Below are 55,373 nucleotides of genomic sequence, written 5' to 3'. Positions count from 1 at the left end.
GCCGTACAGCCGCAGCACGTCGAACACCAGGAACGTCACCGGGCGCTGGGCGGCGAGCGCCTCGGCGCGGCGCACGTCGCGCACGTGCATGCGCTCCGCCAGGGCGCTGAACGACGGGATGCCGTCGGCCATGAGGACGATCTCGCCGTCGAGGATCGCGCCCTGCAGGTCGACCAGCCCGGCCAGCTCCGGGTACGCCGGGGTGATCTCGCGCTCGTTGCGGCTCCACAGGCGCAGGCGGCCCGAGGTGGTGTCCGCGAGCGCCCGGACGCCGTCCCACTTCACCTCGAAGGCCCATTCCGACCCGCGCGGGAGCTCCGCCGGACCGGTTGCAGGGGTGGCGAGCATGGGCTCCACGGGTCCATCCTGCCCATAGGAGGCCGCGCGAGGCGCGGCCGAGCATCAACACGCCCAGCAGCCACCGACGGAGGTCACGACCATGCGAGCGATCTGGAAGGGTGCCGTCGCCTTCGGGCTGGTCAACGTGCCGGTGCGGCTGTACTCGGCCACCGGCGAGCACGAGGTCACGCTGCACCAGGTGCACAAGGAGGACGGCGGCCGGATCCGGTACCGCAAGTTCTGCAGCATCGACAACGAGCCGGTCGAGATGTCCGACATCGCCAAGGGCTACGAGACCGACGACGGCGAGCTCGTCGTGCTCACGGACGAGGACTTCGCGTCGCTGCCTCTGTCCACCGAGCGCGAGATCGAGGTGCTCGAGTTCGTGCCGGTGGACCAGGTCGACCCGATCCTCCTGCAGAAGACCTACTACCTGGAGCCCGAGAAGACCGCCGCCAAGCCGTACGCGCTGCTGCGCGGGGCGCTCGAGCAGGCGGACCGGGTGGCCGTGGTCAAGGTCGCGCTGCGCCAGCGCGAGTCGATGGCGATCCTGCGCGTGCGCGACAACGTCATCGTCATGCAGACGCTGCTGTGGCCCGACGAGATCCGGGCGGCCGACTTCCCGGTGCTCGACGACGACGTCTCGGTGCGCCCCCAGGAGCTGGCGATGGCCGCCTCGCTCGTCGACTCGCTGGCCGCCGACTTCGACCCGTCGCAGTACGAGGACCGGTACGCCGGCGCCCTCGAGCAGCTGATCGAGGCGAAGGTGTCCACCGGGAACACGCGTGCCGTGCCCGTGCCTCCGGGCGAGGAGGCCGGCGCGGACGGCGGCGGCGACGTCGTCGACCTGCTCGCGGCGCTCCAGCGCAGCGTGGAGAAGGCGCGCGGTGCCCGCGGAGACAGCCCGGCCGCCGACGAGGAGCCGGCGAAGCCCAAGGCCAAGGCGAAGAAGCCGAAGTCCGACGAGGACGAGCCGACCCCGCGCAAGACGCGTCGCAAGGCGTCGTGAGCGAGGCAGCCGACAGGCAGGCGGAGTCGGTCGCGTCGCTGCGCCGCATCGCGTTCCTGCTCGAGCGCGCCCAGGCCAGCCCGTACCGGTCCGAGGCCTTCCGTAAGGCGGCCGTCAGCGTCGAGCGGCAGGACCCCGACCGCCTCGTGGCGCTCGCCGCGTCGGGTTCGCTGGCCGACCTGCCCGCGGTGGGTGCCCGGACGGCCGACGTCGTCGCGCACGTGCTGCGGGGCAAGCCGGTCGACTACCTGGACACGCTCGAGAGCGAGTACGCATCCGCGGCGGGCACCGACGTCGATCCGCGCGCGGCGGCGCTGCGCGCGGCACTCCGCGGCGACCTCCACTCCCACACCGAGGCGTCGGACGGCACGACGCCCATCCAGGAGATGGTGCTGGCCGCCCTCGAGCTGGGCCACGAGTACCTGGCGATCACCGACCACTCGCCGCGCCTCACGGTGGCCAACGGCCTGTCGGCGCCCCGGCTGCGCGCCCAGCTGGACCAGGTCAGCGCGCTGAACCGCGCGGTCGGGCCGTTCCGGGTCCTCACCGGGATCGAGTGCGACATCCTCGACGACGGCGACCTCGACCAGGACCCGGACCTGCTGGACCAGCTCGACGTAGTCGTGGCGTCGGTGCACTCCAAGCTCCGCATGGAGTCCGGGCCGATGACGCGCCGGATGATCGCCGCGGTGAGCAACCCGCGCACCGACGTCCTCGGCCACTGCACAGGCCGTCAGATCAAGGGCAAGAGCCGACCGCAGAGCGAGTTCGACGCGCGTGCGGTCTTCGACGCGTGCGCCGAGCACGGCGTCGCCGTCGAGATCAACTGCCGGCCCGACCGCCTGGACCCTCCGCACGAGCTCCTGTCCATCGCGATCGACGCGGGCTGCGACTTCTCGATCGACACGGACTCGCACGCACCCGGCCAGCTGGACTGGCTGATGGCCGGTTGCGCGCGGGCCGCGGAGCACGACCTGGACCCCGCCCGCGTGATCACCACGCTGCCCGTCGAGGAGCTCCTGGCGCGCACGCACCGCTGACGCGACACGCCCGGTGCACGGATCCCGGGGTTTCTCGGGTTAGTGTCAGCCGATCGTCCCCGGTTGCCGCGGTCCTGCCGCGCGCCCGGGAACACGGCCCGGAAGTGGGCCCGCACGTCCGAGTGAACACAGAGGAGCACAACCAGTGAGCGTGAACCGCACCGAGCTCGTCCAGGCCGTCGCGGCCAAGACCGGCCTCACCAACACCGACGCGGACAAGGCCCTCAAGGCCTTCCAGGAGGTCCTCATCGAGAACCTCGCCGCCGGCGAGGCCGTCACGATCCCCGGCTTCCTGGCCGTGGCCCGCGCCGAGCGCGGTGCCCGCACCGGCATCAACCCCCAGACGGGTGAGAAGCTCGAGATCCCCGCGGGCTACCGCGTCAAGCTCACGGCCGGCAGCGCCCTCAAGCGCGCCGTCCAGGGCTGACCTCAGCACTGCCGACAGAGCCCTCGGTCCTTCGGGACCGGGGGCTCTGTCGCGTTATAGTGGGAACCACTCTCAGGAAGGCGAGGTCCCGGCATGGTGGTGGTCCCGCGGCAGACGCGCCAGCGCGCCGAGATCCTGGACCTCCTCGAAGACGTCGACGAGTTCCGCAGCGCCCAGCAGCTGCACGAGATGCTCCGCGCCCGTGGGTCGAGCGTCGGCCTGGCCACCGTCTACCGCGCCGTCCAGAGCCTGTCCGAGCACGGTGACGTGGACGTGCTGCGCACCGAGGACGGCGAGTCGGTCTACCGCCGGTGCGAGCAGCGCAGCCATCACCACCACCTCGTGTGCCGGTCCTGCGGCCGGACGGTCGAGATCGAGGCCGGTCAGGCCGAGGCGTGGGCCGCCCAGGTCGGCGCCGCGCACGGGTTCGACGACGTGGACCACACCATCGAGCTCGTCGGCACCTGCGCCGCCTGCCGCGCGGCCGCCTCGTCCTGACCGTCAGACCCGCTCGCGCCGAGCGATGAGGCGTGGGACCAGCCACCACGACGTGAACAGCAGCACCAGCGACGCGATCCCGACGGCCCGGCCCGCGTCGCGGGACAGGACGACGTCGAAGATCAGCGTGGCGCTGCCCGCCATGACGAGGGCGAGCACCACCAGGCCGGCGCGGGCGAACCGGGCCCCGGCGGCGACCAGCTCGGGCTTGAGCCGCCGGCCGAACAGGATGCGGTGCAGGCTCACGGGCGCGACGAACAACGCGGTCGCCAGCACGGCCAGGAGCACGAGCACCAGGTAGAGGTCCTTCTGGTAGTCGTCGAGATCCGCGAAGCGTTGCTGGAACGGGATCGTCAGCAGGAAGCCCGTGAGGATCTGCGTGCCGGTCTGCGTGACGCGCAGCTCCTGGAGCAGCTCGTTCCAGTTGCGGTCGGCACGCTCGTTGTGCGTCTCGGTCCGGCCGTCGTCGGGATCGGCGTCGATCTCGGGCAAGTCAGCCTCCTCGGTGAATCCACGGATCATCTCGCATGGCACGCCGGGCACGCATTCGCAGCGGCCTCGTCCGTCGGGGGAGACTGCTCCCCGTGACCCGACTGCATGATGCCGACCGCCGCGACTTCGCCTCCGACAACTACGCGGGGGTGCACCCCGAGGTGCTCGCCGCGATCGCCGAGGCCAACGGAGGCCACCAGACCGCGTACGGCGAGGACGTCTACACCGCCCGGTTGCAGGAGGTCGTCCAGCACCACTTCGGCAGCGCGGCCTCGGCGTTCCCGGTCTTCAACGGGACGGGTGCCAACGTCCTGTCGCTGCAGTCCGTGCTGCCGCGCTGGGGGGCCGTCGTCTGCGCGGAGACCGCGCACATCCACACCGACGAGAACGGCGCGCCCGAGCGGGTCGGCGGCGTCAAGCTGCTCACCGTCCCGACACCGGACGGCAAGCTCACGCCCGAGCTCGTCGCCACGCAGGCGTGGGGGTTCGGCGACGAGCACCGCGCACAGCCCGGTGTCGTCTCGATCACGCAGGCCACCGAGCTGGGCACGGTCTACACGCCCGACGAGGTCCGCGCGCTGGCCGACCAGGCGCACGAGCTCGGCCTCCGGCTGCACCTGGACGGCGCCCGGATCTCCAACGCCGCGGCGAGCCTGGGCGTGCCGCTGCGCGCGTTCACCACGGACGCCGGCGTCGACCTGCTCTCGCTCGGCGGCACCAAGAACGGGCTCCTGTTCGGCGAGGCCGTCGTGGTGCTGGATCCCGCCGCGGACGGCGGCCTCACCTACCTGCGCAAGATGGACATGCAGCTCGCGTCGAAGATGCGCTTCGTCTCCGCCCAGCTCGTCGCGCTGTTCGAGGGCGACCTATGGCTGCGGTCCGCGGGGCACGCGAACTCGATGGCGGCGCGGCTGCGCACGGGCATCGAGCACCTGCCCGGCGTCCAGGTGACGCGCCCGACGCAGGCCAACGGCATCTTCGTGATCTTCCCCCCGGGCGTCGCCGACGTGCTCCGCCGCCGCTGGAGGTTCTACGACTGGATCGTGGAGACCGGCGAGGTGCGGCTCATGTGCTCGTTCGACACCACCGAGGCGGACGTCGACGAGCTCGTCGCCGCCGTGAAGGACGCCCTCTCCTGACAGCCGAACGGGGGCCCTCCCGTGGGAGGACCCCCGCTCGGTCGTGCTGCCGCTAGCTCACGCGACGACGGTGCAGGGCGCACCGTTCAGCGTGAAGGCGGTGGGCGCGTTGTTCGTGCCCGTGTGCGAGCCGTTGAACCCGATGTCGGTCGAGGCTCCGGGCGCCAGCGTGGAGTTCCACGACAGGCCCTTCGCGGTGACCGCCGCACCGGACTGCGCCCAGTCGGCGCTCCAGCCCTGCGTGACGGCCTGACCGTTGGCGAACGAGAAGCCGAGGGTCCAGCCGTTGATCGCGGAGCTGCCGGTGTTCGTCAGCTTGATCGACCCGGTGAAGCCGGTGTTCCAGCTGTTGGCCGTGTACTTGATCGAGCAGCTGCTGGTCGTCGTGGCCGTCTTGGTGGTGGCCGAGGCCGCCGCCGAGGCTGCCGAGACGTTGCCGGCCGCGTCCTTGGCCTTGACCGTGAACGAGTACGTCGTGGCGGCCGCGAGACCGGTCACGGTGTAGCTCGTCGAGGTCGTGGAGCCCACGAGCGCGCTGCCGTTGTAGACGTCGTAGCCGGTCACGGCCACGTTGTCGGTCGAGGCGGTCCACGTCAGCGGGACGGTGGACGTCGTCGTCGTGCCGGCCGCGAGCGCGGTCGGGGCCGAGGGCGCCGTGGTGTCCGTGGTGGTGGCCGTCTGCGTGGTGGCCGAGACCGCCGCGGAGGCTGCCGAGACGTTGCCCGCCAGGTCCTTGGCCTTGACCGTGAACGAGTACGCGGTCGCGGCGGTCAGGCCGGTCACGGTGTAGCTCGTCGACGTCGTGGTCGCCACGAGCGTGGTGCCGCGGTAGACCTCGTAGCCGGCGACGCCCGTGCCGCCGGTGTTGTCCGTCGACGCGTTCCACGTCAGCGGGACCGTGGTGGTCGTCGTCGTGCCGGCCGCCAGGCCCGTCGGCACCGAGGGCGCCGTCGTGTCGGTGACCGTGCCGGACGCCGTGGTGGCCGAGACGGCTGCGGACGATGCCGACACGTTGCCGGCGGCGTCCTTGGCCTTGACCGTGAACGAGTACGCGGTCGCGGCGGTCAGGCCGGTCACGGTGTAGGCCGTCGAGGTGGAGGTGCCGACCAGCGTGGTGCCGCGGTAGACGTCGTAGCCGGTCACGGCCACGTTGTCGGTCGAGGCGGCCCACGTCAGCGGCACGCTCGTCGTGGTCGGCGTACCCGCGGCCAGGCCCGTCGGCGCCGACGGCGCCGTAGTGTCGGCCGGGGGAGTGGAGCCGCCGGCGATGACCGGGTAGGCGTTGGTGACCAGCGTCTTGAACTGGGCCTCGAACCACTGGCCCGCGAGCGGGGCGCCCGGCGTGGCGCCGGTCAGCTGGTTCTTGAGCTTGGGCGAGACGAAGGTCGGGTCGCACATGCGGTCGAACCGCTTGCCCTGGTCGTTCGCGATGTCCGTCGACGCACCGTCGGACTCACCCGGGGGCTTGATCCAGACGAAGGCATCGAGGTGCGAGCTGGCGTAGCCGGCCGGCGACGACTGCGGGAGCTCGCCGATGCCGGCGCCCTCCGGGTTGCACCAGGCGCCGCGGTGCACGCGACGGTCCACGCGCGACTGGTCCACGTAGGTGTTGAGGTCGGTGCTCGTCGAGACGGCGGTGGGCCGGTTCGGGCCGCCCCAGCCGTTGCGCGAGGTGTCGACGACCATGCCCAGCGTGGACGGGAACCCGGCCGCCGTGAGCAGTCGGTACATGTGGGCCGTGAAGTCGACCTCGTCGAAGTCGTAGTTCCACTCGTAGAAGCCGCTCGAGCGGATCGGGGTGTTGTTGAGGGACGCGGACCCGTCCGTGAGGAACGGCTCGTTGAGCGGGGTCGTGTTGGCGACGTCGCTGATGAAGCCGTCGACCGAGGCGAAGCCGGCGGTCGTGGACTTCGCCACGTCGGCGAACAACGTCGCGGCGGGACCGGCGTTGCTGTCCCAGCCGAGCCACCCCGAGTGGCCGATGTCGATGTACGTGTAGACGTTGGGGATCGCGTGCAGCTTGTCGAGCGCGTACTTCACGCCCGCCCGGTAGTAGGGCGCCGCCTGCTGGCAGAGCGCCTCGGAGCTGTTGGTCACCAGGTTCGGCAGCGAGTCGGGCTCGATGGTGGCCGAGATCCGGATGTTGGCGTACTTGGGGTCGCTGAGCAGCGCCGCGATGGCGTCGATGTACTCGGTCTTGTAGCGCGCGAGCCCGGCGTCGGTGGCGGGGAGCTCACCGTTGGACGCCAGGGCGTAGCAGTCGCGGCCGGGCAGGTCGTAGATGACCAGGTTGAGGACGAGGGGTGCGGAGCCCTTCTGGGCCACGGCGTTGTCGAGGTGGAACTTCAGCCCCTGACCGTCGGCGTTGCCGGTGATCGCGGTGATCCGGTCCATCCAGACCGCCGTGGGCTGCTTGGCGACGGTGTGCATCTTCGCGGCGAGCGTGGCGTCGCCGGCGCGTGTGGCAGCGCTCTCAACCGACGCCGCCCACGTGGGGTTCACGTACTGCGTGGCGCCGGCGTAGGGGTTGTCGACGTGCGCCTCGGCGGCGCTCGCACTGGTGGTGATGCACAGGGGTGCTGCGACCAGCGCCATCGCTGCCGCTGCGGTAGCGGCCGCGCGCAGACGCTGCCTCACCGCTCTCTTGCCGTGTGTGGACACGTAGTCCTCCGGGAGTCGTTCGGCGTGCCCGGCCGGCCAACCCGCCCGGGCGCAAGTCGCCCGGGGAAGTCCACGGCGACTGATTCGCTAGACCACCACGAGGATTTTCCGGACGGCACGGGGCGAAACGTTTAGGCTTTTCGCGTTACCAAACTGTGACTCGCATGAGAGCGTTCTCATCTTGATCGCGGACCGGTGCTGCCCCGCACCGCGAGGCCGCCGATCCGGAGCTCCCGGCGGGCGCGCAGGTCGCCGTCGAGCACCGCCAGGACGGCCTCGCCGGTGGCCGTCCCGAGGTCACGCTGGGCCGACGGGAGGGTCGTGATGGAGGGCGTCGCGAGCCGGCAGAGGGCCGAGTCGGAGCCCGCGACGACGGACAGGTCCCACGGCACCTCGAGCCCCGTCCGGCGCGCCACGTCGAGCGCGGCGACCGCCATCTGGTCGGAGTCGTAGACGATCGCGGTTGGTGCCCGGCCCCCCGTGAGGAGACGTCTGGTGGCCACCGCGGCCTCCTCGGCGGTGCCTCCCGTGGCCTCGTGGACGAGCACGCCACCGGCCGCGTCGAGGGCCGCGGAGAGGGCGCCGACGCGCGCTCGCGTCCGGAGCAGCGCCTTCGGACCGCTCACCAGGGCCACGTGCCGGTGCCCCAGCTCGAGCAGGTAGCGGCCGACGCGACGGAACGCCTCGCCGTCGTCCAGGGTCACCGCGGCGAGGTCCACATCGCTCTGACCTGCACCGACGATGACCGCCGGGGCGCGCAGGCGGCGGAGCGCGTCGATCCGTGGATCCTCGGCGAGGACGTCGGTGACGACCATGGCGTCGAACCGGCGCTCCGCCCACCACTCGCCGTAGAGCGCGACGGCGGCCTCGGGTCCGTCGACGAGCTGGAGCACCAGCGCGAGGTTGCGGGTGGCGAGCACCTCCTGCAGGGAGATGACGAACTCGAGCACGCCGGTCGCTTGAGCCACGGGGCCGGCGGCGCCGCGGTCGAACACGAGACCGATCGCGCGGGGGCCCGTGCGCATCGACCGCGCGGCAGCGCTGGGGCGCCAGCCGAACTCGTCGGCGACCCGCAGGACGCGTTCGCGCGTCGCGGCCGAGACCCCCGGCCGACCGTTGAGGGCGTACGACACGACGGCGATCGAGACGCCGGCCGCGCGGGCCACGTCGGTGATCGTCGGGCGGCGCGCCGGGGCYGGCGCCGGGCTGGGGKAGGACGGCCCGGACGTCGGCGTCGACGCTGACGCGGAAGAGGCGGGCGCTCCGGAGTCATATGCAGGTGTGACCACGATCACCTAGTGTGTCGCCCGATGCGGGTGAAATGCATCATCTCGGCTCCGACGACGTGGGCGAGGGATGTGGAGTCATGGGAACAGTGCGACGCGGGCCGGTCTCTCCGACGGCTCGGCGAACGATCGGCGTCTTGTCGCCGGTGGTCGGTGGGTTCTACTTCGGGGCCCTCATCGCGGGGGTCGCGCGGGCCGCGCGGGCCGCGGGGCACMGGGTGGTCGCAGTCCAGACGTACCCGGCTGGGCTGGACCGCGAGCGGTACCCCGAGGAGTCGATCCTCGACGCGCCGGTCGCACTGGGGGCGGTGGACGGTCTCGTGGTCGTCGGCAAGGCGCTGCGCAGCGACCGGCTCGCCTCGGTCCAGCAGTGGGGCCTGCCGGTGGTGCTCGTGAGCGAGGAGCCCCAGTCCGCCGAGGACGTTGTGGTGCTTCCGGACAACCCCGGCGGCGTGAAGGCCGCCCTCGAGCACCTGCTCGGGCACGGCCACACCGCGATCGGGTTCGTCGGCTGCCTCACGCAGCGCGACATGCGCGAGCGCTTCGCCGCGTACCGCGCGACGCTCGCCGAGCACGGCATCGAGGCCCCCGACGCCTGGATCTTCGAGGCGTCCGACAACCACGAGCAGGGCGGCGCCGACGCGGCCGCACGCATGCTCACGCTCGGCACCCCGACCACGGCGGTCGTCGCCGCGACGGACCGGAACGCGATCGGCTTCCAGCGCGCGCTGCGGGCCGCCGGCCTGATCCTGCCGCGCGACCAGGCCGTCATCGGGTTCGACCACGCAGACTCGGGCGCCCGGGTGACGCCCCGGCTCTCGACGGTGGACGCGCACTACGACCGGGTGGGCGAGACGGCCGTCTCGCTCCTGCTGTCCCGGATGCGCGGCGAGGAGGTGCCCGGCGGGGAGTACCGGGCGCCGTCGTCGCTCGTCCTGCGCGAGTCCTGCGGCTGCACGGAGGCCACCCGGTCGCCCGCGACCGAGGGGACCGGTGGGCGCAGCGGCTACCAGGCGCTCCGGGCGCTCGCCGAGACCGCCTTCGTGGGTCCGTCCGGCGTGGGTGGGGCGCGCCGCCCCGGTGCAGCGCCGCGAGAAGCGTGGTGGCACGCCGTGGTCGAGCCGATCGAGACGGCGGCCGAGCGCGGGTCGCTGCCCGGCGCGCCGACCCTGGTGCGCCTCGCCGACCTGACGGTCGCGATGCAGCCGCACCCCGAGGCCCTCGAGCAGCTGGTGACCTGCCTCCGTGCGGTGGAGAACGACGTCGTGGAAGCGCTCTCGCACCCGGAGCGCGACACTGCGGTGCGGCGCGCGGTCACCGAGGTGCTGCTGGCGGTGACCAAGGGCTGCACGCGGTCGATGCTCGCGCGCAGCGGGCAGCTCGAACGGACGATCGTCGACCAGTACGAGGTCGACATGGACCTGCTGCGCGGCGACGGTGCCAGCCCGCGGGCGCTCGGCTGGTTGCCGCGGGGCGTGCGGGGGCACGCCTGCCTCGGGCTGTGGCTCGGCGCGGACCGGGGGCCCGGGGACCGCGAGATGGAGATCGTCGGCGTCCACGACACGTCGGGCACCCTCTCGCGGCTGGTGGGCGTGCGCACGACCGCGAGCCAGTTCCCGCCCGCCGCGCTCACGCGTGCCGGGACCGTCGGGTCGAACGAGCTGACGTTCGTCGTGCCGGTGACGTTCGGCGGCAGCGACTGGGGGCTGCTCGCGATCGACGGCACGGTGGAGACCCGGGCGACGAGCGCACGCGACCGGTTCAACCACTGGGCCGCCCTGCTGGCTGTCGCGCTCGACCAGGAGCGCCTGCTCGCCAACCTGCGCGAGCAACGCCGGGCGCTGGAGCAGGCCGCCGCCAGGGAGCGGTCCCTGGCGGACACCGTCCGCGCGAGCGAGGAGCGCTACGCTCTCGCGTCGATGGCCGCGCACGACGGCACCTGGGACTGGGACGTGTCGGCCGGCACGGTCTACTACTCACCGCGCTGGAAGCAGACGCTCGGCTACGCCGACGACGTCATCGGCGACTCGCCGGGGGAGTGGCTCGAGCGCGTGCACCCCGCCGACCGCGACGAGCTGTCGGCGTCGATCGCGTCGCAGCTGGCCGGCGCCGGCTCGCCGCTCGAGCTCGAGCACCGCGTGCGGACGTCGTCGGGCGACTACCGCTGGATGCTCTGCCGCGCCGTGACAGTGCTCGACGACGCGGGCTGCCCCGCCCGGCTCGTCGGCGCCCTGGTCGACGTCACTGAGCGCAAAGAGGCCGAGCTCGCGCTCCAGCGCGACGCGCTGCGCGACCCGGAGACGGGCCTGGTCAACCGGCTGCTGTTCCTCGACCGTCTCGGGGCGGCCGTGCTGCGCGCCCGCCGGGCGCCCGGGTACGACTGCGCGCTCGCGCTGGTGCGCGTCCTCGACGGACCGACCGTCCCGACCCAGGGGCGCCCCGACGGCGTCGGCGACGCGCGTCTCGACCTGCACCGCGAGCTGGTCCGCCGGCTGCGACGCTCGTTGCGCGAGGGGGACACACCCGCGCGCATCGCGGAGGACGACTTCGTCGTGCTGCTCGACGACGTGGGTCCGGGCGGCATGCCGGCGAGGCTGTCGCTGCTGCTGGACCAGCTGCGTCAGGAGCTGGGCTCGCGCGTCGCCATCGGGGTGCTCGGCAGCATCCGCGGCTTCCGTGACGTCGGCGAGGTGCTCCGCGAGGCGGACATCACCGTGCTGCGCGGGGCGTCGCGCTCAGGACGGCCCGAGGCGCGCCCCGGGTCCGTCCTCAGATAGCACGACGCCCCTGCCTCCCCGAGGGGAGGCAGGGGCATCGGGTGTGCGATCAGCTGCGGCCGCGGGCCGGGCCGTGCGTCGGGCGCGAGGCGCCGTGGCCCGGGCGCGGGCCCGAGTCGAGACGGATCCGCAGGGGACGACCGGCGACGCGGGTGCGCGCCAGGCGGTCGATGACGTCGGCCGAGAGGCCGGCCGGGATGTCCACCAGCGCGAAGCTGCCGAAGATGTCGATCTTGCCGACGTCCTTGCCGGTCAGGCCGCCCTCACCGGTGAGCGCACCCACGAGGGCGCCCGGCTGCAGGCCGTCACGGTGCCCGACGGCGACGCGCCAGCGCGGCGAGCCCCCGGCGATGTGCGTGTCGGCGCGGCGACGCTCGCCCCGCTCGGGACGGTCGTAGCCGCGCTCGCCGTCACGATCGCGAGCGTTKCCGCCCGTGAGGTGGGCGCGGGAGAGCGCGTCGTCGAGGTCGTCGCCCTGGACGGCCACGGGGCCCTCGTCGCCGACCGCGAGCGCCGTGACGACGGCGAGCAGGTCGACGGGGTCGACGTCCGGGTTCTGGGCCAGGTGGACCGCGATGGCCTCGCGGTACAGGTCCAGGCGACCGAGCTCTGCGCGGGCACCCGTGCGGGCGAGGAGCGCCTGCACGCGGTGCGCGGAGACCTCGGCCGGCGACGGGATGTCGACCTGCAGCAGAGACTGCCGCGTGGTCCGCTCGATCTGGCGCAGGCGAGACTGCTCGGCGGGCGTGACGAACGACAGCGCCTCGCCCTCGCGACCGGCACGGCCGGTGCGGCCGATGCGGTGCACATAGGTCTCGGGCTCACGCGGGACGTCGAAGTTGACGACGAGGCCGATGCGGTCGACGTCGAGACCGCGCGCGGCCACGTCGGTGGCGACGAGCACGTCGAGGGCGCCGGTGCGCAGGCGGTCGACGATCTTCTCGCGCTCGGTCTGGGCGACGTCACCGGAGATGTAGGCGGCGGAGATGCCGCGCTCGATCAGTGCGCTCCCGACCTCCTCGGCCGCACCGCGGGTGCGCACGAAGACGATGGCAGCGTCAGCCTCGGACACGGCGAGCACGCGGGCGAGCGCGCCGGTCTTGTGGCGGTGCGGGACGACGGCGTACGTCTGGCGGACGCTCGTCACGGTGGACGCCTGGCGCGAGACCGTGATCTCGACCGGGTGGTTGAGGTGCTGCTCGGCGACCCGGCGGATCTGCGGCGGCATGGTCGCGGAGAACAGGGCGACCTGACGCTCGCGGGGCGCGGCGGAGAGGACCTTGTCGACGTCCTCGGCGAAGCCCATGCGGAGCATCTCGTCGGCCTCGTCGAGCACGAGGAAGCGGACCTGGTCCATCTTCAGCGTGCGGCGGTCGAGGTGGTCGAGCACGCGGCCGGGGGTGCCGACGACCACCTGGGCGCCGCGGGACAGGGCGCGCTGCTGCGGCAGGAACGGCGAGCCGCCGTACACCGCGAGCACGTTCAGGCCGGGCAGGTGCGTCGCGAACGACTGGATGGCGTCGGCCACCTGCATCGCGAGCTCACGCGTCGGGGTCAGGACGACCGCCTGGACCGCGGGGATGTCGGTGTCGATCGCGGCGAGCAGCGGCAGGCCGAACGCGGCGGTCTTGCCGGTGCCGGTCTGGGCGACGCCGACGATGTCGCGGCCGCTCAGCAGGGCGGGGATGGCCTGCGCCTGGATGGCTGAGGGAGTGGTGAAGCCGAGATCCGCGATCGCGGACTGGAGGGCCGGGGGAAGACCCAGCTCGTCGAAGGTGCCGTTCTCGGGCATGGAAGAGGGCGCAACAGAACTCATGAAATGAGGGAACCGATCATCGCGGGGCGGAGCCCTGAACCGTGCACCAGGTCGGCGAACAGCGGGTCGCAGCCCCGGACCACCCAGTGGCAACCGCTCACGCGATGCCTAGACCACACGACGCGAGGCGGGCCCCGACCGACACAGCGGTGGTGGCGACGCCTCGAAGGGGGACGCGACGAACTCCAGATTCATGGACGAGTCTACCGGGCGGAGCTCGTCGGCGGCGGGCTGACCACGCGTGACGTCGCGCACAACCCCCGATACCGCCGTCAGAGGCCGCGGCGCGGCCCCTCGATCGCGGGGCAAGCGTCCATCACGACGTCGAGGCCGGCTGCCCGCGCACGCTCGGCGGCGTCCTCGTCGACGACTCCGAGCTGGAGCCAGACGGCGCGGGCGCCCACGGCGATCGCCTGGTCGACGACCTCGCCCGCGAGGTGGCTGTTCACGAAGACGTCGACGACATCGATCGGAGCATCGACGTCGGCGAGCGTGCGGGCACCCGGGACGCCGTGCACCGTCTCCGCCTTCGGGTGGACCGGGACGATCGTGTGGCCGAGGGACTGGACGTACCGGGCCACGCCGTACGCGGCGCGCGCGCTGTTGCTCGACAGCCCGACCACGGCCCAGCGGCCCGGTGTGGTCAGGAGCCGGTTGATCACGTCCGGGTCGTTGCTGTGCGTCATTCTCGAACTCTGGCACCCGGACGGGGGATGCGCGCGCCATCGTCCGGGGCGGTCCCGCGGGCCGCATAGGATCGACGCCGCACGGACGGGACGGTGACGGGGGAGGCAGTGACGAGCAACGACATCGTCTCCACGCGCGTGCTGACCGTCCCGAACCTCATCAGCTTCGTGCGGCTGCTGCTGGTCCCCGTCTTCGCGGTGCTCCTGGTGCAGGGGCACGACGGCTGGGCCGTCGTGGTGCTCGCCGTCTCCGGCGCCAGCGACTGGCTCGACGGCGTCCTCGCCCGCCGGCTCGGGCAGGTGTCGCGCCTCGGCCAGCTCCTCGACCCCGCGGCGGACCGGCTGTTCATCATCGTGACGCTCGTCGCCCTCGCGTGGCGCGACGTGGTGCCCTGGTGGCTGCTGGGCGTCCTGGTGCTGCGCGACGTGGTCCTCGCGGTCATGCTCGTCGTGCTGGCCCGGGTCGGGTACGCGCCGCTCCCGGTGCACCTGGCGGGCAAGGCCGGCACCTTCGCGCTCCTCTACGCGTTCCCGCTGCTGCTGCTCGCGCAGTGGGACTCCTGGGTCGGCACGGTCGCCGGCGTCGTCGGCTGGGCGTTCGCCCTGTGGGGCGTCGCGCTCTACTGGTTCTCCGCGGGCCTCTATCTCGCCCAGGCCCGACACCTGCTTCGCGACACCGCCGAGCCGGCATGAGCACCCGACACGGCACCGGTGGCCAGCGTCCGGTCGTGGGCCCGCCGGACGCGTCGATGACTCTGATCACCGAGTTCTACCGTCGCCCGCTCGACCCGGGCTACGCGCAGGCCGCTGCCCGGCGCGCGGCCGGGACGGGTCCGCGCCCGACCGTCCGGTCGACCGCCGGGCTTGTCGCGCTCGCCATCGCGCTCGGGCTGGGGGCCACGGCCGCCACGCTCGCGCTGCGCCAGCCGGCGGGCTCCGTTCAGGCCGCGCGCTCGCTGCTGGAGAAGCAGATCGAGCAGCGCAGCGCCGAGGCGGATGCCACGCAAGAAGAGATCACCGCGATGACCACCCAGATCGCCACGCTGCAGGCGCAGGTGCTCGGCGACGAGGGTCAGGCCGTCCGCGACGAGATCACCGCGGACGCGGTGGAGTCCGGGGTCCAGGCCGTGACGGGTCCGGGCCTGCGTCTCGTGCTCACCGACGCGCCGTCCGACGACCCCGACGCCGAGGACCCCGAGCTGCGCGTGCAGGACGTCGACCTGCAGGTCGTGGTCAACGGGCTCTGGGCCGCCGGGGCGGAGGCGGTCGCGGTCAACGGGCAGCGCCTCACCGCGATGACCGCGATCCGCAGCGCGGGTGACGCCGTGCTGGTGGACCTCGTGGCGCTGAGCAGTCCGTACACCGTCGAGGCGATCGGCGACGCGGTGGACATGCAGACGTCGCTGGCGCGCGAGAGCGCCGGCCAGCACCTGGCCACCCTGCGGAGCAACTTCGGCATCGGCGTCCAGCTCACGTCGCAGAGCTCGTTGGACCTGCCGGGCACCGGGCTGGTCGCGCTGCACTCCGCGAACGTCCCGGAGGACGGGCAGCAGCCGCAGGGTGCGCAGGACGAGACCGGTGTGACAGAGTCCGCAGTTCCGACAGGGAGGGACGGCACGTGATCGCGCTCATCGGTCTGCTCATCGGCGTCGTCGGTGGCCTCCTGCTGCAGCCCACGGTCCCCGTCGAGCTCCAGCCGTACCTGCCCATCGCGGTCGTCGCGGCCCTGGACGCCCTGTTCGGCGGCCTGCGCGCGATGCTCGACGGCATCTTCGACGACCGCGTCTTCCTCATCTCGTTCCTCTCCAACGTCGTGGTCGCGGCCCTGATCGTGTTCCTCGGCGACCAGCTCGGGGTGGGCACGCAGCTGTCGACGGCCGTCGTCGTCGTCCTGGGCATCCGGATCTTCTCCAACGCCGCCTCGATCCGCCGGCACCTCTTCAAGGCGTGAGCGTGACCCCGACGCACGACGAGCGAGACGACGCGGACGTGCGGCAGCCCGCGCCCGACGACGACGCGCAGAGCCTGCCGCCGGTCGTGCCGGACGACGACGCACCGGCGCCCGACGACGACACTTCCGAGCCCGCATCCAACCTGCGGGACGACGAGCCGGGCCCGAAGGTGTTCGTCCCCGACCTGGACCCGGCTGTCGAGGACGAGCCGGACCGGTCGGCGGCACAGAGGGCACCCTCTGCGACCTCGCCGCTGACCGAGGCCGGAACCGTCGAGCCGGAGAGCTCCGAGCGTGCAGGCGAGCCACAGCCCGCTCCCGCGGAGCCGCCGAGCGGCTGGGTCGTCCTCGGCCGCGCCCTGCGACCCCGCATGAACCGGGCGCAGGTGCTGGCCGGCATCCTCTGCGCGGTGCTGGGCTTCGCGCTCGTTGCGCAGGTGCGGCAGTCCAGCGGTGCGGACCTCGCGGGGATGCGTCAGGGCGACCTGGTGCGCATCCTCGACGAGACCACCAACCGGGGCGACGCCCTCGCGCGCGAGTCCGCCGACCTGGCGCGCGAGCGGGACGACCTCCTGTCGGGCTCCGACCGTCGCCAGGCCGCGCTCGACGCCCTGCGCCGCAGCGCGGAGACGCAGGGAATCCTCACGGGCCGGTTGCCGGCGGAGGGGCCCGGGGTGACCGTCACGCTGACGGAGCCCGACGGGCTGATCAAGCCGATCACCATGCTCAACATGCTGGAGGAGCTGCGCAACGCCGGGGCGGAGGCCGTGCAGCTCAACGACCAGCGCGTCACCGCCAGCAGCTCGTTCACCGGCACCGGAGGGGCCGTCGTCCTCGACGGCGTCCCGCTGACCGCCCCGTACAGGTGGATTGCGATCGGCGACCCCGACATCATCGCGCCCGCGCTGCAGATTCCCGGTGGGGCCATGGCGCAGGTGCGCAACAACGGCGGCCGGGGCACGGTCGACAGCGCGGACAAGGTCGTGGTCGACGCGATCCGGGACGTCCCGGACCCCCAGTACGCCACCCCGGTGCCGCCTGAGGGCGATTGATCCTGATCTGTTCCCACTTGGGGTCGCCGACCTGACTTTCCGGCCCCGACCTGGGGCAGGGACGTGCTGCGCCGACCCGCCCGGTCCGCATAGGGTGTGCCTGACCCCGAGGAACGCCGGCGGTCGACGCGAGGAACGGGCCCGGGAGGTGGCATGAGCGGCGAGGATCCGCAGGTCGGACGTCCCGCCAACGGACCCGACACGACGATGAGCTTCGGAGCGGTCGAGCCGGTCGAGATCGAGGCGACGGCTCCTGTCGGGCTCACCCCGGACGAGGTCTCCGCGGTGCACGCGCTGCCGCCCACGTCGGCGCTGCTGGTGATGCAGCGCGGCCCCAGCGCCGGGGCGCGGTTCCTGCTCGACGCCGAGCGGACCGTCGCGGGCCGCTCGACGGGCGCGGACATCTTCCTGGACGACGTCACGGTCTCCCGCAAGCACGCGGAGTTCGTCCGCGACGGACAGACCTTCGTCGTCCGGGACATCGGCTCGCTGAACGGGACCTACGTCAACCGCACGCGGATCGACCAGTCGGTGCTCCGGGCGGGCGACGAGGTGCAGATCGGCAAGTACCGGATGACGTTCCACCCCAGCCCGCACCGCGACACGGCCGGCGCGTGACCGGCCTGCACCTGACGCAGATGCCCGACCCCCGGGGGAGCGCGACGTGACGAGTGCCCGTGCGCAGCGCGTCCAGCCCGAGCCTGCCGCGGCCGCCGCCCCGTCGGGCGAGCACGAGCCGTGGCCCCGCGGGATCTCCCGGCGCGCCTCGATGCGCATCTCCGACGTGCTCGCCTCGCTCCAGATCGAGTTCCCGGCGGTCACCACCTCCAAGCTCCGGTTCCTCGAGGAGCAGGGCCTGGTCGAACCGGTGCGCACGGCCGCCGGCTACCGCCAGTACTCCCCGGCGGACATCGAGCGGCTGCGCTTCGTCCTGCGCCAGCAGCGAGACCGGTACATGCCGCTGAAGGTCATCGGCGACCGCCTCGCCGCGCTCGACGCCGGCGAGGAGGACGAACCCGCGCCGCGTGCCCGGCTCGCCACGCGCGACGGTGTGCGGGAGGCCACCGGTGCCCGATGGACCGTCGACGCGCTGGCTCGCGAGGCCGGTGTCGAGCCCGCGTTCGTCGAGGACCTCGTCGCCGCCGGCGTGCTGCGCCCGCACGGCGCGGCGTCGTCGTTCGACCCGTGGGCTCGGGACATCGTTCTCGCCGCCGCGGCGCTCGCCGAGCACGGCATCGACGCGCGGCACCTGCGGCAGTTCCGCACGGCGGCCGAACGGCAGGCGGACCTGGTCGAGCAGGTCGTGGCCCCGTGGCGCGGCCAGCGCAGCGCCTCGTCGCGCGCGCGGGCGGGCACGCTCGCGGCGGAGGTGGGCGAGCTCTGCAACCAGATGCACACGGCCCTCGTGCGCGCGGCGGTCGCCGACCTCGCACCGTAACGAGGTCGATGCACCCGTAGGGGCGCCGGATCGGCTTCGGCGTCGTAGCGTGGGCGCCATGGGGGAGGACGCCGAGCTCGTGCCGGTCGAGGTCGTCGGGGTGCGTCAGCACCTGGCCGACGACGAGATCGTCGTGCTCCTGCTCGACCCGGACTCCGAGCTGCTGGTCCCGATCCTCATCGGCCCGGCGGAGGCGAGCGCGATCGCGTCCGCGCAGGCAGGGATCGTGCCGCCGCGGCCCATGACGCACGACCTGCTGCGCGACGTGCTGGTCGCGACCGGCTCGGGGCTGACCCGGGTCGAGATCACCCGGCTCGAGGAGGGGGTGTTCCACGCGGAGCTCGTGCTGCGGACGGGCCCGCGGGTCGACTCGAGGGCGTCCGATGCCATCGCCCTGGCGCTGCGGTTCGGCTGCCCGGTCCTGTGCTCGGCGGAGGTCGTCGCGATCGCCGGCGTCGAGGTGCGCACGACGACGTCGGAGCAGGACCTCGAGCGCTTCCGCCGGTTCCTCGACCTGGTCACTCCCGAGGACTTCAGCACGGGCGCCGAGCCCGAGGACGAGCAGGGCACCTGAGGGTTGCCCGGGACAAACCTTCGCCCTCAGGTCGAAGGTGAGACTCGCCCGTCGCGACACGCCCGGTGGGCGTCATGGCGTCCGCCGCGCCACGGGCCTACTCTGACAAGCAGCCGGGGGAGCTGTCCGCCGACCGGCTCGCGACGAGTGGAGGATTCGTGACCAGCACCGAGAGTGCCGAGAGCGTCAGCGGGGCGGTCCCGCAGCGCGCTCAGGGCATGCTGTTCGACGACGACCTCCCCGACCTCGACACCGCGACCGGCTACCGCGGCCCGACCGCCTGCCGCGCCGCCGGGATCACGTACCGCCAGCTCGACTACTGGGCCCGTACCGGCCTGGTCGAGCCGTCGATCCGCCCGGCCACCGGGTCGGGCACGCAGCGCCTGTACAGCTTCCGGGACATCCTCGTGCTCAAGGTGGTCAAGCGACTGCTCGACACGGGCGTCTCGCTGCAGCAGATCCGCACCGCCGTCAGCCACCTGCGCGAGCGCGGGGTCGACGACCTGGCCCAGATCACCCTCATGTCCGACGGTGCCAGCGTGTACGAGTGCACGTCGGCCGACGAGGTCATCGACCTCGTCCAGGGCGGACAGGGCGTCTTCGGCATCGCCGTCGGACGCGTCTGGCGCGAGGTCGAGGGCACGCTTGCCGAGCTCCCGTCCGAGCGCGCGGACGAGGAGGACGACGTCACGCACGAGCCGTCCCCGCAGGACGAGCTCGCGATGCGGCGTCAGGCGCGCACCGCCGGCTGAGCCCACAGCATCTCGACGAGAGCGGCTGCCCGATCGGGTGGCGTCGCGTCAGTGGCGTGGCGCGCGCAGGGCGCGATCGAGCAGCGCGTCGAACGTCCGCGCGAGCTCGGCCGCCGCGGCGCCGGGCCACGCGTGCACGGGCTGGGCGGCGCCCTGCGCCTGCTGCAGCGCCGCGCGCTCGGGCACCGGCGGGGTGAGCACCAGAGGGCCGTAGAGCGTCTGCAGCTCCTCCTGACGGAACGCCTGCTCGATCGAGCGGGCGCGGACACGGTTGACGACGATGCCGAGCGGCTGGAGCGCCGGGGCGGGACCGCGGCGGAGCTCGTCGATGGTGCGCATGGCGCGACCGACGGCCATGACGGCGAACAGCCCGGGCTCGGTGACGACGAGCGCCCGGTCGCACGCGGTGAGGCCGGTACGCGTCAGCCCGCCGAGCGACGGCGGGCAGTCGATGAGCACGAGGTCGTAGCCGTGCACCCAGGACAGGGCGTAGTGCAGCCGGTCGACGTCGTCGTCGTCGAGGCGGTCGTGCGCGGCGGACCTCTCGGACCCCGCGAGGACGTCGAGGCCCTCGTCGGCCCACGAGGACAGCACAGTCGCGGCCGCCATCGTCGCCGCGCTCGGGGCGTCGAGGACGGCCGCGACGTCCCCGGTCAGCGGGCGCGCGCCGAGCGCCATGGTGCTGTCGCCCTGGGGGTCGAGGTCGATGACCAGGGTGCGCAGGCCGCGCTCGAGGGCAGCCGACGCCAGCCCGAGAGTGATCGACGTCTTGCCCACGCCACCCTTGAGACTGCACACCCCGAGCACCAGCACGAGCGACACCGTATCCGGGCGAGGTCTCCACGACGAAAACCGGGACGTCCATCCACTCGCACGGCGGTTCCGTGGGCACGGGTGCGCAGGTCAGGACAGACTGGACCGATGAGCGTCCGACTGACCCGCTGGGGGCACGCCTGCATCCGTCTCGACCGGGGGGAGGACCGCCTGGTCATCGACCCGGGCGTCTTCTCCGAGCTCCCGGGAGCACTCGCCGGTGTCTCGGCGGTGCTGGTCACCCACGAGCACGGCGACCACGTGGCCACCGAGCCCGTCGTCGAGGCGGTCCAAGCGGGCCTCGAGGTGTGGGCTCCGCAGTCGGTCGTGGACGTGCTGGTCGGCGCGGGCGCCCCAGCAGATCGCGTGCACGCGGTCCGTGCGGGCGACACCATCACCGCGGGCGGGTTCGAGGTCGCGGTGATGGGGGAGTGGCACGAGCTCGTGCACCAGGACATCCCCCGCGTGCACAACGTCGGCTACCTCGTCGCCGGCGTCCTGCACCCGGGCGACGCCTACGTCGACCCGTCGGGTGCGCAGGTCGACGTCCTCTGCACGCCGGTCGGCGCGCCCTGGCTCAAGCTGGGCGACGTCGTCGACTACGTGCGCAGCGTGCACCCCGGCAGGCTCGTGGTGATCCACGACGCGCTCCTCAGCGCGGCCGGTCGCGGGATGGCGAACAACCTCCTGGGCCGCCTCGGCGGCGCGGGTGACCCGATCGCCCTCGACCCCGGTGAGGGAGTCGACCTCTGAGCTCTGCGGCCCCCGCACCGCGCGGGCCGCTCGTAGTGTGGACGCGTCGGAAGGAGATCACCGTGACGGAGCCCGTGGGGCACGAGGTGCCCGCGCTGGAGTACGACGAGACCGTGGCGCCGCGGCCGGAGGAGGAGATCGCCGACGCCGCGCGCTCGGTGCCCGACCCCGAGGGCCATGGCGGGACGCCGGAGGGTCGGACGGCGCGCGAGGAGCCCTGACCGCGACTTCGCCGGACGTGAGGCATCCTGTGCAGGTGATTGTCCAACAGGTGGGGGAGAGCGACTGGCGACTCGTCCAGGAGGTGCGGCTCCGCGCCCTGCGGGAGGACCCGGACGTGTTCGGCGCCTCGCTGGCCCGGGAGGAACGCTTCGTCGAGTCGCACTGGCGCATGCGCCTGCGGACGTCGACCACCTGGATCGCCGTGGACGACGGGGGAGTCGGCCGCGGGATCGTCACCATGATGCAGGAGCCCGGCTCGCCCGTGGACGACCGGCACGTGGTCTCGCTGTGGGTGGCGGCGGAGTCGCGTCGGCACGGCGTCGGGTGGGCGCTTCTGGACGCCGTCCGTGCGGCCGCCACAGCGCAGGACGCGCGGACCGTCTCGTTGTGGCTCCTCGACGGCAACAACGCGGCGGGCGACCTGTACGTGCGCGCGGGCTTCACGCGGACGGGGGAGCGGCAGGTGCTCCCGCGGGACCCGTCGCAGACCGAGGAGCGGTACGTGCTCACGCTCCGCGCGGCTGAGGCCTCCTAGCCCAGGCGCGCGAGCAGGTCCACCGCGTCGTACGCGCCCGGGTTCGAGCCCGCGGCGGCGGCCTGGCGGGCGAGCTGCTGAAGCATCGCGTTCACCGGTGTCGGCACGCCGTGCAGGCGCCCCAGCAGCACGATCTCCCCGTTGAGGTAGTCGGCCTCGATCGAGCCGGCGCCGCGGGCGAGCGACTGCCACGACGACCCGCCGCCACCCTCGCCGGGCAGGCGTCCCATGCGGAACTCCGCACGGGCGGCGTCGTGCTCGGCGTCGGACACCACGTGCACACCTGCCGCCGCCAGGGCCGCCCGGCCCTCCGCGTCCGCGCGGGCACCCAGCTCACGGGCGGCGTCGTCCCGGTCGGTCCCGCACAGCGCCTCGATGGCGTTGCCCAGGTTCGTCACGAGCTTGTAGGCCTTCCACGCCATGACGTCGGCGACCACCGGCGCCCGGAAGCCCGCCGCGACGAGGTCCGTCGCGATCTGCGTCGGGGCGGGACCACCGATCGGCACGGGTCCGAGCCAGAGGACCCCGGGGACCGGCGTGCTGCCGGCCGTGACACGTCCAGGCTCGAGATGGGTGGCCGGAAGCCAGACGCACATGCCGACGACGTGCGCGAACCTGCGCAGGGCGGCTCGTTCGTTGTCCACGCCGTTCTGGGCGCAGACCAGGGTGAGATCCGTCGCCGCGGTGCCGCCGCCCCTGACCGGACGATCCGCCCAGGCGTGCAGCGCGGCGGCGGTGTCCTGGCTCTTCACCGCGAGGACGAGCACGTCGTCCGGGCGGAGGTCGACGTCGTCGGGGCCGGCCGCCGTCGGAGGATGCACGTGCAGGACGCGGTCGGCGGTCGCGACCTCGAGGCCGCCGGCGGTCAGCGCGTCCAGCTGACGATGTCGAGCGACAAGCACGACCTCCCGGCCGGCGGCCGCCAGCAGACCGCCGATGACTCCGCCGACGGCTCCGGTCCCGATGATGAGATAGCGCACGGCCGCACGCTACGCGGCCCGAGTCGCGTCGGCCCGTCGCGGCCATGGGAGAGGGTGAACGCGGTCGCCTCTCGATGGAATGTCATAATGTGCATTATCGGCGTGCGGTAAGGACGCGCGGTTCTCGAGAACGTCACCGGTCGCCGACTTGGTGCGCACACCGACGAGAACGCTACGGACGTTGGCCGATCCATCACGGCGGCGCCTTCCGCTGGCCGCGGCTCGGTGGCAGTGTCTGGTTCTTGGTCGCGCGGGGACCCTCATGCCGACGATCGACAGCGATCCACCCGCCGTCGGTCCGCCTTGTGCCGTCACCGACCGGCACCTACACCGCGTGTCGCGGAAGCCCTGACATAATCAGGCGATGTCACCGATCCGCCCTCCCGATGTTCTGGAGACCGATCGCCTCGTCCTTCGGCACCGCCGCGTCGACGAAGCCGACGTCTATCGCCGGCTGTGGACCGAGCGGGACGAGCGCGTGCCGGCCCACCGTCGGATCGATTCTGAGGGCCGGCCCACGGTCGAGGACATCGCGGCCCAGATCCGCGCGGAGGGTGACGAGCCTGGGCCGACGCTGCTGGCGGTGGAGCGGAAGGGCCCTGGGGACGTCGTCGGGTACTGCGGGCTGACGGTCCGCGGGAGCGGTCCGGCCGACGAGCCCGAGCTGGCCTACGAGCTGCTGCGCGAGGTCCATGGCTTCGGCTACGCGACCGAGGCGGGTCTGGCCGTCGTCGCGTGGGCGAGCGCGTCGGGCATCCCGCGGTTGTGGGCCGAGGTCTGGGACTGGAACGTGGCGTCGCGGCGCGTCCTGGAGAAGCTCGGGTTCCGCGAGACGGGGCTGGGTGGAGCGCACCTCCGTGCACGGCCGGAGCCTGCTGACCGTACGGAAGGCGTGAACCCGCGCCCGGCGAGGACGTCCGTCGTCGCCTAGCCGCGCTGGAGACGGTCGTCGAACTCGTGGCTCAGGAGCGACCACACGGACTTGTCGTAGAACGTGCCGTCCACCAGCCACGCCTCACGCAGCTCACCCTCGTGCACCATGCCGAGCCGTCGGGCGACCGCGAGGCTGCGCACGTTGTCACTGCGGCAGCGCCACTCCACGCGGTGGAGCCCCCGCACCTCGAACGCGTAGCGGACGAGCTGGGTGACGGCAGCGGTGATGTGCCCGTGCCCCTCTCCGGCGGGCTCCGACCAGCAGCCCACCTCGCACACGCCGGAGATCGCGGAGAACTCCACGAACATCACCCCGCCCACCAGCAGGCCGTCCACCCAGATGCCGTAGATGCGTGGCCCGTCGTGCGCGAGCTGTTCGGCGTACCGGGTCAGCGTGGCGCGCGCGCCGACGACGTCGTCGCTGAGGAACGACGGCCCGACCCACGGACGGATGTGCTCACGGGCGCGGGCCATGTGGGCAGCGAACTCGGCCGCGCGCCACGGCTCCAGCGCATCGAGGTGTGCGCCTGTCTCCAGCTCGATCGGGTTCATCGTCCTCGCTGCCTGTGTCGTGCGGCCGGAGCGCCTGCCCGGACCTGCGGCTGGTCGACCGTACGCTCCCGGCATGGCCGTCGGTGGGAGTCGCAGAGCCCGCGCGGCGCGCCGCCGGAAGCGTCGCATGGACGGCGTCGAGCACGACCTGACTCCGGACCAGTGGGGCGCGCTGCAGGAGGCCTGGGCCGGCTGCGCGTACTGCGGCGCGACCGACGGACCGATGCAGCGCGACTGCGTCCTGCCGATCTCCCGCGGCGGCCGGTACACCCTGGAGAACGTGGTCCCGGCATGCCGGTCGTGCAACACGAGCAAGTGCAACGACGAGGTCACCGGCTGGATCCGGCGGAAGCGTCTCGACGAGCGCGCGTTCCTCGCGCGCTACGTGGAGCTCCGCACCGAGCTCGGCCGCCGTTTCCCGGCGACGCCCGAGCCCGAGGCGGTCAGCTCACCGCCTTCGTGACCAGCGCGGCGATCCGCTTCTCGTCGGCGGTCGTGAGTGAGGTCAGGGCGAACGCGGTCGGCCACATGGTGCCGTCGTCGATCTTGGCCGCATCGTTGAAGCCCAGCGTCGAGTATCGCGTCTTGAACTTCGAGGCGGCCTGGAAGAACAGGACGACCTTGCCGTCCTTGGCGTAGGCCGGCTGCCCGTACCAGGTCTTCGGCTCGAGCTCCGGCGCGGCGGCCGTGACGACGGCGTGGATCCGCTCCGCCATCTCCCGGTCGGGGGCGTCCATCTCGGCGATCTTCTCGAGCAGGTCCGCCTCGCCATTTCCCGACTTCTTGCCGCGCGTCTCCTTGGCGCGCTCCTTCATCGCCGCGCGCTCCTCGGCCGAGAACCCCTCGGAGGTCGCGGTGGTCTTCGTCTCCGCCATGGCAGTGCCTCTCTGTGCGAATGAGTCGGAATGAATGGTCAGGAGTGGGTGCCACTCCCCCGCGTCAGGCGCCGACGTACGTCGCGAGGTGCTCGCCCGTGAGCGTGGCGCGCCTGGCGACGAGGTCCGCGGGGGTTCCCTCGAAGACGATCGAGCCGCCGTCGTGGCCGGCGCCCGGGCCGAGGTCGACGATCCAGTCGGCGTGCGCCATGACCGCCTGGTGGTGCTCCACGACGATCACGGACTTGCCGGAGTCGACCAGCCGGTCGAGCAGGCCGAGCAGGCGCTCGACGTCGGCGAGGTGCAGGCCGCTCGTCGGCTCGTCGAGGACGTAGACGCCGCCCTTCTCCCCCATGTGCGTGGCGAGCTTGAGCCGCTGGCGCTCGCCTCCGGACAGCGTCGGCAGCGGCTGCCCGAGGCTCACGTAGCCCAGCCCGACATCGGCGAGCCGGTCGAGGATGGCGTGCGCGGCCGGCGTGCGTGCCTCCCCCGCGCCGAAGAACTCCTCGGCCTCGACCACGGACATCGCCAGGACCTCGCTGATGTCGCGGCCGCCCAGCTTGTACTCCAGCACCGACGCCTGGAAACGCTTTCCCTCGCACTCCTCGCAGGTGGTGGCGACGCCAGCCATCATCGCGAGGTCCGTGTAGATGACGCCCGCGCCGTTGCAGGTGGGGCAGGCGCCCGCGGAGTTGGCGCTGAACAGGGCCGGCTTCACGCCGTTGGCCTTGGCGAACGCCTTGCGGATCGGGTCGAGCAGGCCCGTGTACGTCGCCGGGTTGCTCCGGCGCGACCCCTTGATGGCGCCCTGGTCGATCGACACGACGCCCGCACCGCCCGGGATCGACCCGTGCACGAGCGAGCTCTTGCCCGAGCCGGCGACGCCGGTGACGACGACCAGCACGCCGAGCGGGATGTCGACGTCGACGTCCTGCAGGTTATTGGCCGTGGCGCCCCGGATCTCGAGCGCGCCGGTGGGCGTCCGCACCGTGTCCTTGAGCCGGGCACGGTCGTCGAAGTGCCGGCCGGTGAGCGTCCCGCTGGTCCTCAGCTCCTCCACGCTGCCCTCGAAGCAGATGGTGCCGCCCGCGGTGCCCGCACCGGGACCCAGGTCGACCACGTGGTCGGCGATCACGATGGTCTCGGGCTTGTGCTCGACCACCAGCACGGTGTTGCCCTTGTCGCGCAGCCGCAGCAGCAGGTCGTTCATGCGCTGGATGTCGTGCGGGTGCAGCCCCACGGTGGGCTCGTCGAAGACGTAGGTGACGTCGGTCAGCGAGGAGCCGAGGTGGCGGATCATCTTGATGCGCTGCGCCTCGCCGCCGGACAGCGTGCCGGACGGCCGTTCCAGCGAGAGGTAGCCGAGGCCGATGCTCACGAACGAGTCGAGCGTCTCCTGCAGCGAGACGAGCAGGGGCGCCACGGACGGCTCGTCGAGCCCGCGCACCCACTCGGCCAGGTCGCTGATCTGCATGGCGCACGCGTCCGCGATGTTGACGTCGCCGATGCGCGACGACCGGGCACCCTCGTTGAGGCGCGTGCCACCGCAGTCCGGGCAGGTCCCGAACACGACGGTCCGTTCGACGAATGCCCGGATGTGCGGCTGCATCGCCTCGACGTCCTTGGACAGGAACGACTTCTGGATCTTCGGGACCAGGCCCTCGTAGGTGAGGTTGATGCCCTCGACCTTGATCTTGGTCGGCTCCTTGTAGACGAGGTCGTGCAGCTCACGCTTGGTGAAGTCGCGGATCGGCTTGTCCGGGTCGAAGAAGCCGCTGCCGGCGAAGATCCGGCCATACCAGCCGTCCATGCTGTAGCCGGGGATCGTCAGCGCGCCCTCGTTGAGCGACTTGGAGTCGTCGTAGAGCTGGCTCAGGTCGATGTCGCTGACCTTGCCCGTGCCCTCGCACCGCGCGCACATTCCGCCGGTGATCGTGAAGCTCCGCCGCTCCTTGGTGGTGGTGCCCCCGCGCTCGAGGGTCACCGCGCCGGCGCCCGAGATCGACGCGACGTTGAAGGAGAACGCCTGGGGCGAGCCGATGTGCGGCTGCCCGAGCCGGCTGAACAGGATGCGCAGCATCGCGTTGGCGTCGGTGGCCGTGCCGACCGTCGAGCGGATGTTGGCGCCCATCCGCTCCTGGTCGACGATGATCGCGGTGGTCAGCCCGTCGAGGACGTCCACGTCCGGCCGCGCCAACGTCGGCATGAAGCCCTGCACGAAGGCGCTGTACGTCTCGTTGATCATCCGCTGCGAGTCCGCGGCGATCGTGCCGAACACCAGCGAGCTCTTGCCGGACCCGGAGACACCGGTGAACACCGTGAGCCGACGCTTCGGCAGCTCGACGCTCACGTCCTTGAGGTTGTTGACCCGCGCGCCCTGGACGCGGATCAGGTCGTGGCTGTCGGCGGGATGCCGCGCCGGCGCCGTCGTGTCCGTCCGGGTGTCCGTGCTCATCGTGTCTCCGTCTGTCGGGCGCGGCCGCGGGCGTCGTCGGCGTCGTCTGGCTCGATCTCACCAAGTCTCGAGCCGGCGGCGCTCTCAGCCACAGCGTGACATGTGCGCGCGGCGCGCGAGCGCGTCGACGTTCAGCGGCTGCGCGCACCCCCGGTCGATCCGGTCGCGGACCAGACGCAGCCGCGCGAGATCGCGCAGGTGCTGCTCGAAGGCGGGATCGTGGGTCATCGCCACGATCGTGCCACGCCCGACTGACACACGGCCGGGCGGCGTTATAGTTGAAGCATCAATCAGATGTCCGGAGGGAACGACGCATGCCCGACTACGGCCACGAGCTCGTCCTCGGTACGTTCCTGACGCCGTCCGCGAAGGACCCGCAGCAGGTGGTCGCCCTCGCCCAGGCGAGCGAGCGGGCCGGGCTGGACCTGGTGACGTTCCAGGACCACCCGTACCAGCCGGCGTTCCTCGACACGTGGACGCTCCTGTCGTGGGTCGCCGCCTCCACTCAGCGCGTGCACGTCGCGGGGAACGTCCTCAACCTGCCGCTGCGGCCGCCCGCGGTCCTGGCCCGTGCGGCGGCGAGCCTCGACCTCCTGTCCGGCGGCCGGTTCGCGCTCGGCCTGGGCGCTGGCGCGTTCTGGGACGCGATCGTCGCGATGGGCTCGCCGCGGCTCACGCCCGGGCAGGGCGTCGACGCCCTGGACGAGGCGATCGACATCATCCGCGGCATCTGGGACGCCGACGAGCGGCGCCCGCTGCGGGTGGACGGGACGCACCACCAGGTGCACGGCGCGAAGCGCGGACCGGCGCCCGCCCACGACGTGCCCATCTGGCTCGGCGCGTACAAGCCGCGCATGCTCGGCCTCGTGGGGCGCAAGGCGGACGGGTGGCTGCCGAGCCTCGGCTACCTCCAGCCCGGCGACCTCGCGGCCGGGAATGCGCGCATCGACGACGCCGCGCAGGCCGCCGGGCGCGACCCGCGCGAGATCCGTCGGCTGCTCAACCTCGGCGGCGGCTCGTTCTCCGGCTCCGGCTTCCTGCAGGGGCCGCCGGAGCGGTGGGTCGACGACCTGCTCCCCCTCGTCCTCGAGGACGGCATCGGCACGTTCATCCTGGGCAGTGACGATCCCGCCGTGATCGCGGTGTTCGGCGAGGAGGTCGCGCCGGCGCTGCGGGACGCGGTCGCCGCCGAGCGTGCGACGACCGGCACTCTGACGGGATCGGTCCGCCCGGCGATCTCCCTGGCAAAGCGACGTCCGGGCATCGACTACGACGCCGTGCCCGCGTCCCTCGTCGCGACCGCCGTGGAGCCCGGCGACCGCGAGTACKGGCGCGTCCGCTCGTCGTACGTCTATGCCGGCTCCCCCGGCCTCGTGCTGCGCCCGCGGGACGCGCAGGGCGTCAGTGACGCACTGGTGTTCGCGCGCGCCCAGGACGTGCCGTTCGCGGTGCGCAGCGGCGGTCACGGGATCAGCGGCAGGTCGACCAACGACGGCGGGATCGTCATCGACCTCGGCGCCCTGGACACGGTCGAGGTGCTCGACCGCGAACGGCGGATCGTGCGCCTCGGCGCCGGGGGGCGCTGGGGGGACGTCGCGGCCACCCTCTCGCCGCACGGCCTGGCCATCAGCTCCGGCGACTACGGCGACGTCGGCGTGGGCGGCCTCGTCACCGCCGGCGGTCAGGGCTTCCTGGGCCGCTCGTACGGCCTGACGCTCGACCACGTGGTCGCCGCCGAGCTCGTGCTGGCCGACGGTCGGATCGTTCGCACGGACGCCGATCACGAGCCCGACCTGCTCTGGGCCGTGCGCGGCGCGGGCGCCAACTTCGGCATCCTCACGGCGGTCGAGATCGAGGCCGCCGAGGTCGGCAACGTCGTCTACGCGACGATCGTCTACGACGCGACGGACGCCGCACCGTTAATCGAGGCTTGGGCGGCGCTGGTCGAGGCGTCGCCGCGTCGGCTCACCAGCTTCCTCACGCTGGCGTCGGCGCGCGGGCAGAACCCCGCGGTCGGCTACGCGATCATCGTCTGGGCCGACGACGACACCGACGCGGCGATCGTCGCGCTGGAGCGGTTCCTCGACCTCGCCCCCGTGCTGCAGCAGCAGGCCCAGCTGGTCCCGTACGCGGCCACCGTCGCCGCCCAGCACGGCGAGCACACGGGCGGCGCGGACTCGGCCGCCCGGGGCGGGCTGGTCGAGCACGTGACGCCCGAGCTCGCCGCGCTGCTCGGGGACCTCGTCGCGGCGGGTGACGCCGACATGGTCCAGCTCCGGGCGGTGGGCGGCGCCGTGAACGACGTGGCTCCGGATGCCACGGCGTACGCGCACCGGACCCAGAACTTCTCGCTGCTCGCGTCGGTCGGTGGGCGTCGGCGAGCCCAGATCGACGCGTGGTGGGAGCGCCTCGGGCCGCACCTCGACGGCGTCTACCTCAGCTTCGAGACGAACCAGTCCCCCGAGCGGATCGCCGAGGCGTTCCCGCCGCGGACGTTGGCCCGGATCGGCCGCCTCAAGGCGATCTACGACCCTGAGCACGTGTTCGACGGCAACTTCGGCGTCGCTCCCGTGGTCGCCGATCCCGTGCCACGATGACCGGATGAGCACCCAGGACGACGTGGCCAGCACGATCGCCCAGGTCGAGCAGCAGGAGCACGACCTGGTCTTCACCACCTTCACCAACGACGACGCGTGGCGCCTCGGCTGCCTGCTCGTCGAGCTCGCCCAGGAGCGCGACCTGCCGGTGACCGTCGACATCCGGCGCGGGACGCAGCAGCTGTTCCACGCCGCGCGCCCGGGCACCACGCCGGACAACGACAGCTGGGTCGAGCGCAAGGTGCGCGTGGTCGAGCGCTTCGGCGCGTCGTCGTTCCTCGTCGGGCTGCGCGCCAAGGCCAAGGGCACCACGTTCGCGGCGCAGCACGACCTGCCGCTCCAGCAGTTCGCCGCTCACGGCGGGGCGTTCCCCGTCCGGGTGCGCGACGTCGGCATCGTCGGCGTGGTGACCGTCTCCGGCCTCCCCCAGGCCGACGACCACGCGCTGGTGGTCGAGGCCGTGGGCGCGCACCTGGCCTGAGCCGCCCCCAGCCCCTGCCGCCCGCCGCCGTGTCCTCAGATCGCGGCGCCGGACCGTTCCCGAGGCGGATCCCGAGGCAGCGTTCCCCCATGACGGAGCTCGGGAACGACAGCTGGTTCGACGACGACGATGAGGACGACGCCTGGGCAGACGAGCCCTGGGGCGTCGACGACGGCGGGCCGGACCACGACCTGCCGGACCCACCGGGCGCGCGGCTGGGCTCGGCGGCCGACGCGCTGGCCGTCGTGCTCGACCTGGTCGGCCCCGAGCGCGCCGGTCCGCCCGCGCTGTGGTTCGTCCTGCTCGACGGCGACGACCGCACGCTCCCGGTCGTCCTGCCGATCACCGATGTCCCGCTGCGCGCCGACCGGGTCGTGGCCCGTCAGCTCATGCGGGTGCTCGCCTCGGTGCTGCGGTCCGCGGGTGAGGGTGGGTCGGTGGTCGTCGGGCTCGTCCGCGCGGCCGGTGGCGACCGCGGGGCGTTCGAGACCTCCTGGCTGCCGGCACTGCGCGAGGCCGCCGACGACGCCGGTGTCCGCGTGTGGGCCGCCGTCGCGCTCGGCGAGAGCCGCGCCCGGGTCCTGGAGTGGTGAGTGCTCAGGGCGTGGGGCCGGGCGCCGCCTCGTCGATCGCCGCGAGCTGCTCGAGGTCCGGCTCCCAGGCGATCGCCGCGACGTTGGCACGCAGCTGCTCGGGGGTGCGTGCACCGGCGATGACCGTGGAGACGGCCGGCTGCGCGGCGAGGCCGCCGAGCGCCACCGTCGGCAGGTCGACGCCCCACTCGCTCGCCAGAGCCGACAGGGCGTCGATGCGGTCGAAGTCCGCCCGCGCCAGCCGGTCGGGCATGCGCGTGAGCCGGGTGCCCTCGGGCGCCGCCTGGTCGCGCCGGTACTTGCCGGTCAGCAGGCCGGACGCCAGGGGGACGTACGGGATCAGCCCGACGCCGACCTGCTCCAGTGCGGGCACCAGCTCCGCCTCCGCGCCACGGTCGAGCAGGTTGTACCGGTTCTGCGCCGAGACGAACGGCGACGTGCCGGCCGTTCGAGCGCTCCAGTCCGCGTCCACCACCTGCCACGCCGCGAAGTTCGACGAGCCCAGGTACCGGACCTTGCCCTCCGTCACCAGCTCGTGCAGCGCGGCGAGGGTCTCCTCGATCGGCGTCACCGGGTCCGGGGCGTGCATCTGCAGCAGGTCGATGTGGTCGGTGCCCAGCCGCCCCAAGGAGCTCTCGACGGCGCGGCGCACGTACCGGCGCGAACCGCGGACGCCCCAGTCGGGGCCGTTGAGCCCGCCCGTGTCCATGCCGAACTTGGTGGCGACCACCACGTCCTGGCGATGCCTGCCGAGCGCGGCGCCCAGGAGCTCCTCGCTCTGGCCCGCGGTCCCGCCGTAGACGTCCGCCGTGTCGAAGAACGTGATGCCGGCGTCGAGTGCGGCCGCGACCAGGGCCGGGACGCCGTCGGGCGGCAGCGTGGCGCCGAAGGTGTTGCACCCGAGACCCGCCACCGAGACGACGAGGCCGCTGTCACCGAGCTGTCGGAAGGACATCTCGCCGCCGGTGCGGGAGGCTGGAGTGGTGGACGTGGGGACCGACGCGGAAGGATTGCTCACCCGGGCAACCCTAAGCCTCTCCCCCGCACACCACCGGCGTTCACCAGACCTTCACGTGGACCTGGAACACTGGAGGGGCGACCACCGTTGACATCGGTGGAAGTTCTCACTCTCGACGGCCGTACAACGGCACGGAGGTTCCCCAAGATGGCAAACCGGTCCCTGCGCGGCATGCGCATCGGGTCCCACAGCATGGAGACCGAGGACGGCGTTGAGTTCGCCCCCCGGCTCCAGGCTCACTACGACTGCCCCAACGGGCACACCATCATCCTGCCGTTCTCGGTCGAGGCCGACGTTCCGGTGGTGTGGGAGTGCCGGTGCGGCGAGGAGGCGCTCCTGCGTGACGCGTCCAAGCCCGAGGTGAAGGCCGGCAAGCCGCCGCGCACCCACTGGGACATGCTGCTCGAGCGCCGCACGGTCGGCGAGCTCCAGGAGCTGCTCGACGAGCGCCTGGACCTGCTCCGCTCGGGCAAGCTGCGCCGCAGCGCGTAAGGGCTCTCAGCCCCTAGTACGACGACGGAACGCTCCCGCCACACGGCGGGAGCGTTCTGCTATCCCCCACCGGGTCACGCTGATCAGGGCCTCGACGACGATGGCGCGGCTCATCTTCGAGTGGCCCAGCTCGCGCTCGACGAAGGTGATGGGCACCTCGACCACGCGGGCGCCCGACTTCACGGCGCGCCAGGCCATGTCGACCTGGAAGCAGTAGCCCTGCGAGGCGATGTCGCCGCGCGTCAGCTTCTCCAGCAGCTCCGCGCGGTACGCGCGGAAGCCGCCGGTCGCGTCCTTGAGCGGGATGCCGAGGACCAGCCGGGTGTACGTGTTCGCCCCGCGGGACAGGACGTGGCGGCTGAACGGCCAGTTCACGACGCTGCCGCCCGGGACCCAGCGCGAACCCAGCACGAGGTCGGCGTCGGCGATCCGGTCCAGCAGCAGCGGAAGGTCCTGCGCCCGGTGCGAGCCGTCCGCATCCATCTCGACGACGACGTCGTAGCCGCGCTGCAGCGCCCAGCCGAAGCCCGCGACGTAGGCCGTCCCGAGGCCCAGCTTGCCCGCCCGGTGCAGGACGTGGATGCGGCGGCTGCCGTCGTCGTCGGCCTCGCGCTCGGCGATCTTCTCCGCGAGCTCCCCGGTGCCGTCGGGCGAGCCGTCGTCGACCACGAGGACGTCGGCCTCCGGCACGTGCGTGCGCAGGCGCGCGAGCGCACCGGGCAGGTTCTCGCGCTCGTCGTACGTGGGGACGACCACCAGCACGCGCTGCGGGGCCTCGGTCATGCGGCTGTCTCGTTCCGGTCGGCGCGACGTATGCGGCGTGCGCCGGCCACACCGGCGAGCACCACGCACACCGCGAGGGCGTCGATGATCCATGCGGGCCACGCGCCCAGCCTCGTCGCGGGCGTCAGCGAGTCGCGCAGAGGAAGGGTAGCCACCATCTGTTCGGCGGTGAAGAGACCCGACTGCTGGCTGACCACGCCGTTGGGCTCGATGACCGCGCTGACCCCGACCGTGGAGATCTGCACCGTCGCGCGGCCGTGCTCGATCGCGCGGATGCGGGACATCGCGAGCTGCTGGGTGGACTCGTCGGACACGCCGAACGAGGCGTTGTTGGTCTGCACGACGAGCACCTCTCCACCGGCGCGCACTGTCTCGCGCACGATGTCGTCGTAGGCGACCTCGAAGCAGATGACGTCGCCGATGCCCACGGTCCGCCCGAGCCGCTCCGAGTCGAGCGGGATGTACCCGGGCTTGTCGCCGGGGATCATGTCGCGCGTCACCAGGTCCACGGCGGACGAGAAGTGCCGGACGAACGAGCGGATGGGGATGTACTCCGCAAACGGCGCCGGGTGCTGCTTGGTGTACGTGGCGGTGATGCCGACGCCCGGCTCCCAGAGCACCGCGGTGTTGTACCGGCCGCCGCTCGGCGGGTACTGGACCGTCCCGACCAGCATGGGCGCGTCGACGGCCTGGGCGGCGCCGTCGATGAGGCCGGCGGCCTTCTGGTCCACCTGCGGGTCGATGTCCGTGCCGTTCTCCGGCCACAGGACCACGTCGAGGTCGCCGGGCTCCACCTGGTCGAGCAGCGCCAGCGTGCCCTCCACGTGGTTGTCCAGCACGGCCTCGCGCTGCCCGAACGCGTCGAGGCCGGTGCCGGGGACGTTGCCCTGCACGGCGCCCACCTCGAGCGAGCCGTTCTCCGCCTGCGTGTCGAGCGGGACGAGGAGCCCCACGAGCAGGACGGCCGCCACGACGGCCAGGGACGCCACCACACGACCGACGCGCAGGCGGCGGGCGGCCAGCAGGACCTGGGCGAGCAGCACGCCGATGACGACGACGGCAGCGGTCAGGAGGGGCGCGCCGCCGAGCGAGGCCAGCGCCGCGAGCGGCGAGTCCGCCTGCGAGAACGCCAGGCGCCCCCACGGGAACCCGCCGAACGGCCACGCCGCGGCCAGCTCCTCGGTCGCGACGAAGAGGATCGTGAAGACGACGACCTGCAGGCCGGCGCTGCGCCACACGGCGTTGCCGCGCCGCGCCCAGGCCCACGCGGCGCCGAGCAGGGCGAAGTAGAGAGCCTCGAGGGTGCTGAGCGCGATCCAGGGCACCTGGCCGACGGCGTCGTTGGCCCAGGTGATCAGGGGGCCGACGAACGACAGTCCCCAAAGCAGGCCGACGAGGGCGTTCCAGCGCGCGCTGTCGCGTCGCAGTGCCAGGAAGAGGAGGGCCACGCCGACGAAGGCCGCGCCCCACCATCCCGGTGCGGGGAACGCGAGACGGGTGAGCACGCCACCCGCGACGGCGAGGACGAGAGTCCACCAGCGGGCGGGTTCACGGGCGGGCACCCCAGGAGGGTACGACAGCCGGCTGTGCTCCGACCGACCGGCCCGCGTGTCCTTCGTACCGGTCGGCGTGCAGGCGCACGGACCGTTGTCTACTGAACACGCGGGCCCGGTCGGAGCCCTACCCCCTACCGCGTTCCCCAGGCCCGACGTCGTCGTGGGCATGTCGCCGCGGTGGATCTCCTGAGGAACCTACCGAGATCCAGAGAGGTGTCAAGGCGGCGTCGGCGCAGGTGAGAGCCGTACCCGCAGGTCACCCGCGCACCATCGGTCCTGTCTGTACCGTTCGGCTCGGCGTGTCGTCGCGCGTGTCGTCAGATCCGCTCGAAGGGGACGGTTCCGGTCGACGCCGCGCGCCGCAGGATTCACCCGCTCGGCTGATCGGCTGGGGTGGCGGCTCAGAACGTGTCGTGCAAGACGACCCCGCCGCGGACCGTGCGCAGGCACGTCGGCGGGGTCGCGTCCGGCGACATGTCGGGCAGGAGCGGGATCCCGGCGCGCGCGTCGGTGCTCCACGAGGAGAACCGTCCCTCGGCCGCCTGGACGGTCAGGTGCTCGGCGCGCCACACGGCGAGGTGGGCCGGGGATCCCACGCGCAGCTCGCCGGCGCCCGTGTGGTCGAGCCCGGCGACCCGCCAGCCGCCGCKGGTGGACGCGCGGAAGGCCGCCCGGGCCGAGATCCGCTGGTCCGCGGCGTGGTGCTGCACCGCGGCGCGCACGCCGGCCCAGGGGTCGACGGCGGTGACGGGTGAGTCGGAGCCGAACGCGAGCGGGACGCCGGCGGCCGCCAGGTCCGCGAACGGGTTCAGCGCCGCCGCCCGACCGGCGCCGAGGCGGGTGGCGTACATGCCGTCGGGACCGCCCCACGCCGCGTCGAAGGCCGGCTGCATGCTGAGCCGCACACCCAGGAGCACCAGGGCGGCGAGCGTCGGGGCGTCGACCATCTCGGCGTGCTCGAGGCGGTGGCCCATGCGCGCGATGGCGTCGGGCCCCTCCACGTCCACGGCGGCGCGCAGGCCGAGCAGCAGCTCGTCCATCGCGCGGTCGCCGATGACGTGGAAGCCCGCCTGGACGCCCGCACGCGTCACGGCCGTGAGGTGGTTGCAGATCTGCTCGGCGGTCAGGTAGAGCACGCCCTGGTCGCCGGGGGCGTCGGTGTACGGCGCCCGCACGGCGGCCGTGTGCGATCCCAGCGAGCCGTCGATGTTGAGGTCGCCGCCGATCCCGGTGAGGCCCGGGAGGGCCGCGAGGATCTCGCGGGCGTCGTCGACCGTGACGCACACCTCCCCGCGGTAGGCGACGAGGTGCGGCAGCCCGTCGCGCGGGTCTGCCGTCAGCTCGAGCAGCTCGACCAGGCCGGCGCGGGTGTCGATCGAGGGGGCGCTGTGCTCGTGCACGGAGACGACCCCGCGCGCCGCGGCATGYTCGAGCGCCCGGCGGTACAACGCGGTCCGCCGTTCCGGGGAGACGGCACGGGCGGCGTCGCGTGCGGCGTGGTGCGCGTCCCGCTCGACGCGCCCGTCGAAGCTCCAGCCCGGGAGCAGGTCCAGGCCGGCATCGCGGGACAAGGCGCTGGAGACGACGGCCGAGTGCACGTCCACCCGGGCGAGGTAGACGGGTGCGCCGCCCGCGGCGGCGTCGAGCTCCTCGCGGGTGGGCGGGCGGCCCTCCGGCCAGCGCAGCTCGTCCCAGCCGAAGCCGAGCACCGGCGAGCCCGCGGGGGTCGTCGCAGCGGCCCGGTGCACGGCGTCCAGCGCATCCGCGAGCGAGTGCACGCCGCCCTCGGGCGACAGGTCGACGCTCTCTAGCGCGAGGCCCGTCTCGAGCACGTGGACGTGGGCGTCGACGAAACCCGGGGCGACCAGCGCGCCGTCGAGGTCGATGACCTCGTCCGCGCGGGACACCATGCCGTCCGCCGTGTCGTCGGCGCCGAGCCAGACGACCGTGCCGTCCTCGACGAGCAGGGCTTCGGCGAACGGGTCGGCGGACGTGTGGACAGCGCCGTGGCGATAGAGGGTCGAGCTCACATCGGCACACGATAGGGCAGGTCAGACCGCTCCACCCGAGCGCGCGACCCGGCTACACCGACGAGTACGCCACGACGCCGTGCCGGAGCGCCTCGACGGCCTGCCGCGCGGTGTCCCGGACGCGCTGGTGCGGCGCCGCCTGGGACACCTGGTCGAGCACGTCGATGACCTGCTTGCACCAGCGCACGAAGTCGCCGGCGGACAGCTCGCTGCCCTTGAGCACGGCGTCGAGGCTCCGGCCCGCGGCCCACCGGTGCACCGCCTCGACCAGCCCGGCGTCGAGCGGCTGGATGGTCTCGACCTTGTGCGCTGTCTCGAGGTCGTCGAGCTCCGACCACGCCCGCACCGTGGCGTCGAGGGCGACGCCGAGCCGGCTGTTCGGGCCGCCGGGGATGCGCGGCTCGCCCTGGTCGTCGCGACGCGAGCGGTACACGAGCGTGGAGACCGCCGCGGCCAGGCCGGGCGCGTCGAGCTCGTCGAACACGCCGCGCCGCAGGCACTCGGCGAGGAGCAGGTCGTTCTCGGCGTAGATCCGGCGCAGCCAGCGCCCGTCGTCGGTCACCTGGAGCGTGCCGCGGCCGGCGTCGTCGGAGGTCTGCGCGAGGTAGCCCAGGCGTTGCAGCACGTCGCAGATGCGGTCGAACACCGCCGCGATCGACCCCGTCCGACCAGCGATCCGGGCGACGAGGGCGTCGTGCTCCGCCGCCAGCCGCGCCCAGCGCTCCGCCCAGCGGGCGTGCTCCTCGCGGTCCGGGCAGCTGTGACAGGGGTGGGCGCGCAGGCGGCGGCGCAGCGCGGCGATCTCGGCGTCGTCGGCCGCCGCGCGCTGCCCGCCCTTGGGCCGGTCCTTGCGGGTGGGTCCCTTGTCGGCGCCGACGGAGGACCGCAGGGAGGCGGCGAGATCCCGGCGCGCCGCCGGAACCCGCGCGGTGAAGCCCTTGGGCACGCGGAGGAACCCGACCGTGCGCACGCCGGTGCCGACGTCGGCGACCGTGAGCTTGCGCACCTGACGGTCGACGGTGAGCACGGTGGGGCGCGGACCGTCGAAGCCTCCGTCGCCGCCGGGGTCGATCACGACAGCATGACCCGACCGGCGGCCCACCGGGATCTCGAGGATGTCGCCGACGCGCAGGCCCTCCAGCGTGCGCGCCACCTCGGCCCGGCGCGCCTGCGCCTCGGCCCGGGTCAGGTCCTTCTCGCGCGCGGTGATCTCGCGCCGCAGCGCCGCGTACTCCGCGAAGTCCCCCTGGTGGCAGACCATCGCGCGCGCATACCCCTCCAGGGCCTCTGCGTGCCCCTGTGCCTGCCGCGCGAGGCCGACCACGCCCCGGTCGGCCTGGAACTGCGCGAAGGACGTCTCGAGGACCTCACGCGCCCGGTCGCGGCCCACCTGCGCCACGAGGTTGACCGCCATGTTGTAGGTGGGTCGGAAGCTCGAGCGCAGCGGGTAGAGGCGCTTGGACGCCAGGCCGGCCAGCTGCACCGGATCGAGGCCGGGGTGGGCGACGACGACGGCGTGCCCCTCCGTGTCGATGCCGCGGCGCCCCGCTCGGCCGGTCAGCTGGGTGTACTCCCCCGGCGTGACGTCGACGTGGTTGGAGCCGTCCCACTTGACCAGCTTCTCCATGACGACGGACCGCGCCGGCATGTTGATGCCGAGCGCGAGCGTCTCCGTGGCGAACACGACCTTGACCAGTCCTCGGGAGAACAGGTCCTCGACGGTCTCCTTGAACAGCGGCAGCATCCCCGCGTGGTGCGCGGCCACCCCGCGGGACAGCGCGTCGGCGAACTCCCAGTAGCCGAGCACGTCGAGGTCCTCGGGCGGCACCGCGGCGCAGCGCTCCTCGACGATGCGGCGGATCTCGCTCTGCTCCGCCGGCGTCGTCAGCCGGACGCCGGCCGCGAGGCACTGCTGGACGGCACCCTGGCAGCCCGCGCGGGAGAAGATGAACACGATCGCCGGCAGCAGACCGTCCCGGTCGAGGGCGTCGACGACGGCGAACCGCGGCGTCGGCCGGCCGCCGCCGGGGCGACCTCCACCACCCGGTCGTGGGCGCCCGCCCCGGTCGCGCGGACCGCGGCGCGGCTGTCCGACCTCCTCGCGGTTGCTCCGGCGCAGCAAGTGCGTGAGGTCCGGRTTGATGGGCGGGTCGACGCCGGGGTCGGTGGGGTCCACGTGACCGGCGTACAGGTCGAGGAGGTCCCCGCGTACCAGGACGTGCTGGCCCAGCGGGACCGGCCGGTGCTCGCTCACGACCACCGTCGTGTCGCCGCGCACGGTCGCCAGCCAGTCGCCGAACTCCTCCGCGTTGGACACGGTGGCGGACAGGGAGACCAGCTGGACGTCGTCGGTGAGGTGGATGATCACCTCTTCCCAGACGGGCCCGCGGAACCGGTCCGCGAGGTAGTGCACCTCGTCCATGACGACGAACCCGAGCCCCTGGAGGGTCGGCGAGCCCGCGTAGAGCATGTTGCGGAGCACCTCGGTGGTCATGACGACGACGGGTGCCTCGCCGTTGATCGTCGTGTCGCCGGTGAGCAGGCCGACTCGCTCGGGACCGTAGCGGCGGACGAGGTCCGAGTACTTCTGGTTGGACAGCGCCTTGATGGGCGTCGTGTAGAACGCCTTGCGGCCCGACGTGAGCGCGAGGTGGACCGCGAACTCCCCGACGACCGTCTTGCCCGCGCCGGTCGGGGCGGCGACGAGGACGCCGCTGCCGCGCTCGAGCGCCTGGCACGCGTCGACCTGGAACTCGTCGAGCGGGAAGCCCAGCAGCTCCCGGAACTGGCCGAGCTCGCTGCGGTCGACCTCGGCCCGGCGGCGGGCGGCGGCGAACCGCTCGGCCGGTGAGGGCTCCGCCTGCGACGACGACGGGGACGGCGGGCCTGTCTTGCGGGAGCGGGACACCACAGGCACACCCTAGGCACACGCCGTGCGCAGTGGCCCGTGCGCCGCGCTCAGCAGAGGACTGACAGCGCCCCGGGGTCGACGGTCACGCGCAGCGGCAGCGGGCCGATGCGCTCGCCGTCGGCGAAGGCAGCGGGCGGGAGTGCGCCGAGGTGGGTGAGGGGCTCGATGAGCACCGACCGGCTGCGCATGACCTCGACCGCCGGGTGGCCCACGTGCCGGCCCCGGTAGATGCCGGGGAAGATCTTCACGACGCCCGGCTTGCTGAACGGGCCGGCGACGACGACGTCGAGCAGCCCGTCGTCGACCACGGCGTCGGGAGCGATCTTGAGCCCGCCACCGATCCAGGGGACGTTGGCGACGGCGACGAGGGTGCCGGCCGACTCCCACACCGCGTCGTCCAGCGTCACCCGGTACCCGTACGGCCGGAACCGGCCCAGCTCCGCGGCGAGCGCCCGGACGTAGCGGCCCGACCCCTTGGGCCAGGTCATCGTGTTGGCGCGCGCGTTGATCGCGGCGTCGAACCCGCAGGACAGCACGCCGAGGTACCACTCGTGCGCCGCGTGCTCCGGCGACCCCACGCGCACGGCGTCGATGCGGCGGGGCCCGTCCAGGAGACCGTGCTCGATCGCGGCCACCGACGCCTCGACGTCCCCGCGCGGCAGCGCGAGCGTGCGGGCGATGTCGTTGCCGGTGCCCGCGGCGACGATGCCCAGCGGCAGGCCGGTGCCGGCCACCACGTTGACGCCGAGGTGCACCATGCCGTCGCCGCCGACGACGACGAGGGCGTCGAGGCCCTGCACCGCGGCCGCCCGCGCGCGGTCGGTGGCCTGCGCGAGCGTCGCGGCCGACAGGTCCTCGACCTTGTGCCCGCGCGCCCGCAGGAGCTCGTGCGCCCGCCGGCCCGCCTGCGTGCCGCGTCCCTTGCCGGCGGTCGGGTTGACGACCACGCCGAGGTGGATCACGCGGCCGCTCCCGCGCCGCCGGGCTCGTCGTCCATCGTCCCGTCGAGGCGCGGGAGGCCCGCGGCGACGCGGCGCCGGTCCACGCGGCGGTCGTGGAGCACGCAGATGCCGAGCGCCACGAAGTACAGGCCGCAGATGGGCAGGGCCACCGCGAGCATCGTCATCGCGTCGGGCGTCGGCGTCATCACGGCCGCGAACACGAACGCGATCATGACGGCCCACCGCCAGCCCTTGCGCCACGTGGCGGCCGTGCCGATGCCGGCGAAGTTGAGGGCGACCATGACGACGGGCAGCAGGAAGGCGAGGCCGAACGCCAGCATGAGCCGCATGACGAAGCCGAGGTAGGTCTGCGCGTCGATGAGGTTGGTGGCCCCCGTCGGCGTGAACTCGGTGAGGAGCTTGACCGCGTTGGGCAGCGCCCACCACGCCACGAACGCACCCGCCAGGAACAGCGGCACGGCCACACCGAGGAAGCCGAACGCGTACACGCGCTCCTTGTGGTTCAGACCGGGCGTGACGAACGCCCAGAACTGGTAGAGCCACCAGGGACTCGAGATGATCACGCCGAGGAAGAACGAGATCTTCACGCGCATGTCGAACGACGTGGCGATGCCGGAGAAGTTCAGCGCGATGAGGCTGTCGCGCTCCTCCGCGACCCGCACGAGCGGCTGCTGCAGCGCGGTGAAGACGGGGTCGTAGAGGAACCAGCCGATCACGGCCCCGATGACGACGCCGATGGCGGCGAGGAAGAGACGGCGGCGAAGCTCGACCAGATGTGCTCGCAGCGGCATCCGGCCGCCGGGTTCACCCCCGCGGCGGGCGTTCACGTGCGGTTCAGACCTTCGGCGGGGTGGTGCCCTCGGACGGCGCCTCGACGGGCCGGACGGGGGTGACGTACTGCGGCTCCACGGGAGCCGGGACGACGGGCGGTGTCACACCTGCGGGCGGCGGCACAGCCGCTGCGGGCGGGACGGGTGTCGTGGCCGGGGCGTCGTCGGACTTCAGGTCCTGGACCTCGCTCTTGAAGATCTTCATCGACTGGCCCACGCTCTTGGCCAGGTCGGGCAGCCGCTTCGCGCCGAACAGCAGGACGACCACGAGCAGCACGATGATCACGTGCCATGCGCTCAGGTTTCGGAACACGTCGGATCCTCCGTCGGTATGTCGATGACCGAGTGATACTACCCGCGCCACCTGGGGATGGGGCGAGAGCCGGTCAGCGCCAGTACGCGGCCCAGCGCTTGCGGGTGGCGGTCCGCCGCTCCTCACGCTCGGCGCGCCGCCCCGCGGCCGCGGCCCGCAGCTCGGCCAGCCGGTCGCGCAGCGGCTCGGGGTCGGCGAAGAGCGTCGGTCCCGTGTCGACGGCCCCCCGCGCCGCCTGCAGCTCGTCGACCCGGTCGGCCAGCTGCGCGGCGACGTCCGCGGCCCGCGACAGCTCGCGGCCCAGCGCGACGCCCGACCGCCACAGGCGCCGCCCGAGGAAGAACGCGCCGGCCAGCGTCGCCAGCACCAGAACCGTCCAGATCGAGAACCACAGCACGGTCAGCCCACCTCCCCGTACGCCCGCAGTGCCGCCCGAGCGGCCGCCGCGACCTCCTGCGCCACGCGAGCCGGGCGCACCTCGATCACGTCGTCCGCGACCTGCAGCACCAGGTGCCGCAACCACGCGTGCTGCACCACCCGGACGTCGACCTCGAACGAGCCGTCCTCGAGGTTGCGGACGGCGTCGACCGGCGTCGTCTCGGCCACCCAGCGCGCCCGGCTGGTGAGGTGGAGGGTCACCAGCTCACCCTCGGCGCTGGGCGAGAACACGTCGGCCCCGGCGCGCACCTGGTGGTCCACGCTCGGCGTGTCGAGCACGTCCGCGTGGAGCACGCGGTCCACCCGGAACAGCCGCTCGCCGTCGACCAGCAGGCACCAGGCGAGCAGGTAGGAGCGCTCGTCGTCGGTGACCAGCCGGATCGGGTCGACGTCGCGCTCGGTGGTGACGTCGGACGCGTTGACGTACCGCAGGTGGAGCCGGCGCCCGTGGCGCAGCGCCGTCGCCACCGCCGCGGCGACCTCGGGTGCGGCGTCGACGGCGAGCTGGACGTCCACGGCCGCGGCCGCGTCGCCCGTGGCCGCGCTGAGCTTGGCCAGTGCCGACCGCAGGACGGCGGCGTTCTCGGGCTCCAGCGCGTCCCCGAGGGCGGAGTCGATCGCGCGCAGGGCGGCGACGAGCACGACGGCCTCGCGGGCACCGAGCCGCAGCGGCCGCGTCATCCCCCGCGACTCCGTCAGCCGGACCACACCCTGCTCGTAGGAGGCCGCGTCGAAGTCGATGAGGTCGTGCGGGTAGTACCCGGGGGTACCGGTGACCCAGAGCGTGTCGATGTCGTCCATCACCTGCCGGGTGCTCACGTCGAACTGCGACCCGATCGCCTCCACCGAGACCTCGTCGTGGCGGTCCAGGTACGTGATCATGCCGAGCAGGCGCAGGAGCCTGTCGCTCGCGCGCTCAGCCATCGGTCGGCACCTCCTGGTCGAGCGTCGCCGCCGTGCGCAGCAGGTGCAGCACCGAGTCGCGCAGCCCCGCCGGGGCAAGCACGACGACGGCGTCGCCGTAGCCGACCAGCTCCTCCGCGAGCTCCCACTCGGMGCGGAACAGCACGTGCACGACGTCGCGGCCGGGGACTTCCGGCACGTCGGCCGGCGCCGGCACCGCGCGCGCCCGGGCCGCGCTCGCGCGCTCCGGGAGGATGGCCAGCGTCGCGATGCGCTCCGGCCCGCTCCCCCAGCTCTGCAGCGCCTCCGCCAGCTCCTCGGCCGTCGGTGCCGTGAACGAGCCGGGCTCACCGACCGTCCGCACCACGCCCTCCAACCGGCTCAACCGGAAGGATCGGCTGGCGCCCCGGTCCCGGTCGCGGCCCACGAGCACCCAGCCGCCGCGCCGCGCCAGCAGCTTCCACGGCTCGACGGTGCGCTCCCGCACCTCGCCCGTGGTCGCGGCGCGGTACGTGAACCGGACGGCCTGCCGCGCCTGGACGGCGTCGACCAGCGGCCCGAACGCACCGCCGCCCGCCCGGACGCGCGGCGCGAGCCCGGCGACCAGGTCGGTCGACTCGGGGGCGTCGCCGACCGCGCGGAGCTTGGTCAGGGCGCGCGTGGTGTCCGCGCGGACGGACTGGTCCTGCCACACCTGCGCCGCCATGGCGAGCACCCCGAGCTCGGCCGCGGTGAGGTCCAGCGGCGGCAGGGCGTAGGCGTCCAGGTCGACCCGGTAGCCGATGTCGTCGCCGTGGCCCGCGTCGGTGACGGTGAGGATCGGGATGCCGAGGTCGCGCAGCGTGTCCTTGTCGCGCTCGAACATCCGCTCGAAGGCGTCGTCCGAGGGTGCCTCCTGGTACCCGGCGACGCTGGTGCGCACCTGCTCCTTGGTCATCCGCCCGGCGGTGTTGACCAGGGCGATGACGAGGTTGAGCAGGCGTTCGGCGGGGGCGATCTGGGCGGCCATCGGGGACCACCGTAGTGGCCGGTAGCGTGGGCGTGTGATCACGTGGCGTGCGGGTGTCGTGGTGTCGCTCGGGTCCACGTGGCCGGGTGCGGCCGAGGTCACGGTCGAGCTCGAGGCTCCCGTGGGCACCGCGACGGCCGGCGACACGGTCCGCGCCCTGGCGTTCCCCGCCCTCGTCGGCAGCCCCGAGATCGGTGACCGCGTGCTGCTCAACGTCTCGGCGCTGGCCCGCGGGCTGGGCACCGGGGGCTACGCGCTGGTCATCGCCCTGCCGGACCGCCCGCCGGTCGACCCGCCCGACGGGCCGGGTCACCTGGTCAAGGCCCGTTACACGCCCCTGCAGGCCATGGTCCTGGGGGTCGACGACCAGGAGTCACCCCACCACGAGCTCCTGCGCGAGGCCGACGACCTCCGCGGCCTGCCCGTGGTGGTCGCCGACCTGCACTCGGCCCTGCCGGCGATCGTGGCCGGCGCACGGTTCGCCGCCTCGCGGGCGGGCCGCACGCCGCCGCGGGTCGCCTACGTGATGACCGACGGAGGGGCGCTGCCAGCCTGGTTCTCCCGCACGATCGCGGGACTGCGGTCCGCGGGATGGATCGAGGCCTGCGTCACCACCGGTCAGGCGTTCGGCGGCGACCTCGAGGCGGTCACCGTGCACACGGGCATGCTCGCCGCGAGGCACGTCGTCGGCGCCGACCTCGTCGTCGTCGCCCAGGGTCCCGGCAACCTCGGCACGGGGACGCGATGGGGTTTCTCCGGGGTCGCGGCGGGCGAGGCGGTCAACGCGACCGCGGTGCTCGGTGGGCGACCGGTCGCGTCGCTGCGCGTGTCCGGCGCGGACGCGCGGGAGCGGCACCTCGGGGTGTCGCACCATTCGCTCACGGCCTACGGCCGCGTGGCTCTCGCGCCCGCCGACGTCGTCGTGCCGGTCCTCGACGGCGACCTCGGACGGCGGGTCCGCGAGCAGGCGGCGACGCTCGGCGCCCGGCACCGGCTGGTCGAGGTGGCCGCCGGGGACGAGCTGCTCGCGGCGCTCGCGGACACCCCGGTCCGGCTCTCGACCATGGGCCGCGGCCTGGACCAGGACCCCGCGGCATTCCTCGCCGCGGCCGCCGCGGGAGTGCACGCCGCCGGTCTCTAGTCGTCCCGCTGCGTCGTCGTGTGCATCGCGACGAGCGTCGCCAGGCGGCGGGCCTCGGAGTCGGCGAACGGTCCGTCTGCCCGCTGGATGGCCATGACCGCGAGCGTGTCGCCGTCGGACAGGTCGAGCTGCACCCAGGGCCGCCCGGACCCGAACCGCACGGACACGATCTCGGCCCACTCGAGGCGACGCGTGAAGACGAGGTTCCGGACGGTGAGGCCGTCGTCGTCGACGCGGGCGACCACCGACGCCTGGCGCCACAGGAACCAGGCGATGAGGCCCCCGACGATCGCGAACCCGAGCCGGTCGCCGGCCGTGAGGATCGGCAGCGCCAGCATGATCGCGATGGTGAGGGCGATCACGACGACCGCCATGACCAGGGTGACGACGCGGGCGAACCGCGGCCGGAACGGTGCCGTGAGGTCGTCCACGGCTGAACCGCTCAGAGTCGGCACGCGTGGATCGACGTCACGAGGATCGCGCGCGCACCGATGTCGTACAGGGAGTCCATCACCCGGTTGGTCTGGTCGCGACGGACCATCGCCCGCACGGCAGCCCAGTCGCGGTTGTGCAGCGGCGACACCGTCGGCGACTCGAGGCCGGGCGTGATCGCGACGGCCCGATCCACCAGGTCCAGCGGCACGTCGTAGTCCATGAGCACGTACTCGCGGGCCGTGAGCACGCCCTGCAGCCGCCGCGTCAGCACGTCGAGGCCGGCGGGCTCGGCGCCGTCGGAACGGCGCACCAGCACGGCCTCGGAGCGCAGGATCGGGTCGGCGAAGATCTCCAGCCCGGCCGCGCGCAGCGTGGTGCCCGTCTCGACGACGTCCGCGATCACGTCGGCGACGCCGAGCTTGATCGCCGACTCGACCGCACCGTCCAGGCGCACGACGCCCGACGGGTGGATGCCGAGGGACTTCAGGTACGACCCGACCAGCACGGGGTATGACGTCGCGACCCGGCGACCGCCCACCTGCGCGACGTCGCTCCACTCCCCCGCCGTGCCGGCGAACCGGAACGTCGAGCGCGCGAACCCGAGGGGCAGGTGCTCCACGGCCTCGGACTCCGAGTCGAGCATCAGGTCGCGGCCGGTGATGCCGACGTCGACCGTGCCCGCCCCCACGTACACGGCGATGTCGCGCGGGCGCAGGAAGAAGAACTCGACGTCGTTGTCCGGGTCGGGCAGCACGAGCTCGCGGGAGTCGCGACGCTGGCGGTACCCGGCCTCCTTGAGCATCTCGACGGCGGGCTCGGACAGGGAGCCCTTGTTCGGGACGGCGATCCTCAGCACGGTCGTTCTCCTCAGAGGTGGGTGTAGACGTCGGCGAGCGTCAGGCCGCGCGCGATCATCAGCACCTGCAGGTGGTAGAGCAGCTGCGAGATCTCCTCGGCCGTGCGCTCGTCCGACTCGTGCTCGGCCGCCATCCAGACCTCGGCGGCCTCCTCGACGACCTTCTTGCCGATGCCGTGCACGCCGGTGTCCAGCTCCGCGACCGTGCCGGAGCCCGCGGGGCGGGTGGCGGCCTTCTCCGAGAGCTCGGCGAACAGGGTGTCGAAGGTCTTCACGCGGGCACTCTAGACGGCACGGGACGAAGCGCGCGCAGGGCGACCACGGTGGCGACGGCGGCCTCCGCAGCCTCGGCGCCCTTGTCCTCGTGCGAGCCCTCGAGCCCGGCGCGGTCGAGCGCCTGCTCCTCGTTGTCGCAGGTGAGCACGCCGAACCCGACGGGGACACCCGTGCGGATCCCGACGTCCGTGAGGCCAAGGGTCGCGCCCTGGCAGACGTACTCGAAGTGGGGCGTACCGCCCCGGATGACGACGCCGAGAGCGACGACGGCGTCCGCGCCGCCGGCGGCGGCGACCTGCGCCGCGACCGGGAGCTCGAACGTGCCCGGCACGCGGACGATCGTGACGTCCTCGACGTGCGCGGCCTCCAGAGCCCGCTGCGCGCCCGCGAGCAGGCCGTCCATGACGACGGTGTGCCAGCTCGCCGCGATGACGACGACCTTCAGGCCGGTTCCGTCGACGGTCAGGGTGGGTGCTCCAGCACCGCTCATGCCAGGTCCTCCAGGTTCTCGAACGCGTGGTCGTCGTGGTCCGCGCCGGGCGTCGCCGGCGTGGCGTGCACGGGCGAGACCGCGATGGGCTCCCGCTCCGTGCCGGGCGGCAGGTGGAGCAGGTGCCCCATCGACGTCGCCTTGGTGCGCAGATAGGCCTCGTTCTGCGGCGTGCGGCCCACCTCGAGGCTGCGGATCTCCTCGACGTCGATCCCGTGGGCTCGCAGACCGGCCACCTTCGCCGGGTTGTTGGTGAGCAGGCTCACCCGCTGCACGCCGAGGTCGGTGAGGATCGCCGCCGCGGCGCCGTACTCGCGCCGGTCGGCGGGCCAGCCAAGGTCGAGGTTGGCCTCGACCGTGTCCCGACCCTCGTCCTGCAGCGCGTAGGCCGCCACCTTGGCGAGCAGGCCGATCCCTCGACCCTCGTGCCCCCGCAGGTAGATGACGGCACCGCCCTGAGCGGCGGCGAGCTCGAGCGCGGCGTCCAGCTGGGGCCCGCAGTCGCACCGGGCGGAGCCGAAGGCGTCGCCGGTGAGGCACTCGGAGTGCACGCGGACCACCGGCGCCTCGGCCAGCCCGGCGGTCGGCACGAGGGCCACGTGCTCGGCGCCCGTGCGCAGGTCGCGGTAGCCGTGGATGCGGAAGTCGCCGTGCTTCGTCGGCAGGTACGCCGTGTGGGTCGCGTGCACCCGGTCCTTGGGCGGGGCCGCGACGGCCGCCTCGGCGGTGACGTCGTCACCGTGCTGCGTGCGCCACGCGACGATGTCCTCGATCGTCAGCAGGACCAGGCCCTCGGCCTCCGCCAGCTGCGACGCCACGTCGAGCCGGGTCATCGTGCCGTCGTCATTCACCAGCTCGGCGATGGCGCCGACCGGCTCGAGGCCGGCGAGCCGGCACAGGTCGACTGCGGCCTCGGTGTGGCCCGCACGGTGCAGCACGCCACCGGGCACGGCCCGCAGCGGGAGCACGTGGCCGGGGCGGATGAGGTCCTCGCGGCCCGACGCCGGGTCGGCGAGCACGTGCAGGGTGCGCGCACGGTCCGACGCCGAGATGCCGGTGGTCACGCCGGTCGCCGCGTCGACGGTCACCGTGTACGCGGTGCGCCGCGGGTCCTGGCTGTGCGGCACCATCAGCGGCAGGTCGAGCGCGTCCGCCCGCGACGCCGGCATGGGCGCGCACAGGTAGCCCGACGAGTGCCGGATGGTCCACGCGATCCACTCGGGCGTCGCCGACTGGGCGGCGAGGATGACGTCGGCCTCGTTCTCGCGGTCGGGCGAGTCGGCGACGAGCACCGGGCGCCCCGCGCGCAGCGCCTCGAGCGCCTGCTCGACCGTGCCGGTCCGCACGCCGGTCGGGGCGGTCATCGCAGCACCCCCGCCGACGACAGCAGCCGCTCGGTGTACTTGGCCAGCACGTCGACCTCCAGGTTGACCCGCGCGCCGGGCGCGAGCGTGCCGAGGGTCGTCGCCTCGAGCGTGGTGGGGATGAGCGAGACACCGAACGACTCGTCGGTGACGTGGGTGACCGTGAGCGAGATGCCCGAGACGGCGATCGAGCCCTTCTCGGCGACGTACCGGGCAAGCTCCGGCGCGAGGCCGATCTCGATGTCGTCCCAGCGTGGCCCGGGCGACCGGCTCAGGATGGTGCCGACGCCGTCGACGTGCCCCTGCACGACGTGGCCGCCGTACCGGCCGCCGACCGGCAGCGCGCGCTCGAGGTTGACCGGGCTGGACACGCCGACGTCCTCCAGCGCGCTGCGGCGCAGCGTCTCGGGCATGACGTCCGCGAAGAACGTGCCGTCGCCCGGGAGCTCCGTCACCGTGAGACAGACGCCGGAGACGCTGATCGAGTCACCCAGGTGGGCGTCGGACACGACGAGCGGGCCGCGGACCCGCAGGCGGGCGTCGGACCCATCTGGGCCATGCTCGATGGCCTCGACGGTGCCGATCTCCTCGACGATTCCGGTGAACATCAGTGCTCCTCCGTGCGGTGTGTGTCGATGCTCGCGACGACAAGGACGTCGGGGCCGAGCGGGATGACGGATCGGGTGGTCAGGCGGACGGCGTCGCCGATGCTGGTGACGCCGAGGTCGGCCATGGCGGACGGGCCGGCGCCGAGCAGGACGGGCGCGACGTAGGCGTGCACCTCGTCGACGAGCCCGGCCCGCAGGAACGCCGCGGCGAGCGTGGGCCCGCCCTCGACGAGCAGGTGCCGGACCTCACGCGCGGTGAGCAGCGCCAGCACCTCGGCGGGGTCGTGCGTCCGGACGTGGACCAGCTCGCCGCCCGGGCCGCGCAGGCGGGCGTCCGACGGGATGTCGCGCTGCCCGACGACGACCCGCAGCGGCTGGTCTCCGTGCAGCTCCCCGGCCGCGTTGCGCGCCGTCAACGACGGGTCGTCGGCCAGGGCGGTGCCGGTGCCGACCGCGATGGCGTCGACCTCGGCGCGCAGGTCGTGGGCGTGGTGCCGCGAGACCTCCGACGTGATCCACCGGCTCGAGCCGTCCGCGGCGGCGATGCGCCCGTCCAGCGAGGTGGCGATCTTCAGGGTGACGAACGGACGACCGCGCTCGACCGAGGGCAGCCAGGCGCCCAGGAGGGCCCGCCCCTCGTCGGCCAGCAGCCCGGTCTCGACCTCGACGCCCGCGGCACGCAGACGTTCGGCTCCCCCGGCGGCGACGGGGTTGGGGTCGGGCACGGACACGACCACGCGCGCGACCCCGGCCTCGAGCAGGGCCACGGAGCACGGGCCCGTGCGGCCGGTGTGGTTGCACGGTTCGAGGGTGACGACGGCGGTCGCCCCGCGCGTCGACATCCCGCGCTCGGCGGCGTCCGTCAGCGCCGCGACCTCGGCGTGCGGCGTGCCCGCCCCGCGGTGCCAGCCCTCGCCGAGGAGCTCGCCGGACGGGCTCAGCAGCACGGCGCCGACGCGGGGGTTGGGGCCGTTCGCGGGTCCGCGCCGCGCGATCTCGAGCGCACGCCGCATCGCGTCGGTCTCGGAGGGTGCGCGCACACCGGTCTCGGTGCTGGCCATGTGTCACCTCCGGGCGCGATCGCTCCGGGGTGAGGGCGGCAGGAGTGATCCCGCAACCACGGCGCACAGGGCGCCGCCACGTGATCCTCCCATCCGGACTTTCACCGTCGGTCCTGGAGTTCCACCAGGTCAACCGCCCGATCCTTGCGGACCGTGCGGGTCGCGGACTGTCACCGCCGGCTCGGAATTACACCGACCCCGGAGCACGTGTGTGTGTTCGTACTGCGCCAACGATCATGCCACACGGGACATTCCCGCCGGTCAGGCGTCCGCGTCCGCCAGGCTCCGGAGGGCGGCGATCTCGGCCGCGATGTCGGGAGCGCCGTAGACGGCCGACCCCGCGACGAACGCGTTCGCGCCCGCGGCGGCGATCCGGCCGATGGTGTCGCGCGCGACTCCCCCGTCCACCTGCAGCCACGTGTCGCCGCCGGTCGCGTCCAGGACGGCCCGGGCGCGCCGGATCTTCGGCAGCATCCCCTCGATGAACGACTGGCCGCCGAAGCCGGGCTCGACCGTCATCACCAGCACCATGTCGAACTCGGGCAGGAGGTCGAGCAGCGGCTCGATCGGCGAGGCCGGCCGCAGCGCGATCCCGGCGCGCACGCCGCGCGACCGCAGCTGGCGGGCCAGCCGCACGGGTGCCTGCGTCGCCTCGACGTGGAACGTCACGGAGGCCGCGCCGGCCGCGRCGTACTCGGGCGCCCACCGGTCGGCGTCCTCGATCATGAGGTGCACGTCGAGCGGGACMGGCGAGACCTCGGCGATCCGCGTCACCACGGGCAGGCCCAGGGTGAGGTTGGGCACGAAGTGGTTGTCCATGACGTCGACGTGCACGAAGTCCGCGGTCGAGATCGCCTGGAGGTCACGCTCGAGGTTGGCGAAGTCGGCGGACAGGATGCTCGGGTTGATCAGCGCAGGCACCCGGCCAGCGTAGAGGGCTCAGCTCGTCCGGCGGAGGAGCGTCAGGTGCATGGCGTCCGTGCCGTGCACGTGCGGCCACAGCTGCACGTCCGTCCGCGCGTCGTCCAGCTCGACGGCTCCCCCCGGCGCGATCCCGCGCACCACCGCGCGCGCGTCGATCGGCTCGACCGCGATCCCGGCCCGGCCCGCGGCACGCAGAGCGTCCTTGACGACGAGCTGCGTCTCGACGAGGTGCGGCGAGCACGTGACGTAGGCGACGACGCCGCCGGGGCGCACCGCCCGCAGCGCCGAGATCAGCAGGTCGCGCTGCAGCGCGCTCAGGCCGGCGAGATCGGCGGGCGACCGGCGCCAGCGCGCCTCCGGACGCCGACGGAGTGCGCCCAGACCGGTGCACGGGGCGTCGACCATCACGCGGTCGTACGAGCCCGGCTCGTCGGTGCCGACCGTGCGCCCGTCGCCGGTGCGCACGTCCTCGACCGCGTCCGCGGGCACCGCGCGCAGCGCCTGCTCCACCAGGCGGGTGCGGTGCGGCTGCACCTCGTTGGCGACGATCCGCGCGCCGCGCTCGCCGGCGACGGCTGCGAGCAGCGCCGCCTTGCCCCCGGGGCCGGCGCACAGGTCGAGCCAGCGCTCGTCCGGGCCGTCCAGCGGCGCCTCGGTCAGCGCGAGCGCGACCAGCTGGCTGCCCTCGTCCTGCACCCCGGCGCGACCGTCGCGGACGCTGGTCAGGGCCGCCGGGTCGCCGCCGGACAGGACGACCGCGGTCGGTGCGAGGGCGCCGACCGTGCCCACGCCGTCGCCGGCGTCGTCGACGACCTCGTCGGTCCCCGCGAGGCCCGGCCGCGCGACGATCGTCACGCGGGGCGCGACGTTGTCGGCCGCCAGCAGCGCGCCGACCTCGTCGGCGGAGCGACCGTTGCCCACCAAGGCCTCGCGCAGTGCGCGGACGACCCACACCGGGTGGCTCTCGACGACCGCGAGCCGGGCGAGCTCGTCGTCGCCGGCGGCGTCGGCGATCCGCTGCTCCCAGGCCTCGGGCGTCTCGCGTCCGACCGCGCGCAGGACGGCGTTGACGAACTGCGAGGGTCCGGTGCCCAGCTGCTCGCGGGCCAGCCCGACGGTCTCCGAGACCGCCGCGTGGGCGGGCACGCGCATGCCCAGCAGCTGGTGGACGCCGAGCCGCAGCACGTCGAGCGCGGGCGCATCGATGGTGTCGACGGCGCGGGAGGACGCCTGCGCGATGATCGCGTCGTACCGGCCCTGCAGGCGGAGCGTGCCGTATGCCAGCTCGGTCGCGAACGCGGCGTCGCGTCCGGTGATCCGGCGCTCCCGGAGCAGCGGCGGGAGCACGAGGTTGGCGTACGAGTCCGTGCCCGCGACCGCGCGCAGGACGTCGTACGCGGCCGTGCGGGCCGGGTCGCTGCCCCGGCGGCGCTGCGACGGAGTCGCGGCGGACCGCTGCGTCCGGCCCTGCGACCTGGCCGCTCCGCGCTGGCGACCMTGCGGGTCGCGCCGGTCGTCGACGGGGCTCATGCGGCACCCCCAAGCACGATGTCMGCGTCGAGCCGGGCGCCGCGCGCCCAGTCGGCCGCCGACATCGAGCGCTTGCCCTGCGGGGTCACCTCGGTCAGCCGCACCGCGTGCCCGCCGGTCCCGACGAGCACCTCCTTCTTGCCGACGAGCAGCTGCCCCGGTGCGAGGTCCGCCACGTCCGGGACGAGCAGGACGGGCGCCAGGCCCAGCCGGGAGCCGTCCGGCAGCGTCGTCCACGCGCCGGGCGCCGGGGTGCAGCCGCGGATCCGCCGGTCGACGGCGTGCGCCGGGTGCGACCAGCGCACCCGAGCGTCGTCGACCTCGATCTTCGGCGCGAGGCTGACGCCGTCGGTGGTCTGGTCGACGGGGCTGAGGATGCCGTCCTCCAGCGCGTCGAGTGTCTGCACGAGCAGGCCGGCGCCGGCCACGGCGAGGCGCCCGAGCAGGTCACCCGAGGTGTCGCGCGGGCGGATCGTCTCCGTGAGGAACCCGAAGACGGGGCCGGTGTCCAGGCCGGCCTCGAGCCGGAACGTCGATGCGCCCGTGACCTCGTCGCCGGCGATGATCGCGTGCTGCACGGGCGCGGCTCCGCGCCAGGCGGGCAGGACCGAGAAGTGCAGGTTCACCCAGCCGTGCACCGGCACGTCGAGCAGGGCGGGCGGGATCAGCGCGCCGTAGGCCACGACCGGTGCCGCGTCGACGGCTAGCTCCGCCAGCCTGGCCTGGAAGTCCTCGTCGCGCGGTCGCTGCGGGGTGAGCACCTCGAGGCCGGCCTCCAGCGCCCGCGCCTTGACCTCGCTGGGCGCCGACGAGCGGCCCCGGCCGGACCGCGCGTCGGGCCGGGTGAGCACGGCCACCACCTCGTGACGGGAGGCGAGGAGCGCCTCGAGCGACGGCACCGCGGCCGCGGGAGTTCCGGCGAAGAGCAGTCGCATGGCGTCGATCCTAGGTGCGCGGCAGCGCGAGCCCGCGCGCGGCGAGGTCCGAGCGCAGGGCGTCCGCCGACGTGAACAGCAGCGCGTCGAACCCTGCCGCGGCCGCCGCGGCGACGTTGGTGGCGGAGTCGTCGGTGAACACCGTCCGCCGGGGGTCCAGGCCGTAGCGCTGCGTCAGCAGCCCGAACACCCGCGGGTCGGGCTTCGCCACCCCGACCTCACCCGAGACCAGCACGTCCTCGAGGAGCCCGATCGCCGGTGCCGCCGGCTCCGCCAGGTGGAACGTCTCGGCCGACCAGTTGGTCAGGCCGAGCAGCCGGACCCCGAGCGCCGCCAGGTCCCGCACCAGCCGCTCCGAGCCGGGCACGGGTCCGACCAGCGTGTCCGCGAAGTGCGCGACGTACAGGTCCAGCGCGGGCAGGTGCTCGGGGGCGCTGGCCGCCAACTCCTGGCGGGCGTCGGCCCAGGAGCGGCCCGCGTCCTGGTGGTGGTTGAAGGCCATGAAGTCGAGGTCCGTGAAGAAGGCCTCGACCTCGCGTGCCGGCAGCCGACCGACGAACGGCCGGTACGGGTCCCAACCCACCAGCACGTTGCCGAGGTCGAACACCACGGCGTCGATCATCGGGCGCTCACCCCAGCTCCGCCGGGTCCAGCACCACGCGGACCGATCCGCCCTCGCGACGGGCGCTGCGCACCGCCAGCGACGCCGCGACGGCCTTCGCGAGTGCGGCGCCCCGGGACCGGGGCACGCGCACGATCGCCCGCACGTCCGGTTCGAGCGC

59 protein-coding genes and 1 riboswitch (2 of these 60 running past the window's edge) are annotated in these 55,373 nt (G+C 73.4%); of the genes, 24 read left to right on the top strand and 35 right to left on the bottom strand.

Translation table 11 applies throughout. The features are described 5' to 3' along the window. Nucleotides 1-348, bottom strand: partial view of a non-homologous end-joining DNA ligase gene (gene ligD, locus AC1DYZ_RS09820; protein WP_477065066.1) — the start only. 573 nt of this gene lie to the left of the window's left edge; 348 of the gene's 921 nt are visible here — the first part of the coding sequence; its start codon is at nucleotides 346-348; its stop codon lies beyond the left edge, outside the window. Nucleotides 349-439: 91 nt separating this feature from the next. On the opposite strand from ligD, the gene ku reads away from it, so the two are divergent. From ku to AC1DYZ_RS09800, 4 genes are all read left to right on the top strand, one after another. Beyond that, on the top strand, nucleotides 440-1,348 hold the full coding sequence (gene ku / locus AC1DYZ_RS09815) for a non-homologous end joining protein Ku (RefSeq protein ID WP_477065013.1): 909 nt from the start codon (nucleotides 440-442) through the stop codon (nucleotides 1,346-1,348). Then, nucleotides 1,345-2,388, top strand: coding sequence for a PHP domain-containing protein (locus AC1DYZ_RS09810; RefSeq protein WP_477065012.1), 1,044 nt, complete (start codon nucleotides 1,345-1,347; stop codon nucleotides 2,386-2,388). Before ku ends, AC1DYZ_RS09810 begins: the two co-directional genes overlap by 4 nt. A gap of 145 nt (nucleotides 2,389-2,533) precedes the next feature. Then, nucleotides 2,534-2,815 (top strand): HU family DNA-binding protein, encoded by a 282-nt coding sequence (locus AC1DYZ_RS09805; RefSeq protein WP_056027540.1) that lies wholly within the window; start codon nucleotides 2,534-2,536, stop codon nucleotides 2,813-2,815. 93 nt (nucleotides 2,816-2,908) lie between these two features. Beyond that, nucleotides 2,909-3,313, top strand: a complete 405-nt coding sequence (locus AC1DYZ_RS09800) for a Fur family transcriptional regulator (protein ID WP_456824722.1) — start codon at nucleotides 2,909-2,911, stop codon at nucleotides 3,311-3,313. Nucleotides 3,314-3,316: 3 nt separating this feature from the next. On the opposite strand, the gene AC1DYZ_RS09795 is transcribed toward AC1DYZ_RS09800, so the two are convergent. Next, nucleotides 3,317-3,805, bottom strand: coding sequence for a DUF6328 family protein (locus tag AC1DYZ_RS09795; protein WP_477065011.1), 489 nt, complete (start codon nucleotides 3,803-3,805; stop codon nucleotides 3,317-3,319). 92 nt (nucleotides 3,806-3,897) lie between these two features. On the opposite strand from AC1DYZ_RS09795, the gene AC1DYZ_RS09790 reads away from it, so the two are divergent. Next, nucleotides 3,898-4,944: a threonine aldolase family protein gene (locus AC1DYZ_RS09790; protein ID WP_477065010.1), complete on the top strand. Its 1,047-nt coding sequence runs from the start codon at nucleotides 3,898-3,900 to the stop codon at nucleotides 4,942-4,944. Between the two features lie 57 nt (nucleotides 4,945-5,001). Here AC1DYZ_RS09790 and AC1DYZ_RS09785 read toward each other — a convergent pair whose 3' ends face one another. Continuing rightward, the gene (locus AC1DYZ_RS09785; protein ID WP_477065009.1) at nucleotides 5,002-7,605 is read right to left on the bottom strand and encodes a glycoside hydrolase family 6 protein; all 2,604 of its coding nucleotides are present in this window, start codon (nucleotides 7,603-7,605) and stop codon (nucleotides 5,002-5,004) included. Nucleotides 7,606-7,781: 176 nt separating this feature from the next. Next, complete coding sequence (locus tag AC1DYZ_RS09780; protein WP_477065008.1) at nucleotides 7,782-8,771, bottom strand: LacI family DNA-binding transcriptional regulator; 990 nt, start codon at nucleotides 8,769-8,771, stop codon at nucleotides 7,782-7,784. 257 nt (nucleotides 8,772-9,028) lie between these two features. Here AC1DYZ_RS09780 and AC1DYZ_RS09775 point away from each other — a divergent pair, with 257 nt between their 5' ends. After that, on the top strand, nucleotides 9,029-11,668 hold the full coding sequence (locus tag AC1DYZ_RS09775) for a substrate-binding domain-containing protein (RefSeq protein ID WP_477065007.1): 2,640 nt from the start codon (nucleotides 9,029-9,031) through the stop codon (nucleotides 11,666-11,668). Nucleotides 11,669-11,717: 49 nt separating this feature from the next. Here the strand turns inward: AC1DYZ_RS09775 and AC1DYZ_RS09770 are convergent, their stop codons facing one another. Both AC1DYZ_RS09770 and AC1DYZ_RS09765 read right to left on the bottom strand, forming a co-directional pair. Continuing rightward, nucleotides 11,718-13,484: a DEAD/DEAH box helicase gene (locus tag AC1DYZ_RS09770; RefSeq protein ID WP_477065006.1), complete on the bottom strand. Its 1,767-nt coding sequence runs from the start codon at nucleotides 13,482-13,484 to the stop codon at nucleotides 11,718-11,720. 272 nt (nucleotides 13,485-13,756) lie between these two features. Further along, nucleotides 13,757-14,170: a CoA-binding protein gene (locus AC1DYZ_RS09765; RefSeq protein ID WP_477065005.1), complete on the bottom strand. Its 414-nt coding sequence runs from the start codon at nucleotides 14,168-14,170 to the stop codon at nucleotides 13,757-13,759. A gap of 108 nt (nucleotides 14,171-14,278) precedes the next feature. Here AC1DYZ_RS09765 and clsA point away from each other — a divergent pair, with 108 nt between their 5' ends. The 8 genes from clsA to AC1DYZ_RS09725 all read left to right on the top strand — a co-directional run bounded on the left by clsA (nucleotide 14,279) and on the right by AC1DYZ_RS09725 (nucleotide 19,937). Beyond that, nucleotides 14,279-14,863 (top strand): cardiolipin synthase ClsA, encoded by a 585-nt coding sequence (gene clsA / locus AC1DYZ_RS09760; RefSeq protein ID WP_456824793.1) that lies wholly within the window; start codon nucleotides 14,279-14,281, stop codon nucleotides 14,861-14,863. Then, nucleotides 14,860-15,792, top strand: a complete 933-nt coding sequence (locus AC1DYZ_RS09755) for a DUF881 domain-containing protein (RefSeq protein WP_477065004.1) — start codon at nucleotides 14,860-14,862, stop codon at nucleotides 15,790-15,792. Before clsA ends, AC1DYZ_RS09755 begins: the two co-directional genes overlap by 4 nt. Continuing rightward, a complete protein-coding gene (locus AC1DYZ_RS09750; RefSeq protein WP_477065003.1) occupies nucleotides 15,789-16,121 on the top strand; it encodes a small basic family protein in 333 nt (110 codons plus the stop codon). Before AC1DYZ_RS09755 ends, AC1DYZ_RS09750 begins: the two co-directional genes overlap by 4 nt. Nucleotides 16,122-16,123: 2 nt before the next feature. Then, nucleotides 16,124-17,173 (top strand): DUF881 domain-containing protein, encoded by a 1,050-nt coding sequence (locus AC1DYZ_RS09745; protein ID WP_477065002.1) that lies wholly within the window; start codon nucleotides 16,124-16,126, stop codon nucleotides 17,171-17,173. A gap of 153 nt (nucleotides 17,174-17,326) precedes the next feature. Continuing rightward, nucleotides 17,327-17,791 (top strand): FHA domain-containing protein, encoded by a 465-nt coding sequence (locus tag AC1DYZ_RS09740; RefSeq protein WP_477065001.1) that lies wholly within the window; start codon nucleotides 17,327-17,329, stop codon nucleotides 17,789-17,791. Between the two features lie 46 nt (nucleotides 17,792-17,837). After that, nucleotides 17,838-18,611, top strand: coding sequence for a transcriptional regulator FtsR (gene ftsR, locus AC1DYZ_RS09735; protein WP_477065000.1), 774 nt, complete (start codon nucleotides 17,838-17,840; stop codon nucleotides 18,609-18,611). A gap of 58 nt (nucleotides 18,612-18,669) precedes the next feature. Continuing rightward, nucleotides 18,670-19,185, top strand: a complete 516-nt coding sequence (locus tag AC1DYZ_RS09730; RefSeq protein ID WP_477064999.1) for a bifunctional nuclease family protein — start codon at nucleotides 18,670-18,672, stop codon at nucleotides 19,183-19,185. A 158-nt stretch (nucleotides 19,186-19,343) separates the two neighbouring features. Further along, the gene (locus AC1DYZ_RS09725) at nucleotides 19,344-19,937 is read left to right on the top strand and encodes a MerR family transcriptional regulator (RefSeq protein WP_477064998.1); all 594 of its coding nucleotides are present in this window, start codon (nucleotides 19,344-19,346) and stop codon (nucleotides 19,935-19,937) included. Nucleotides 19,938-19,985: 48 nt separating this feature from the next. Here the strand turns inward: AC1DYZ_RS09725 and AC1DYZ_RS09720 are convergent, their stop codons facing one another. After that, on the bottom strand, nucleotides 19,986-20,759 hold the full coding sequence (locus tag AC1DYZ_RS09720; protein WP_477064997.1) for a ParA family protein: 774 nt from the start codon (nucleotides 20,757-20,759) through the stop codon (nucleotides 19,986-19,988). Nucleotides 20,760-20,858: 99 nt separating this feature from the next. Between AC1DYZ_RS09720 and AC1DYZ_RS09715 the strand changes: the two genes are divergently transcribed. From AC1DYZ_RS09715 to AC1DYZ_RS09705, 3 genes are all read left to right on the top strand, one after another. Then, nucleotides 20,859-21,503, top strand: a complete 645-nt coding sequence (locus tag AC1DYZ_RS09715) for an MBL fold metallo-hydrolase (protein WP_477064996.1) — start codon at nucleotides 20,859-20,861, stop codon at nucleotides 21,501-21,503. A gap of 62 nt (nucleotides 21,504-21,565) precedes the next feature. Continuing rightward, a complete protein-coding gene (locus tag AC1DYZ_RS09710) occupies nucleotides 21,566-21,724 on the top strand; it encodes a hypothetical protein (RefSeq protein WP_456824706.1) in 159 nt (52 codons plus the stop codon). A gap of 35 nt (nucleotides 21,725-21,759) precedes the next feature. Further along, the gene (locus AC1DYZ_RS09705) at nucleotides 21,760-22,260 is read left to right on the top strand and encodes an N-acetyltransferase family protein (RefSeq protein WP_477064995.1); all 501 of its coding nucleotides are present in this window, start codon (nucleotides 21,760-21,762) and stop codon (nucleotides 22,258-22,260) included. Here AC1DYZ_RS09705 and AC1DYZ_RS09700 read toward each other — a convergent pair. Further along, entirely contained in the window at nucleotides 22,257-23,240 is a 984-nt protein-coding gene (locus AC1DYZ_RS09700; RefSeq protein ID WP_477064994.1) for a ketopantoate reductase family protein, read from the bottom strand. The two genes, AC1DYZ_RS09705 and AC1DYZ_RS09700, sit on opposite strands and share 4 nt — an antisense overlap. A gap of 364 nt (nucleotides 23,241-23,604) precedes the next feature. On the opposite strand from AC1DYZ_RS09700, the gene AC1DYZ_RS09695 reads away from it, so the two are divergent. Next, a complete protein-coding gene (locus AC1DYZ_RS09695; RefSeq protein WP_477064993.1) occupies nucleotides 23,605-24,171 on the top strand; it encodes a GNAT family N-acetyltransferase in 567 nt (188 codons plus the stop codon). Here AC1DYZ_RS09695 and AC1DYZ_RS09690 read toward each other — a convergent pair. After that, entirely contained in the window at nucleotides 24,168-24,725 is a 558-nt protein-coding gene (locus AC1DYZ_RS09690) for a GNAT family N-acetyltransferase (RefSeq protein ID WP_477064992.1), read from the bottom strand. The genes AC1DYZ_RS09695 and AC1DYZ_RS09690 overlap by 4 nt on opposite strands. Before the next feature lie 127 nt (nucleotides 24,726-24,852). On the opposite strand from AC1DYZ_RS09690, the gene AC1DYZ_RS09685 reads away from it, so the two are divergent. After that, complete coding sequence (locus tag AC1DYZ_RS09685) at nucleotides 24,853-25,188, top strand: HNH endonuclease (RefSeq protein WP_477064991.1); 336 nt, start codon at nucleotides 24,853-24,855, stop codon at nucleotides 25,186-25,188. Here AC1DYZ_RS09685 and AC1DYZ_RS09680 read toward each other — a convergent pair. The 3 genes from AC1DYZ_RS09680 to AC1DYZ_RS09670 form a co-directional block, all read right to left on the bottom strand. Continuing rightward, the gene (locus tag AC1DYZ_RS09680) at nucleotides 25,169-25,600 is read right to left on the bottom strand and encodes an iron chaperone (protein WP_477064990.1); all 432 of its coding nucleotides are present in this window, start codon (nucleotides 25,598-25,600) and stop codon (nucleotides 25,169-25,171) included. The genes AC1DYZ_RS09685 and AC1DYZ_RS09680 overlap by 20 nt on opposite strands. Before the next feature lie 64 nt (nucleotides 25,601-25,664). Continuing rightward, nucleotides 25,665-28,055 (bottom strand): ATP-binding cassette domain-containing protein, encoded by a 2,391-nt coding sequence (locus tag AC1DYZ_RS09675; RefSeq protein ID WP_477064989.1) that lies wholly within the window; start codon nucleotides 28,053-28,055, stop codon nucleotides 25,665-25,667. Between the two features lie 84 nt (nucleotides 28,056-28,139). After that, nucleotides 28,140-28,283 (bottom strand): hypothetical protein, encoded by a 144-nt coding sequence (locus AC1DYZ_RS09670; protein WP_477064988.1) that lies wholly within the window; start codon nucleotides 28,281-28,283, stop codon nucleotides 28,140-28,142. A gap of 86 nt (nucleotides 28,284-28,369) precedes the next feature. Here AC1DYZ_RS09670 and AC1DYZ_RS09665 point away from each other — a divergent pair, with 86 nt between their 5' ends. From AC1DYZ_RS09665 to AC1DYZ_RS09655, 3 genes are all read left to right on the top strand, one after another. Beyond that, nucleotides 28,370-30,652, top strand: a complete 2,283-nt coding sequence (locus AC1DYZ_RS09665; protein WP_477064987.1) for an LLM class flavin-dependent oxidoreductase — start codon at nucleotides 28,370-28,372, stop codon at nucleotides 30,650-30,652. A 4-nt stretch (nucleotides 30,653-30,656) separates the two neighbouring features. Further along, nucleotides 30,657-31,133 carry a heme-degrading domain-containing protein gene (locus AC1DYZ_RS09660; protein WP_477064986.1) on the top strand — a complete coding sequence of 159 codons (477 nt, stop codon included), beginning with the start codon at nucleotides 30,657-30,659 and terminating at the stop codon, nucleotides 31,131-31,133. An 89-nt stretch (nucleotides 31,134-31,222) separates the two neighbouring features. Further along, a complete protein-coding gene (locus tag AC1DYZ_RS09655; protein WP_477064985.1) occupies nucleotides 31,223-31,726 on the top strand; it encodes a hypothetical protein in 504 nt (167 codons plus the stop codon). Nucleotides 31,727-31,730: 4 nt separating this feature from the next. On the opposite strand, the gene AC1DYZ_RS09650 is transcribed toward AC1DYZ_RS09655, so the two are convergent. Continuing rightward, nucleotides 31,731-32,681: an aldo/keto reductase gene (locus tag AC1DYZ_RS09650; protein WP_477065065.1), complete on the bottom strand. Its 951-nt coding sequence runs from the start codon at nucleotides 32,679-32,681 to the stop codon at nucleotides 31,731-31,733. A 210-nt stretch (nucleotides 32,682-32,891) separates the two neighbouring features. Between AC1DYZ_RS09650 and AC1DYZ_RS09645 the strand changes: the two genes are divergently transcribed. After that, entirely contained in the window at nucleotides 32,892-33,236 is a 345-nt protein-coding gene (locus tag AC1DYZ_RS09645) for an RNA polymerase-binding protein RbpA (RefSeq protein WP_055914529.1), read from the top strand. 6 nt (nucleotides 33,237-33,242) lie between these two features. Here AC1DYZ_RS09645 and AC1DYZ_RS09640 read toward each other — a convergent pair whose 3' ends face one another. The 10 genes from AC1DYZ_RS09640 to AC1DYZ_RS09595 form a co-directional block, all read right to left on the bottom strand. Next, complete coding sequence (locus AC1DYZ_RS09640) at nucleotides 33,243-34,019, bottom strand: polyprenol monophosphomannose synthase (protein WP_477064984.1); 777 nt, start codon at nucleotides 34,017-34,019, stop codon at nucleotides 33,243-33,245. Then, entirely contained in the window at nucleotides 34,016-35,581 is a 1,566-nt protein-coding gene (gene lnt, locus AC1DYZ_RS09635; protein ID WP_477064983.1) for an apolipoprotein N-acyltransferase, read from the bottom strand. Before lnt ends, AC1DYZ_RS09640 begins: the two co-directional genes overlap by 4 nt. Before the next feature lie 395 nt (nucleotides 35,582-35,976). Continuing rightward, on the bottom strand, nucleotides 35,977-37,605 hold the full coding sequence (locus tag AC1DYZ_RS09630; protein ID WP_477064982.1) for an amidohydrolase: 1,629 nt from the start codon (nucleotides 37,603-37,605) through the stop codon (nucleotides 35,977-35,979). Nucleotides 37,606-37,657: 52 nt separating this feature from the next. After that, nucleotides 37,658-40,516, bottom strand: coding sequence for a DEAD/DEAH box helicase (locus tag AC1DYZ_RS09625; RefSeq protein WP_477064981.1), 2,859 nt, complete (start codon nucleotides 40,514-40,516; stop codon nucleotides 37,658-37,660). Between the two features lie 47 nt (nucleotides 40,517-40,563). Next, entirely contained in the window at nucleotides 40,564-41,478 is a 915-nt protein-coding gene (locus AC1DYZ_RS09620) for a diacylglycerol/lipid kinase family protein (protein ID WP_477064980.1), read from the bottom strand. Continuing rightward, a complete protein-coding gene (gene tatC, locus AC1DYZ_RS09615; protein ID WP_477064979.1) occupies nucleotides 41,475-42,269 on the bottom strand; it encodes a twin-arginine translocase subunit TatC in 795 nt (264 codons plus the stop codon). The genes AC1DYZ_RS09620 and tatC overlap by 4 nt, the downstream gene beginning before the upstream one ends. 43 nt (nucleotides 42,270-42,312) lie before the next feature. Further along, on the bottom strand, nucleotides 42,313-42,621 hold the full coding sequence (gene tatA / locus AC1DYZ_RS09610; protein ID WP_477064978.1) for a Sec-independent protein translocase subunit TatA: 309 nt from the start codon (nucleotides 42,619-42,621) through the stop codon (nucleotides 42,313-42,315). A 73-nt stretch (nucleotides 42,622-42,694) separates the two neighbouring features. Then, nucleotides 42,695-43,018: a hypothetical protein gene (locus AC1DYZ_RS09605; protein WP_477064977.1), complete on the bottom strand. Its 324-nt coding sequence runs from the start codon at nucleotides 43,016-43,018 to the stop codon at nucleotides 42,695-42,697. Between the two features lie 2 nt (nucleotides 43,019-43,020). Further along, nucleotides 43,021-43,983, bottom strand: a complete 963-nt coding sequence (locus AC1DYZ_RS09600) for a helix-turn-helix transcriptional regulator (RefSeq protein WP_477064976.1) — start codon at nucleotides 43,981-43,983, stop codon at nucleotides 43,021-43,023. Beyond that, complete coding sequence (locus tag AC1DYZ_RS09595; RefSeq protein ID WP_477064975.1) at nucleotides 43,976-44,971, bottom strand: helix-turn-helix transcriptional regulator; 996 nt, start codon at nucleotides 44,969-44,971, stop codon at nucleotides 43,976-43,978. The genes AC1DYZ_RS09600 and AC1DYZ_RS09595 overlap by 8 nt, the downstream gene beginning before the upstream one ends. Before the next feature lie 34 nt (nucleotides 44,972-45,005). On the opposite strand from AC1DYZ_RS09595, the gene AC1DYZ_RS09590 reads away from it, so the two are divergent. Then, nucleotides 45,006-46,112, top strand: a complete 1,107-nt coding sequence (locus AC1DYZ_RS09590) for a DUF3866 family protein (RefSeq protein ID WP_477064974.1) — start codon at nucleotides 45,006-45,008, stop codon at nucleotides 46,110-46,112. Here AC1DYZ_RS09590 and AC1DYZ_RS09585 read toward each other — a convergent pair. The 12 genes from AC1DYZ_RS09585 to AC1DYZ_RS09530 form a co-directional block, all read right to left on the bottom strand. After that, complete coding sequence (locus tag AC1DYZ_RS09585) at nucleotides 46,109-46,543, bottom strand: PH domain-containing protein (protein WP_477064973.1); 435 nt, start codon at nucleotides 46,541-46,543, stop codon at nucleotides 46,109-46,111. The genes AC1DYZ_RS09590 and AC1DYZ_RS09585 overlap by 4 nt on opposite strands. 11 nt (nucleotides 46,544-46,554) lie before the next feature. Continuing rightward, the gene (hisG, locus tag AC1DYZ_RS09580) at nucleotides 46,555-47,403 is read right to left on the bottom strand and encodes an ATP phosphoribosyltransferase (RefSeq protein ID WP_477064972.1); all 849 of its coding nucleotides are present in this window, start codon (nucleotides 47,401-47,403) and stop codon (nucleotides 46,555-46,557) included. An 11-nt stretch (nucleotides 47,404-47,414) separates the two neighbouring features. Then, nucleotides 47,415-47,678, bottom strand: a complete 264-nt coding sequence (locus AC1DYZ_RS09575; protein ID WP_056094875.1) for a phosphoribosyl-ATP diphosphatase — start codon at nucleotides 47,676-47,678, stop codon at nucleotides 47,415-47,417. Further along, nucleotides 47,675-48,169, bottom strand: coding sequence for a 6,7-dimethyl-8-ribityllumazine synthase (gene ribH, locus AC1DYZ_RS09570; RefSeq protein WP_456824680.1), 495 nt, complete (start codon nucleotides 48,167-48,169; stop codon nucleotides 47,675-47,677). The genes AC1DYZ_RS09575 and ribH overlap by 4 nt, the downstream gene beginning before the upstream one ends. Continuing rightward, nucleotides 48,166-49,533, bottom strand: a complete 1,368-nt coding sequence (gene ribB / locus AC1DYZ_RS09565) for a 3,4-dihydroxy-2-butanone-4-phosphate synthase (RefSeq protein ID WP_477064971.1) — start codon at nucleotides 49,531-49,533, stop codon at nucleotides 48,166-48,168. Before ribB ends, ribH begins: the two co-directional genes overlap by 4 nt. Continuing rightward, nucleotides 49,530-50,141, bottom strand: coding sequence for a riboflavin synthase (locus AC1DYZ_RS09560; protein WP_477064970.1), 612 nt, complete (start codon nucleotides 50,139-50,141; stop codon nucleotides 49,530-49,532). The genes ribB and AC1DYZ_RS09560 overlap by 4 nt, the downstream gene beginning before the upstream one ends. Continuing rightward, nucleotides 50,141-51,202 (bottom strand): bifunctional diaminohydroxyphosphoribosylaminopyrimidine deaminase/5-amino-6-(5-phosphoribosylamino)uracil reductase RibD, encoded by a 1,062-nt coding sequence (gene ribD / locus AC1DYZ_RS09555; protein WP_477064969.1) that lies wholly within the window; start codon nucleotides 51,200-51,202, stop codon nucleotides 50,141-50,143. Before ribD ends, AC1DYZ_RS09560 begins: the two co-directional genes overlap by 1 nt. Before the next feature lie 77 nt (nucleotides 51,203-51,279). Then, a riboswitch (FMN riboswitch) is annotated at nucleotides 51,280-51,412 on the bottom strand. Between the two features lie 51 nt (nucleotides 51,413-51,463). Beyond that, entirely contained in the window at nucleotides 51,464-52,123 is a 660-nt protein-coding gene (rpe, locus tag AC1DYZ_RS09550) for a ribulose-phosphate 3-epimerase (RefSeq protein ID WP_477064968.1), read from the bottom strand. Nucleotides 52,124-52,141: 18 nt separating this feature from the next. Continuing rightward, the gene (locus tag AC1DYZ_RS09545; protein ID WP_477064967.1) at nucleotides 52,142-53,656 is read right to left on the bottom strand and encodes an RsmB/NOP family class I SAM-dependent RNA methyltransferase; all 1,515 of its coding nucleotides are present in this window, start codon (nucleotides 53,654-53,656) and stop codon (nucleotides 52,142-52,144) included. Next, nucleotides 53,653-54,591 (bottom strand): methionyl-tRNA formyltransferase, encoded by a 939-nt coding sequence (gene fmt, locus AC1DYZ_RS09540; RefSeq protein WP_477064966.1) that lies wholly within the window; start codon nucleotides 54,589-54,591, stop codon nucleotides 53,653-53,655. Before fmt ends, AC1DYZ_RS09545 begins: the two co-directional genes overlap by 4 nt. A gap of 10 nt (nucleotides 54,592-54,601) precedes the next feature. Beyond that, a complete protein-coding gene (locus AC1DYZ_RS09535) occupies nucleotides 54,602-55,213 on the bottom strand; it encodes an HAD-IA family hydrolase (RefSeq protein WP_477064965.1) in 612 nt (203 codons plus the stop codon). A 7-nt stretch (nucleotides 55,214-55,220) separates the two neighbouring features. After that, a protein-coding gene (locus AC1DYZ_RS09530; RefSeq protein ID WP_477065064.1) for a primosomal protein N' family DNA-binding protein crosses the window boundary here: on the bottom strand, nucleotides 55,221-55,373 show its 3' end. It continues 1,902 nt past the right edge of the window; the window shows 153 of its 2,055 coding nt (coding positions 1,903-2,055); its start codon lies beyond the right edge, outside the window — the gene reads right to left on this strand; the stop codon is at nucleotides 55,221-55,223.

The sequence above is a fragment of the Cellulomonas sp. P1_C4 genome (assembly GCF_056406355.1).
Note: the sequence above shows the minus strand (reverse complement) of the source record. Positions and strands in the feature narration are given on the sequence as shown.

Coding starts and splice junctions, on each gene's coding strand:
- ku (WP_477065013.1), top strand. CDS start 440: ATGCGAGCGATCTGGAAGGGTGCCGTCGCCTTCGGGCTGGTCAACGTG.
- AC1DYZ_RS09800 (WP_456824722.1), top strand. CDS start 2,909: ATGGTGGTGGTCCCGCGGCAGACGCGCCAGCGCGCCGAGATCCTGGAC.
- AC1DYZ_RS09765 (WP_477065005.1), bottom strand. CDS start 14,170: ATGACGCACAGCAACGACCCGGACGTGATCAACCGGCTCCTGACCACA.
- AC1DYZ_RS09755 (WP_477065004.1), top strand. CDS start 14,860: ATGAGCACCCGACACGGCACCGGTGGCCAGCGTCCGGTCGTGGGCCCG.
- AC1DYZ_RS09740 (WP_477065001.1), top strand. CDS start 17,327: ATGAGCGGCGAGGATCCGCAGGTCGGACGTCCCGCCAACGGACCCGAC.
- AC1DYZ_RS09730 (WP_477064999.1), top strand. CDS start 18,670: ATGGGGGAGGACGCCGAGCTCGTGCCGGTCGAGGTCGTCGGGGTGCGT.
- AC1DYZ_RS09715 (WP_477064996.1), top strand. CDS start 20,859: ATGAGCGTCCGACTGACCCGCTGGGGGCACGCCTGCATCCGTCTCGAC.
- AC1DYZ_RS09695 (WP_477064993.1), top strand. CDS start 23,605: ATGTCACCGATCCGCCCTCCCGATGTTCTGGAGACCGATCGCCTCGTC.
- AC1DYZ_RS09690 (WP_477064992.1), bottom strand. CDS start 24,725: ATGAACCCGATCGAGCTGGAGACAGGCGCACACCTCGATGCGCTGGAG.
- AC1DYZ_RS09685 (WP_477064991.1), top strand. CDS start 24,853: ATGGACGGCGTCGAGCACGACCTGACTCCGGACCAGTGGGGCGCGCTG.
- AC1DYZ_RS09680 (WP_477064990.1), bottom strand. CDS start 25,600: ATGGCGGAGACGAAGACCACCGCGACCTCCGAGGGGTTCTCGGCCGAG.
- AC1DYZ_RS09675 (WP_477064989.1), bottom strand. CDS start 28,055: ATGAGCACGGACACCCGGACGGACACGACGGCGCCGGCGCGGCATCCC.
- AC1DYZ_RS09670 (WP_477064988.1), bottom strand. CDS start 28,283: ATGACCCACGATCCCGCCTTCGAGCAGCACCTGCGCGATCTCGCGCGG.
- AC1DYZ_RS09660 (WP_477064986.1), top strand. CDS start 30,657: ATGAGCACCCAGGACGACGTGGCCAGCACGATCGCCCAGGTCGAGCAG.
- AC1DYZ_RS09655 (WP_477064985.1), top strand. CDS start 31,223: ATGACGGAGCTCGGGAACGACAGCTGGTTCGACGACGACGATGAGGAC.
- AC1DYZ_RS09650 (WP_477065065.1), bottom strand. CDS start 32,681: ATGTCCTTCCGACAGCTCGGTGACAGCGGCCTCGTCGTCTCGGTGGCG.
- AC1DYZ_RS09645 (WP_055914529.1), top strand. CDS start 32,892: ATGGCAAACCGGTCCCTGCGCGGCATGCGCATCGGGTCCCACAGCATG.
- AC1DYZ_RS09640 (WP_477064984.1), bottom strand. CDS start 34,019: ATGACCGAGGCCCCGCAGCGCGTGCTGGTGGTCGTCCCCACGTACGAC.
- tatC (WP_477064979.1), bottom strand. CDS start 42,269: ATGCCGCTGCGAGCACATCTGGTCGAGCTTCGCCGCCGTCTCTTCCTC.
- AC1DYZ_RS09600 (WP_477064976.1), bottom strand. CDS start 43,983: ATGGCTGAGCGCGCGAGCGACAGGCTCCTGCGCCTGCTCGGCATGATC.
- ribH (WP_456824680.1), bottom strand. CDS start 48,169: ATGAGCGGTGCTGGAGCACCCACCCTGACCGTCGACGGAACCGGCCTG.
- ribB (WP_477064971.1), bottom strand. CDS start 49,533: ATGACCGCCCCGACCGGCGTGCGGACCGGCACGGTCGAGCAGGCGCTC.
- AC1DYZ_RS09560 (WP_477064970.1), bottom strand. CDS start 50,141: ATGTTCACCGGAATCGTCGAGGAGATCGGCACCGTCGAGGCCATCGAG.
- ribD (WP_477064969.1), bottom strand. CDS start 51,202: ATGGCCAGCACCGAGACCGGTGTGCGCGCACCCTCCGAGACCGACGCG.
- AC1DYZ_RS09535 (WP_477064965.1), bottom strand. CDS start 55,213: ATGATCGACGCCGTGGTGTTCGACCTCGGCAACGTGCTGGTGGGTTGG.